A 56,266-nucleotide genomic window follows, 5' to 3' on the forward strand; every position below is an offset into this window, starting at 1 on the left:
CGTCCCCGAGGGCGTCTCGCTCGCGCAGTTCACGCTCCGCTGGATTCTCTCGTTCGACGCCGTGAGCACCGTCATTCCCGGGTCGAAGACGCCGGAACACATCCGCGATAACGTCGCCGCGGCGTCGCTCCCACCGCTGTCAGCAGACCAGTTCGAGCGCGTCGAAGAAGTGTACAACGCGTACGCGCGAGAGCACGTCCACCATCGGTGGTGACCTGAGACCGCGGCCGAACCCCCCGCTTCGCTATATTCAAGTACAGTTTCGCCAATGAAATTCTAGTGGCAGTCACGTTCGACCTCTTCGGCACGCTCGTCGACGCCGAGTACCCGTCAGACCCCGGTTCGGCGGTCGCGGACGCGCTCCGCGAGTACGGCGTCGCCGTCCCCGACGACTGGGACGACGCCTACCGCGAGGTTCACATCGACGCGCCCGAGGGCGCGGAGGTCCCGCTTCCGGCGCACGTCGCCGCAGCCCTCCGGTCTCGGGGCGTCGACTCGCCGGACAACGCCGCGCGGCGCGCGGTCATCACGGCGTTCGACCCCGAGGTGACGACCCGTCCCGGCGCGGTCGACGCGGTCGCGGCTGCCCGCGAGGCCGGCGCGGTCGGCCTCCTCTCGAACTGTTCGGTCCCCGAACTCGTCGCGCGGACGCTCATCCGGTCGGACCTCGACCGGCGCGGCTTCGACGACATCACGACGAGCGTCGCCTGCGGCTGGCGGAAACCCCACCGGCAGGCGTTCGAGGCGGCGGCCCGCGGCCTCGGGGTCGACGCGGCCGAGTTGCTCCACGTCGGCGACGACCCGGACGCAGACGGCGGTATCGAGGCGGTCGGCGGCCGGTTCGTGAACCTCCGGGAGACGACGCTCGAATCGGTCGCGGCGAGGCTGCGAGCCGGGGAGGACCCGTGCCCGTGACCGCCGCGGCCGCCGTCGTCGCCGCCGCGGCGCTGGACCGAGGGTTCGCCGAACCGCCGGCGCGCGTCCACCCGGTCGCGCTGTTCGGCCGACTCGTCTCGCCCGTCGACCGCGAGTGGTCCCGTCCGACGCTCGTCGGCGCGGTCGCAGCCGTCGCGCTTCCGGCGCTCGCCGCGGGCGTCACTGCGGCTGTGACGTGGGGCGCGACGCTCGTCTCGCCGTGGCTCGGCGCGGCCGTCGCGGCGCTCGCGCTGTTTTCGACCACGAGCCTCCGGATGCTCCTCGACGCGGCCGCGGCGGTCGTCTCGGCTACGGCGGACGAATCCGACCTCGATACCGCCCGGTACGAACTCCGGGCGCTGGCCGGGCGCGACCCGTCGTCGCTGTCGGCGGCCGATATCCGGAGCGCCGCCGTCGAGAGCGCCGCCGAGAACCTCGCCGACGGCCTCGTCGCCCCGTTGCTCGCGTTTACGCTCTTCGCGCCCGTCTCGCTCCCGCTCGCGGTCGGCGCGGCCGCGTGGGTGAAGGGCGTCAACACGCTCGACTCGATGCTCGGCTACCGACACAAGCCGGTCGGCCGCGTCCCGGCCCACCTCGACGACGCGGTGATGTGGCTTCCGGCGCGCGTCGCGGCCGTCTTACTGGCCGTCGTCGCCGGCGCGCCGGCCACGGTGACGCGGGTCGGCGGGTTGGCGCGACGACCGTCGTCGCCCAACTCGGGGTGGCCGATGGCGACGCTCGCGGTCCTGCTCGAGACGCGACTGGAAAAGCCCGGGCACTACCTGCTCGACGGGGGGCCCGAGGCTCCCGACGCGGCGACCGCCGCGCGGGGCGTCCGACTCGTCTCGCGGGCCGGCCTCCTCGCGTTCGCCGTCGCGGGGGTGGTCGCGTGGTTCTGACCGCCCTCCGCGGCGCGCTCGGCTTCCTCACTCGCCTCCCGGTCGGCGGCGACGAGGCGAACTGGGACGCCTTCAGGCGCGCGCCCGTGGCGTTTCCGCTCGCCGGCTACGTCGTCGGCGCGCTGGCCGCGCTCCCGTTGTTGCTCCCGTTGCCGATTCCGACCGCGGCCGCGCTGTACCTCGTGACGCTGTATCTCGTGACGGGCGTCACCCACGCCGACGGCCTCGCGGATCTCGGTGACGCCGCGGTCGTCCACGGCGACGCCGACCGCCGGCTGTCGGTCTTGAAGGATTCGCAGACGGGCGTCGGCGGCCTGCTCGCGTTCGGGCTGACGCTCGTCGTCCTCGCGCTCGGCGCGTTCGGCCTCGCCGGTGCGGGCGGTCGCGTCGGCCTCACGGCCGCCGTCGCAATCGCGCTCGCCGCCGAGGTCGGCGCGAAAGCCGGCATGGCGACGCTGGTCTGTCTCGGCGCGCCCGCCCACGAGGGACTCGGCTCGGCGCTCGTCGGCGAGAACAGTCCGTCGGGGCTGCTCGCCGTCGCCGTGGCCTGTCTCCCGGTCGTCGCGCTCGCGCCGGTCACGGGCGGCCCCGCCGTCGTCGCGGCGCTCTGCTGCGGGCCGGTCGTCGCGCTGCTCGTTCGCTCGTGGGGCCGCGCCCGCCTCGGCGGCGTCTCGGGCGACCTGCTGGGCGCGACGAACGAACTGGCCCGCGCCGCGGCCGTCCACGCGGGGGTGGTGACGTGGACGCTCTCGTGATGTGCGGCGGCCGCGGCACCCGCCTCGACGCGCCGGTCGAAAAGCCGCTCGTGGACATCTGCGGGCGGCCCATGCTCGACCGAGTCGCGGCGGCGCTCCGCGAGTCGAGCGCCGAGACCGTCCGCGCCGTCACCTCGCCGCACACGCCGAACACCCGCGAGCGCGCCGCCGACCTCGGTCTCGACCCCATCGAGGCTCCCGGCGACGGCTACGTCTCCGACCTCGGGTTCGCGTTGGCCCGCGTCTCCCGGCCGGTCGTCACCGTCGTTTCCGACCTCCCGCTCGTGGCCCCCGAACACGTCGACGCGGTCGTTTCGGCCGCGGACGGCGGGGCCGCCACCGCGTGCGTCCCCGTCGAACTGAAGCGCGACCTCGGAGCCAGCGTCGACGACGCGCTCGTCTTCGACCACGAGGGGACCGCCGTCTGCCCGACCGGGCTGGGCGTCGTCGGCCCCGCGGACGCTGAGGCGGGCACCCCTACTGACACCGACACCGAAACCGACACGCACTCGACCATGTACCTCTCCACAGACACCCGACTGGCACTCAACGTGAACCGCCCGACAGACATCGAACTCGCGGAGGACCGATGCGAGTAGTCCTCGTCGCCGGCACGACCGAGACGGCGAAGATACCCGGCATCAGCGCCGCCGGCGCGGAGCCGTCGCTCGTCGGCCACACGCCGAGCGCGGACGCCGAAATCATCGAGTACGGCGAGCCCGTCCGCTCGCCGGTGACGCCGGTCAGTCCGACGGGCTGTCCGACGCCCGCGGCCGTCACCCGCGCCGTCAAGCAGCTCACCGGCTTCGACGTGCTCACCGTGGACGCCGGCCTCGCGAAGCCGAGCGCCGCGCCGACCATCGACGTGGGCGCGCGACCCGGCCGCGACATCCGCGAGAGCGAACCGGTCCCGACAGCGCCCGGCGCGTTCGAGGCGGCCCGGCGGATGGGCCTCGCGCTCCCCGAAGACGAACTCGTCATCGGCGAGACCGTCCCCGGCGGGACGACCACCGCGCTCGCCGTGTTCCGCGCGCTCGGCGAGGAGTTCCCCGTCTCGTCGTCGCTCCCGGACAACCCCACGAGCCTGAAAGAGGAGGTCGTCGCCGAGGCGTTCGAAGCCAGCGACGTCGAACCCGGCTTCGCGGCTCACAAACCCCGGCGCGCCGCCCGCTACCTCGGCGACCCGGTGCTTCCGGTCGTCGCCGGCCTCACCGTCGGCGCGCTCGAAAACGGCATCGACGTGACGCTCGGCGGCGGGACCCAACTGCTCGCGGCCGCCGCGCTCGCTCGCCACGCCGGCGCGAACGGCGACCTGACGCTCGCCACGACCTCGTACCTCGCCGAGGACGTGCCCGAGTTGGCCGACGCCGCCGAGGCGTTCGACCTCGAACTGACGGTCACCGACCCCGGCTTCGAGACGCACCCGCTGGACTGCTACGACGCGGGCGAGGCAAAGGAGGGCGCGGGCATGGGCGGCGCGCTCATGCTCGCCGACCGGATGGGCGTCCTCGACGACGTGGAGGCGGCCACGCTCGACGTGCTCTCCACGCTGGACCCCGAAGCCGTCGAGACCGGAACCGGAACCGCGGCGGCCGACGCCGGCGGAGCCGACGCTGGCGGCGTCGACGCCGACGCAGACATCGACGATGGACCCTGAGTCCGTCCGGGCGGGGAGCCGCGTCCCCCACGGCGGGACGACCGACCCGACCGTTCTCGACTTCAGCGCGAACACGAACCCCGAGCGCCCCGACGGCGTCGAGGCGGTGTACCGCGAGGCGTTCGACGCCTCGACCCGCTACCCCGACGACGACTACGCCGACTTTCGGGGGGCCGCCGGCGACTACGTCGGCTGTGTCCCCGAGGCGGTCGTGCCGACCGCCGGCGGCCTCGAAGCCCTGCGACTCGCGTTCGAAGTGACGCTCTCGCCGGGCGACACCGCGCTCGTCCCCGAACCGAGCTTCGGGGAGTACGACCGCGAGATTCGCCTGCAAGGGGCGGAGCCGGTGGCGGTCGCCCACGACGCGATTCTCGACGCCGACCCCGCGGACCACGCGGTCGCGGTCGTCTGCACGCCGAACAACCCGACGGGCGAACTCGCGCCCGCCGACGACCTCCGGGCGTTCGCGGCGCGCTGTCGGGAGGCGGAGACGACGCTCGTCGTCGACGAAGCGTTCCTCGATTTCACCGACGAGCCGAGCCTCGCGGGCGAGCCCGGCGTCGTCGTCGCCCGGTCGCTGACGAAGATGTTCGGGCTGCCGGGCATCCGCGCCGGCTTCGCCGTCGCCACCGGCGACCTCGGCGACCGGCTCGCCGTCGCCCGGCGGGCGTGGTCGCTCTCGACGCCCGCGGCCGCCGTCGGCGCGTACTGCATGGACGACGCCGAGTTCGTCTCGCGAACGCGAGCGCGCGTCTCGGCCGAGCGCGAGCGACTCCGCGAAACGCTGTCCGACGCCTTCGCGGTGTCCCCGTCGGACGCGCCGTTTCTCCTCGTGGACGTCGGCGACCGCGACGTCGACGCGGTGGTCGAGACCGCCCGCGACCGCGGGGTCGCCGTCCGGGACGCGACGACGTTTCCGACCCTCGACTCGCACGTCCGCGTCGCGGTGAAACGCCCCGACGAGAACGACGAACTGCTCCGGGCGCTCGCCGCCGTCGCCGACGATGTTTGAGACGGCGCGCCGCGACGGCGTCTGCCGACTCGCCCGACCGGAGACGCGCTGGCTCTCGACGGGCTACGCCGGCGGCGACTCGCGGGCGGACGCCGCGTTCAACGTCACCGTCCCCGAGGGCTGGCCCGAGACCGACCTCGACGCGTACGTCGAACGGCGGCTCTCGGCGGCCGGCTTCGACGAGCGCGGGCCGACGCTCCTGACGGGCGTCGGGCAGGAACACGCCCGGCGCGCCCGGTTCGGCCCGGTCGAAGTCGTCGCCACCGCGGGCGTGTCGAATCCGGCGGAACTCCCGATAGACGACGACCCGCGCGAGTGGGGAGACGCGTCGGACGCGCCTGACGCGGCGGCCGGCGACGACCGAGACGACCGAGACGACCCGGTCGGAACGGTCAACGTCTTCGTCGGGACGACACGGTCGCTGGAGCCGGGCGCGCTCGCGAACCTCGTCGCCGTGGCCGCCGAGGCGAAGGCGGCGACGCTCCTCGCGCGCTGCGGCGCGCCGGGGACGACGACCGACGCGGTCGTCGCCGCGTGCGACCCCGCCGGCGACCCGGCGACGTTCTCGGGGAGCGCGACCGAGGTCGGCAACGCGGCCCGGGTCTGCGTCCGCGACGCGGTGCTCGCGAGCCTCGGTTCGCGGTACGACGCCGGGCCGATACCGCGGGGCGTCGACGAGGCGAACTACGGCGTCGTCGCTGACGACCGCGCGACCGTCGCTCCGATTTGAGAACCGCCGGCGAAACGCGTTTCCGGCCGAAGAATCCACGGTGGTAGCTAAGTGGTCCCCGGAGAAGCCTTGATTATGGTTGGTAGCTAGCAGGTCGGTATGGACCCCGGTTCCGTTTCCGACGTCGACCACGTGACTCACGGCGGGACCGCCGACCACTCGCTCGTCGATTTCAGCACCGGCTCGAACCCCGAACACCCGTCCGGCCTCGCTGGCGTCTACGAATCGGCGCTCGCCACGGCGCGGCGGGACTCGCTGGACGACTACTCGCGGTTCCGCGTCGCCGCCGCGGAGTTCGTCGGCTGCAACCCCGACGAGGTCATCCCCGCCGCTGGCGTCATCGAAGCGCTCCGACTCGCCGTCGGCGTGACCGTCTCGCCCGGCGACAGCGTGGCGCTTCCGGCCCCTTGCTGCGGCGAGTACGCCCGCGAAATCCGGCTTCAGGGGGGCGACCCGGTCCACGTTCCGCACGACCGCCTCCTCGAAACCGTCGACCCCGCCGAGCACGCGGCGGTGATTCTCAGCTATCCCGCCAACCCGGTCGGGACCGCGTACCCGCGAGACGAGCTTCGGGCGTTCATCGACGGCTGTCGCCGGGCCGACACGCCCGTCATCGTCGACGAGACGTACCTCGGCTTCACGCGCCTCCCGAGCACGGCCGGCCTCGACGGCGTCATCGCGCTCCACTCGGTGACGAACGTCTTCGGCGTCCCCTCGCTCCGCGCGGGCTTCGCGGCCGCGACGGGCGACCTCGGTGACCGGCTCTCGCGGGCGCGCTGTTCGTGGGTGCTTTCGGCTCCGGCGGTGGAGGTTGCGACGTTCTGTCTCGAACAGGAGGCTTTCCTCGAAGCCACGCGGAACCGGGTCGAACGGGAGCGCCCGAGGGTGATTGCGGGGCTGGACCGACTCGGCTACGACCCGCACCCCGCCGACAGCGCGCTCGTGTTGTTCCGCGCCGACGACGTCGATTGCGTCCTCCGCGAGACCCGACGGCGCGGATTCGCCGTCCGCGACGCCCGCGACTATCAGGGCCTCGACTCACACGTCAGAATCAGCGTCCGCCGCCCGGACGAAAACGACCGCTTGCTCGACGCGCTCGCCGAGGCGTCCTGAGCAACCGCGTCACCCACCGACGCGCTCGCCGGGACGCGAACGCCGACTCACCGACGACTCACCGACGACTCGCCGCCGAGCCGACGCCAGCCGACGGTCGCAGTTCCGTCCCGGATGGGGCCGCGGAACTCGGTTGCACGCCGCGATTCGAACCGCCGTCACCGATTCAGGTACACGATGAACGCGATGGTGAGGAGGGTCGCGTACACCGCGAACGTCGAGTCCTCGACTGCGAAAGCGAACGATTGGATGACAATTCTGAACATCGGTGGTCGTTTCACACACTGTTGGCCTCACTATTAATGCTTGTTACTGGTTGACACGATATTCGTCGGCGCGCGTCCACCCCCGTTCCGAACACTTATGCGAAATCGCCGGGCACGTGGGGGCATGGTCGAGGCGTTCGCCGTCGCCAGCGGGAAGGGCGGCACCGGGAAGACGACGAGTACGCTCGCGCTGGGGATGGCGCTCGCCGAGGAGTACGACGTGACCGTCATCGACGCGGACACGGGCATGGCGAACCTGCTTTTCCACGCCGGATTGGACGACGCCGACGTGACGCTCCACGACTTACTCATCGACGACCACGACGCCGCGGTGTCCGACGCGGTGTACGAGCGGTTCGGGCTGTCTGTCGTCCCCTGTGGGACGAGTCTCGCGGCGTTCGAGGCCGCGGACCCCGGTCGCCTCCGCGACGTGGTCGCCGAGCTCGCGGCCGACACGGACGTGTTGCTCCTCGATTCGCCCGCCGCGCTCGGTTCCAAGAGCGCGGTGCTCCCCGTCGTCCTCGCGGACCGCATCGTCGTCGTCCTCCAGCCCACCGTGCCGTCTCTGTCCGACGGGCTGAAAGTCCAGGAGTACGCCCACTCCTACGGCACCGACACGGCGGGCGTGGTGTTCAACCGCGTGCGCCCCGACGAGAACGTGGAGACAATCGCCGAGCAGGCCGGCCGCTACTTCGGGGGACAGACGCTCGCGTCGGTCCCCGAGAGCGACGCGGTCCGCGCGGCCCGCCGCGAGGGAAAACCCCTCCTCGCGCACGCCCCCGACGACCCGGCGGCCGACGCCTTCCGCGAGGCGGCCGCCCGACTCGACGTGCGCGACGGCGACGGCCGCGAGGTCGCAGAGCGGTTCAAAAGCGCCGTCGTCCCCGAGCGAATATGAGAATCCCGCGGGGCGAACTCCGTCGGTCGCGCGTCGTCGACGACGCGGCGGCGGTGCTTCGGACGGTGCTCGACGAGGAACTCACCGGCTACGTCGTCTTCGAGCCGCAGGACGCGCTCCTGCTCGGCGAGACCACCCGCGGCGTCGTCACGTTCGAAGACGGAGTTCCGGTCCTCGCCTACGACACGGAACGCGAGGTCGGCGGCCGCGACGGGCTGGAGGGGTTCGCCGTCACCGGCCCGACCCGCGCCGCGGTCCACGCCGTCGACGCCGCGGAGCTCGCGGACGCCCACGAGGTCGAGGCGTTCCGCGTCCCGCCGGGCGAGCCGGCCCGCGTCCTCGCCGGCGACGAGCGGTTGGCGACGAAGACCCTCGACGCCGCCCCCGCCGCGCGCCGCGAGGAGAGCCGCGACCAGAGCGCGGTCGAAGCGTTCCTCGCCGACGCCGACGCCATCGAGGAGATTCGGTCCGAGGCCCGCGAGGAGGCCCGCGCGAGGGCGTCGGAGTGGGGGCTCGACGACGTGCTGGCGGACGACGCCGACGAGTCGGCCGCGATAGACGCCGGCCCGGATAGTCGCTGACACGCTTCTCGACGGTTGAGAACCGTCTTCTGTGGCTATCGCTCTGCGGCGTCTCTCTCTAGGTATGTCCACCGAGAAATCCCAGACCCGGAATCAGACCCTGACGTTCGCCGTCGCCGCGGCGGCCGAATCACCGACCGAGACCCGCGTCTCCGTCCGCGACTTCGAGTTCGTCGTCGACGAGCCCGAATCGCTGGGCGGGGCGAACGCCGGCCCGAACCCCGTCGAGTACGTCCTCGGCGCGCTCGCCGGCTGTCTGAACGTCACGGCCCACGTCGTCGCCCGCGAGATGGACCTCGACGTTCGCGACCTCGAAATCGCCATCGAGGGCGACCTGAACCCCGCGACGTTCATGGGCAAGCGCGACGACGGCCGCGCCGGCTACGAGGAGATTCGCGTCGCGGTCACCGCCGACGTGGACGCCGACGAGGCGACCATCGACGCGTGGCTCGCCGCCGTGGAATCGCGCTGCCCGGTCAGCGACAACCTGACCAACGCGACGCCGCTCACGCTCTCGTTCGACCGACGGTAGGTGTCGTCCTCGCCTCGCCCACGCGGGGATAGAGCCAAACCGCCGTCGTCCGTAGTTCTCCTGTGACCGTTCTGCGCCTCCTTCGACTCCGCCGGCCCGCCGACTTCGCGGACTGGTACCGAATCGGTGCCGAGTACGTCCACGACGTGGCCGCGGGCATGGGACTCCGCGTCGGCGATTTCGAGTCGCGGGTGGTCCGCGCGACGGACGCCATGCGGGCGGGGCGGACCGACCTCCCACCGGACCTCGCCCGCTCCGTCGCCGCAGACCTACTGGCCGACGCGGCGTTCTGCGACCCGTTCTGTCAGTGGATGCCGCTGTGGTACGAACTCGGCCTCGCGGCCCCGTGCGCCTACGCCGACTACCGACTCCGGCGGGTCGCCGAGCAGTACGCCGACGACCTCCCGCACCTGTCGGTGCCGCGGTTCTCCCGCCCCGAAGACGTGTACGTCGACGGCCGCCCCGCGACGGCGTGCGTCGACGGCTTCGCCGAGCGGTTCGTCCTCGCCGACGCCGTCCTCCACCTGGAGTGGTTCGTCTACGTCGCCCGCGAGTCGGGCATCTTCGTCCCGCCGCTGTTGGTCGAGCGAACCCGCGAGCAGACCGTCGCCTACTACGCCGGCCGGCGGGAGGAACTCGACCCCGACGTGCGGAGCTTCCAGCGACTGCTGTTTTCGGACGACGAGTGGGTCCGCCGCATCGCCGACGTGTACGACCTCGACAGCGTCCTGTTCGACTACTGGGAGCGAATCCTCGCACAGGAGCGCCGCCGCCTTTCGACGTTCGACGGCTGACCGTTCGGCCGCCAGCCGTGTGTTCTGAACACACGCAGCATATGACATTTGAAAAATGTTTTAATGGAGGACGTTGTAGTGTCTACTGCAGGTAGATACCTGCACTTGGGTTGCGTATACAGGGGAGGTTTTCCCCAGTGTCCGTGGAGTGCGGGCGGGTGCCCGGTCGTCCGCGCTCTTCCTTCTCATCCGTCGAGCCGTGCGGCCGCCGCGCAAAACATATCGGTCTCGGCGGGTCTCACGCCGTGGGCGGTTCGACAGCGCCGAGTTGCGTGAGCATGCCGAGCATGTCCGGTTGGACCCACCGCTCGGCAATCACGCCGTCTTCGATGCGGGTAAACACCATGTTGCCGACTTCGATGGGCTTCCCGGTCGGTTCGATACCCATGAACGCGCCGTCGTGGGTCCCGCGGAGCGTGACGCGCATGGCGACCGTGTCGCCGTCGGTAATCGCGTCTTCGACCGTCGCGGAGAAGTCGCTGAACGACTCCTTGAGTCCCGAAATCTGGGCTTTGAGTTCGTCGCGTCCGCGGACCTCCCCGAGCGGACTGTGGTCGAGGACGTCCTCGGCGCAGATTTCGTCGATGAGGCCGACGCTCCCCTCGCTCGCGACTTCCTCCGGGAAGCGTCGCGCGATTCGTTCGTTCCCCGTCGGTGTCGGTGTCGGTGTGCTTGCTGATGCCATTCTTGTTCTCTCCTCTCCGTCGCACCCGTCCGCAGACCGCAGCGTTCTCGCGTACCGCCGGCGGCGGATACACCGAACCCTACGCTGTGTGAGCTGTTAACTATTCTCTATGCATCTCTCGGCGTCCAGCAGACAGTACTGCTCTTAACAGACACAACAAAGGGACAGAAGACGAGCGTCGTTTGGTTCTCTCGAATTGAGTTTTGGACGACCTCTATCGAATCTCCAATACGCTGTGTAACCGAAATAAGTAGTGGCAATTCGCGAGTGATATCTTCGGACTTAGATTTTTCAAACACACGCCCCCTGAATTCCCCCGATTCGATACTGTATGACATATGCATTACTCTGTTCTCGGGTCGACCTCCCGGCGCGGTAATCTTTGTAGCGAACCTGTGCACATTTCGGGCCGACGCGCGTACGGCGAACCCTCAGCGATGACTCTCTCACAGCAGACGGGGCGGCGGCCGCGCCCGGGGCCGGTGCCCGACCCGTTCGAACGCAATACGTATATGGGTGTGCTCGCACGAACTTCGACAATGAACGACGCGTTAGTACGGTGTTGGACAGATGAGTGAGGTCCACAACGACGTGCAGGCGTACACGCTTCGACTCGAACTGGTCGACGAACCCGGCGAACTCCTGCGGTCGCTGCAACCCATCGCCGAACACGGGGGGAACCTCCTCTCGATTTTCCACGAGCGCGGCAACGTCACCCCGCGCGGCTACATCCCGGTGGAAGTCGACATCGAGGCGACGCCCGACCGCTTCGACAACATCGTCGAGGGGCTGAGCGACGCCGGCATCAACGTCATCCAGGCCGGCACCGAGCGGTACAGCGAGCGCCTGACCATCATCCTCTCGGGACACCTCATCGAGACGGACCTCTCCGACACGCTGACGCAGATCGAGGCGACGCGGAACGCGACCGTCACCGATATCTCGCTGTCCGCACCCGCCGGCTCTATCGACGTCTCCAGCGCCCGCTTCCAACTGGCCGCCGAATCGGGGTCGACCGAAGACGTCCTCTCGGCCATGCGCGACATCGCCGACGAGAAGGACCTCCAGCTCGTCGAGCCGCTGACTGTGGGGGGTCGCGCGTGAGGCTCTGCGTCCTCGGTGCCGGTGCGGTCGGCAGCGCCGTCGTCGAACTCGCCGCCGAACACGGCCACGTCGTGACCGCGTTCGCTGACTCCGACAGCGCCGTCGTCGACGCCGACGGCATCGACGCCGACGCGGTGCTGTCGAAGAAGCGAGAAGACGGCGTGGTCGGGGATGCCGACCCCGAATCGGTGTTCGACGCCGACTACGACGTGTTAGTGGAGGCGACGCCGACGACGCTCGGTGACGCCGAACCCGGCTTTTCGCACGTCGAGCGCGCGCTAGCCGACGACTGCCACGTCGTCTTGGCGAACAAAGGCCCGGTCGCGGAACGCTACGCCGACGTGCGTGCGCTCGAAGCCGACAGCGAGGGGACCGTCCGCTTCGGCGCGACCGTCGGCGGCGCGCTCCCCATCCTCTCGACTATCGAGGACGTGGGCCCGTCGCGCGTGTCGGCGGTGTACGGCGTGCTGAACGGGACGGCGAACTTCGTCCTCTCGCGGATGGCCGCCGAGGGACTCGACTACGAACACGTCCTCGCGGAGGCACAGGACCTCGGCGTAGCGGAGGCCGACCCGGCCTTCGACGTCGACGGCACGGACACGGCGCTCAAGGGCGTCATCGTCGCCAACGTCCTCGCCGAGGGCGAGACGGAGTTCACGCTCGGCGACGCCGAAGTCGAGGGGATTCAGGAGCTCTCGGGGGGGATGCTCGACCTCGCGCAGGAAGACGGCCAGACGATTCGACTCATCGTCGAAGTCGCGGACGGTTCGGTCCGCGTCGGCCCGCGACTGGTGTCCGCAAACGGGGCGGTCGCCCCGTCGGGGACGGAAAACGCCGTCCAAATCGAAGCCGACTACTGCGGCCGACTGGGCATCACCGGGCGCGGGGCCGGCGGTCCAGAAACGGCGAGCGCGGTGCTGACGGACGTCGAGCGGCTTGCCGACTGACGCCGGGCGACGAGTACGAGTTCGCGGCGAGAAGAGATGAAACGAGTCTGCTGCGGGCGGCCGCAGGTCGCCGGCGTCAGTCCGAGAGCGTCAGTTCCTTCGGCACCGACACCTCGCTCCGAATCGTGTCGATGACCTGTCCGTCGACGCGCTCGTTTTTGGTGAGTTCGATGAGCGAGGCGAGCTTTTCGAGCGGAATCTGCCCCGGCGCGTAGTCGTTGTCGTCCGCGAGGAGGGGCGCGTAGCCGAGCTTCGACCCGTAGAGATGGCCGATGACGCGGGTGTGACTCCCGAGTTCGCCCATCGAGATCCCGGCCACGTCGATGCCGCGGTTGGTCGCGTCGTTGACGGCCTCCAAGAGCGTGAGCGTGTCGCGCTGGTTTTGGGGGTACACCGCCACCTTCGCAACGTCACCGAACTCCGCGCACTGCTCGATGATGGCGTCGAGCACCTCGCGGTCGGGCGTCTCATCGAAGTCGTGATGCGAGATGATGAGCTGCACGTCGTTCTCGCGGAACTCGTGGGCCAGCCACTCCTTGGCGCGGACGGTTTCGAGTTCGATGTCGACGAACTCCACGGCGTCGTACCGAGATGCGGAAAACAGGTCGTCCAATCGTCCGGTGTCGCTTGCCTTCCCCCCGAACCATCGTGCGCGATTGGTCGCGATTATCGGGAGTTCGCCGTCGTACGCGGCGAGTTGTTCGAGCGGGTCGTCCGCTTGGTCCATTCGGAATTCGATGAGGTCTGCCACCCCTCGTGCGTCTACCTCTCGTGTGAGGTCGTTTGTTGTCGCCGCCAGTGCAGACTCGTCGAGTTTCATGTGAACGCCTATCATCCCATCGCCTATAAATCTTAGCTGTCGACGCAAGAGTTCTCACCCCCTCGTAGGCGGTGAGAGACGCCGTTTTCGGCGGTTTCTCCGGAATGTTCATCGAATATATCGGCTATGAGCCGACGATTATGAGGCGCTGATTTGAACACTGTCGAGAAACCTTCGGCGTTCGGCGTCAACGCTCGGCTATCTGTTCTCCGACGACGCGACCGGACACCGGCAGTCGGCGTCTGCCGGCGACCGACGTGGGCGCGCGCAGTCGGTGAGCCACCCGGTCGAGTCGTTCGGTCGCCCGGCCGTCCGACCACCCCGACCCGAACGGCGTCTCGCCCGGACGAGTCGGTCCTACTCGGTCGAATTATCTCTGATTTTTTTGAGTACTGTATTTCTGATAGTATCACCGTCTCGTCGGCACAACACTCCCGTGTCGGGCCGGTCCGAAACACCGACAGTCGCGGACGATTCCGCGGACGAACCGCCCGGTTCGACGCGGTCGACCCGTCGATTCGCCGTCCCCGACTCGACGGGCTCACCGGGCCGCAGAGACCCACTCGACGAGGTTCGACAGCTTTTCGAGGTCGATGTCGTTCGGAGCGCACTCGTCGCTGACGATGGGTGCATAGGCGATGGACGCACCGTAGAACACGCCGATAACGCGGGTGTGGCGGCCGATTTCGCCCAGCGCGTAGCCGGTAACTCGCATCCCCCGTTCGGAGGCGGTATTGAACGACTGCAACAGCGCGAGCGAGTCGGTTTTCTCCTCGGCGGTGACGACGAGCTTCGCCACGTCGCCGTAGTTATTACATTCTGATACTATCTGCAAAAGTTCCGTCTTCTGAGGTTTCTCGTGGCGGTCGTAGTGGGAGACGATGAGTTCGACGTCCTGCTCGCGCAGTTCGTCTCGGAGCCATCCGCACTCACGAATCGTCCGCAGCTCCACGTCGACCATCTCGACGGCGTCGAACGCGGCGGCGGCCACGAGGGTCTCCAGCCGGTCGGACTCGGCGGCGGTTCCACCGGCCCACTCCGGCCGGTTCGAGACGATGAGCGGAACCGACCCGTCGTACTCGTCGAGCGCGTCGAGCGGGGTGGTCGCCCCGTCCATCCGGAACTCGACGTAGTCCGCGATGCCCTCCGCGGCCGCCGCTTCGGTCAGCGTCTCGGTCACTCCGGCCAACGCGTATGCGTCCGCAGCCATGGAACTTGATACCAAGCACTCGTATAAAAATAGTTCCCTGCCGAGCGCGTTTCGCCGTCACCTGTCAGTCCCTCGAAACCCGACACACAGTCACGCACGCCGCCGTTTTGACAATGTTGGAACCATCCGAGAGTCACGAATCTCGGTCGACGACGGCGTTTCGCGGATAACTATGACAAACTTAATCCTGTAATTATCATGGTCTTACAGACCATATTTGTTTCAACGATGTCGAAATACGGACGGTCGAAGCGGCGCGTTTCCGAGCGAGACGAACTTACCGCCGCCACCAAGATTTAAATCGGGGAGTTCCGTATCCCTCAGTATCGATGGTTACGCAGCAAGTCCTAGTCACGGGTCCGTTCGGTGAGGCGGGCGAAGCGATTCTCAACCACCTCGCGGAACGCGACGAGTACGAGTTCACGTATCTCGACCGGACCGAACACCCGGAGTACGAGACGTTCGTCGCAGACATCGCGGATTACGAGGCTATCCGCCCGGCGTTCGACGGGCAGGACGCCGTCATCCACCTCGCCGCGCAGTCCGACGCGGGCGCGGCCTTCGAGGATATCATCGAGCCGAATATCATGGGCACGTACAACGTCCTCAAGGCGATGGAGGACGCCGGCGTCGAGAAGCTCATCTACGCCTCCTCCCAGCGCGTGATGGGGCTGTACGAGGAGGACCTCGCGCCCGACCTCTACGAGGAGGACTATCCCAGCGAGTACGACCCGCTTCGGCTCACCCACGAGACGCTCCCGAAGCCCGACGGCTACTACGGTGCCTCGAAGATGTTCGGCGAGCACATCTGCCGGACGCACGCCCGCCGCGACGGCGCGCCGAGCCAGGTCTACTCGATTCGCATCTCCAGCGTGCGGACCGAGCAGTACGACCACCCCTACGGCGACGCTGAGCGCGGCGTCGACCGCGGCGACGAGCACAAAGTCGAGGACGGCGAGGTGTGGGACCAGTCACAGACGGGCTCGTGGGAGCGCGGGAGCGACGAGTACGAGGAGATGGTCAAGCGGCTCAAGGCGACGTGGACCTCGCAGCGTGACTTCGCGCACCTGCTCGAATGCTGTCTCGAAGACGACTCGGTCACCTACGACACGTTCTACGCGGTGAGCGGCAACAAGGCTCGCTGGTTCGACACCGACCACGCGAAGGCGGTCCTCGACTACGAACCGGCCGACGACGGCTCCGAGTGGGACAGCCCTCCCGAGTGAGACGACGGGAGATCGCCGCCGAGCGCAGCGACCGCGGCCGACGGCGCTTCGGTCGCCCGCTCAGTACTGCTTGATTTTCAGCTCGATGATGTTCTTCTTGTTCAGGAGCGCCGGGCCGAGTTCTTCTTCGATGCGGCCGTCCTCGATGCGGCTCATCGGGCCGCTGATGCTTATCGCGCCGACGGCGTCGTCCGGCTCGGAGACGATGGCGGTGCCGACCGCGCAGACGCCGGGGTAGTGTTCGCCGCGGTTGATGGAGTAGCCCCGGTCGCGAATCTCCGCGAGTTCCTCGTGGAGCGCCTCGCGGTCGGTGATGGTGTCGTCGGTCAGGGCCGGGAGGCCGCGGCGGTCGACGATGCGGTCGACCTCGTCCCGCGAGTGCTTCGCGAGCATCGCCTTCCCCGTCGCCGTCGAGTGGAGGTAGAGGTGGTCGCCGAGCGGCGCGTCGTCGTCGATGGACTCCGGGCTCTGGGCCTTGTAGAGCTGGACGGCGAACCCGTTTTGCTCGACCGTCACGTTGGTGTGCTCGCCGGTCTGTTCTTTCAGTTCGTCGAGTTCCGGCTTGGCGACCCGGTACAGCGCCATCCCGTCGCGCATCGCCCCGCCCATCTCGAGGAACCGCAGGCTGCAATGGTACTCGCTTCCGACCTTGACGACGTAGTCGGTGTCCACGAGCGTCGCCAGATGGATGTGCGCCGTGCTGACCGGCAGCTCCATGTCCTCGGCGGTCTCCGACAGCGTCGCGCCGTCGACTTCGCGGAGATATCGGATGATGTCGAACGCCTGTTCGACGCTCTGTATCCGCCGCGAGCCCGACCCGGTGGAGTTCGTCATGACTTGACGATGGGCCACCGCGTCCCTAATAGCACCGATTCGTTTCAACGATGTTGGAGTTCGGCGGGTCGAACGTCCTGACCGCCGGGGTCGCGTGGCCGACGCGTCGCTCGCGACTGGTCTGGGTTCGGGAAAAACGCGGGTCGCGCGGGTAGCATGACAGTCGACGTGCGGACTGTTCGAGTCGGTCGTCGTCGCGGCTCGCCGCGTCTTCGGTGACGTTACTGAATCGAGTCTTCGGGACCGACGATGGTCAGGTTCTCGAACAGTTCGTCGTAGCCGTTGAGTTCGTAGAGGTACTCGCCCTCGAGGACTTCCTCGCGGACGGAATCTTCGGCGCTGAGCTTCTCGTGTGCGCGTTCGAGGACTTCCTCGGCTCCCTCGCGGGGAATGACCGCGAGCCCGTCGTCGTCGCCGATGACGATGTCGCCGGGGTCGACGCTGACGCCGCCGACGGAGACGGTGACGTTGATGGAGCCGGGGTCCTGCTTGAGCGGTCCCTGCGGATTGACGCCGCGGCCGTACACCGGGAACTCCATCTCGGCGATTTCGCGGCTGTCGCGGTACGCGCCGTCGATGACCAGTCCGGCGAGGCCGTTGGCCTGACACGAGGTGCACATCAGTTCGCCGACGTGGCCGGTGTCGGTGTAGCCGTCGCAGTCGATGATGAGCACGTCGCCGGGCTCGGTCAGCGTAATCGCCTTGTGGATGATGAGGTTGTCGCCGGGCGCGGCCTTCACCGTGACCGCGGTCCCGGCCATCTCGACGCCGTCGTAGGCTGGCCGGAGGCCGGCGTCCATGGTCAGTCCGATGTTGCCGGTCACGTCGGAGACGATGGTGCTCGGAATCTCCTCGAACGCCTCGACGAGTTCGCGGTCCGGTCGCTCTACGTCGGGCTCTATCGTGTGCATACCCGACTCGATGCGGACGATTCACGTTAAACTATCGGTCGGTCGAACGCTTGCGGTCCGCGTCGCGGGTCGCGGGTCGCGGGCGCGCTGTGAGGAGCCGCTCGCGGTGTGGAGCCGACGAAAAGAGAAGGGCGCAGGTACGTGTCGAGTCGGGTGCCTCTGTCGCGGGGAACGGGATTCGATGGCGGCGGTGGCGACGTTACTGCTCTTCGATGCCGAGTTCGTCGACGAGGTTGCCGTAGAACTCGTACTGCTGGTCGAGGAAGTCCTGAAGCTCGTCGGGGCCGCGTTCGACGCGGATGAAGTTGTTGTTCTCCATGAACTCCACGAACGAGTCGTCCTCGTAGACGGCGCTGTACACGTCGGCGAGCTGTTGCTTCAGTTCGTCGTCGATGCCGGCGGGCGCGAAGTGCGCGAGCCACGAGCCGATGGAGATGTCGAGACCCTGGTCTTGGAGCGTCGGCGTGTTCGGGAGCGCCTCGACCTGCTGGTCGAACGCCACGCCGAGGGCGGACAGTCCGCCGTCTTGGACCTGCGGCGCGACCTCGGCCGCGCCGACCGCGGTACAGTCGACCTCGCCGTTCACGACGGCCGTCATAGCCGGGGCGGCACCCTCGTAGGAGATGTGCTCGACGTTGACGCCGGCCTCGCTGGCGATGCCGGCCGCCGCCATGTGCCACGACGACCCGAACCCGGAGTTCGCCATTTGCAGGGTGTTGTCCTGCCCGTAGCTGATCCACTCGTCGAGCGTGGAGAACTCGGCGTCCTCGCTGACGACGAGCGCCGCGGGGAACTCGGTGTACTGCATGATGGGCGTGATGTCGTCGGGGCTGAGGTCGGCGATACCGAGGTGCTCGAACAGCGCAATCTCGGGGGCAGTACAGCCGATGGTGTGCCCGTCGGGCTCGGCGTTGGCCGCCGCGTTCATCCCGACCGAGCCGGAGCCGCCGGTCTGGTTGCTGACGTTCCACGAGACATCGGTGTGGTTCTCAGCCGCGTCTGCGACCGCGCGGCTCGTTCGGTCGGCTCCGCCCCCGGCGGACCACGGCGAGATAACCTCGACCGGACGGGAGGGCCACTCTTGCTCTCCCGAGAGGCTGCCGAGACAGCCGGCCGAGAGCGCAACCCCGCCGACGCCGGCGGCCTTGATGAAGTTCCGTCTGTTCAGCGCGCTCCGTCCACTCCGATTGCTAATGGTGTCGTCTCCCATTGTACCCGAATGTTTGAACAATCCATACAATAAGCATTGTGGTCGCTCCGAATATGGCGCGACGGTCGATACCGCGGTGCAGTTCTGAACGATTTCGCGCGCCCGCGAGCGCCGGCCGAAACGGGAGGATTCGCGGGGACTCGCGCTCGCGACATCGCTTGACGGCCCGCGTTCGTGTCGACCGTTGCCCGCGAGCTTCTCCCCCAAGAGCGTAGATTTATACCCCGGCGGTATTCAAGGAGATGTATGCGCGGGTTAGCCAAAACGAGCCGAGAGCCCGGAGCTATGGAACTCGTCGACGTCGAGACACCCGAACCGGCGTCCAACGAGGTCCTCATCGAAGTCGACTACGCCGGACTCTGCGGGAGCGACGCGGGAATCTACAAGTTCAAGTCCGCCTTCGAGCGGATGGAGATGCCGACCATCATCGGCCACGAGTACACCGGCCGCGTGGTCGAACGCGGCGACGAAGCCAGCCGGTTTTCCGTCGGCGAGCGCGTGGTCGAGCGACCGATTCGCGGCTGCGGCGAGTGTTTCCAATGCCAAATCGGTGAGGAGAGCATCTGTCAGGACGCGGTCCTGACCGGCATCGACCTCGATGGGGCGTACGCCGGCTACATCGCCGTCCCCGAGTCGGCGCTCCAGTCGGTCCCGTCGAACGTCGAGCCGAAGCACGCGGCGCTCGTCGAGCCGACCGCAATCTGTACGCGCGCGGTCATTCAGAACTCCCGGGTCAAAGCCGGCGACCGAGTGCTCGTCGCCGGTCCCGGTCCCATCGGATTGCTCTGCGCGCAGGTGGCCGCCTCGCAGGGCGCTGAAGTCGTCGTCGCGGGCGTCGGCCGGGACACGAACTACCGACTCCCGCTCGCGGAGGAACTCGGCTACCCCGCGGTCAACATCGAGGAAGACGACCTGAGCGCGACCCAGCGCGAGCTGACCGGCGGCGTCGGCTTCGACGTGGTGTTCGACACGACCGGCCACCCGTCGGGCCTGCCGATGGCGGTCGAGCAGGTCCGCAAGGGCGGCCAGATAGTTCTCGTCGGCCAGACCGGCGAGACCACGATGGAGTTCACGCCGCTCGTCCGCGCGGAGGTCGACCTCCAGTGTACCTACGGCGCGACGTTCGAGGACTTCGAGCGGGCGTTCCGACTCATCGGCTCGGGCGACGTGGACCACGCCACGTTCCTCGACGACCGCTACCGACTCACCGAGTCCGAAGACGCCTTCGAGGCGTTCCTCGCCGGCGAGACCTGCAAGCCGGTGTTCGACGTTTCGGTCCTTCGGGAGTAAGGCGACCGATTCCGTCTCGCTCGCAGTCACCCTCAGCCGTCGTTTCATAGCCGCGGTTCAGTTCTCAGCCACGGCTCGTTTCACACCACAGCTCGTTCACCACTCGCCTGTCTCTGTCCAGAGCGACCGCTTCGCAGTCGGTCGTCAGAAAAGCATGCCGCGAAGTGGGCTATCGGGAATCGTGACACCGCCGGTGCCGCTCGGTTCGACGGGGCGGGGTCACTCCGGCCGGGGGTCCCACTCGCGCTCGACGAGGAAGTCGTCGAGCTTGCCCTTGGGGTCCTCGAAGACGTGCGAACCGTGGAAGACGAGCAGCGTCTCGAAGTCGTACTGGAGCAGGTCGTAGAGGTTGATTTCGGCGGCCTTGTGGTCGTCGTTGAACAGCGCCGGCGGCGGGAGCAGGTAGCCGGCCGGGAGGCCCGCGCGGTCGGCCCCGTCGAGGGCGTCTCCGGAGATGAGGATGTCGCGGTCTTCGAGCAGGAGCGCCGAGGTCGCCTTCGTGTGGCCCGGCACCTCGATGACGCGGATGTTCCCGTCGAGCAGGTCGCCGTCGGTGAACGTCACGTCAGGCTCGTAGTCGATGGCCTCGTGGAGCTTCGACTCGTTGGCCGACGCGACGAGTTCGGGGTCGAACGCCTCCATCACCGACGGGAGGCCGCCGTGGTGGCCGTGGTCGCCGTGGGTGATGATGACGCGGTCGACGCCGCCGTACTCGCGCTCCAGAATCTCGACGAGCTCCTCGCCGTCCTCGTCGAAGCCGGTGTCCACGAGCGTCGTCTTCCCCGTCGGCGTGTCCTTCAGGACGAGGACCCGGACGTGTTCGAACTGAATCTGGTCGATACCCTCGGTGACGTTGCTAACACTCATTCCGGTGGAACGGTAGTTCGCAGCGCTGGTTAATTCTATCGATGGGCGCGAAACCCGGCGTTGTCGCCCGCGGACATGTCGGCTTCGCTACCGTACCGTCCGCCCGCCGGGCCACGCTTCAGTGTGCGGTTGTCCAGTCTCGCTGGCGGTCTCCGACGGTGACTGGACAATGGTCTCGACCGTACTTAGCTCTCGTGTCGAAATCGTGACTTTCAGCCCCGAACGGACGGGTAAAGACCAATATGTTTATTACATACGATTGCTTGGTATCATACCACGAGGCAGAACAAATAATGGTGATTCAGAAAGTCGGGGCCGTCCTTGATAGAATCGGCTTGGAGAGCGTTCGTTCAAGTCCGCTGTCAGTCTTCTTCATCCTGTTTTCGGTCGTCGTCATCTTCTTTGCGAGCCAGTTCCCGTCGGGTGACGGCGTCGGGCCGTCGTTCTTCCCGATTGCGGTGTCGGTCGGCATCATCTTCTTCGCCGGCATCGACGTGCTGACGGGGTCCCAGACGGAGCTCGAAATCTCGGAGTTCGACTTCAAGCCCGCGGCCGTCGTCGCGGGGTTCCTCGTCGCGTACGTCCTCGTGATGCCACTCCTCGGGTTCCTCGTGTCGACCATGGTGTTCATGCCGGTCGTCCTCTACTACTCGAGCATCCACTCGAAGCTGCTGCTCGCAGTGCTGTCGATTGGGTTCCCCATCGCGCTGTTCTACATCTTTGGCCGCATCTTCCTCGTTCGCCTCCCTGAGGGTATCATCCCGGTGTCTCGACTGCTGCCGCAGCTCCCACTGGTGGTGACCTTCTGATGGTCGTCGAATACATCGGGCAGGCGCTCGTCAACCTCGCTGACCCGTTTATCCTCCTGTTGATGGTCGGCGGTATCTTCCTCGGCATCCTCATGGGGTCGATTCCGGGGATGACCGCGACGATGACCATCGCGGTCCTGCTCTCGTTTACCTTCACGATGGAGCCGAGTCAGGGGATGATTCTCCTGTTGGGTATCTACGGCGGCGCGGTGTACGCGGGGTCGATTCCGGCGATTCTCATCCGCACGCCGGGTACCCCGTCGGCGGCGGCGACCATCTTCGACGGCCACCCGCTCTCCCAGAAGGGCGAGGCGGGTCGCGCGATTCGCGTGAGCACCATCGCGTCGTTCGTCGGCGGCGTCATCAGCGTCTTCGCGCTGATGTTCTTCTCGCCGGTCATCGCCGACGCCGCCCTCCGGTTCCGCTCGCCGGAGTTCTTCGCGCTCGCCTTCTTCGGACTGACCATCATCGCCAGCGTGAGCGGCGACTCGCTCACCAAGGGCATGGTCTCGGGTCTGCTCGGGATGCTCGTTGCGACGGTCGGCATCGACCCCGTGACCGGCTTCCACCGGTTTACGTTCGACATCCCCGAACTGCTCACCGGCGTCGAGTTCATCGCCGTCATGATTGGCCTCTTCGGCATCGCCGAGGGACTTCGCAAGTACTCTCAGGGCATCAACAGCGGGAACGACCGCGTCGACCAGGAGATAACCGGCGTGTTCCCCTCGCTTTCCGACCTGCGGTCCATCGCGCCGGTCAGCGTCGGGTCGGGCATCCTCGGGTCGTTCATCGGCGCGATTCCCGGCGCGGGCGGCGACATCGCGGCGTTCATCACGTACAACGAGGCCACCCGCTGGCTCAAAGACAGCGTCCCGTCGTTCGGTGAAGGGAACGTTCGCGGCGTCGCGGCCGCCGAGTCCGGGAACAACGCGAGCACCGGCGGCGCACTGATTCCGACGCTGACGCTCGGCATCCCGGGCGACTCCGTCTCCGCCATCCTCATCGGCGCGCTGTTGGTCCACGACGTGAACCCCGGTCCGGGCCTGTACCAAGAGGAGCCGGTCTTGCTGTACACCATCTTCGTCGGGTTCCTCCTCATCTACGTGTTCATCCTCATCTTCGGCATGCTCGGCGCGAACTACTGGGCGCGCCTCATCAACATCCCGAAGTCCCACATCTGGCCCGTCATCCTCGTGCTGTGTGTCATCGGAGCCATCGCGCTCCGCGGCAACGTCTTCGACGCGTGGATTATGCTCGGCGCGGGCGTGTTGGGGTACGCGATGCGGCTCCGGGGCTACCCGCTGGCACCGATGGTGCTCGGGCTCATCCTCGCGCCCATCGCGGAGGAGAACCTCCGCCGGTCGCTCGTCCTCTCGGGCGGGTCGCCGACCATCTTCCTCACGAGTCCCATCGCCCTCGTCATCATCCTGCTCGGTCTGGGTGCGATTGCGCTCCCCGCCGTGCGCTCGATTCGCGCGAACGCGTAACGCCGCCACCCTCGACGCTTTTCTCACGCCGCGTTCGTTCCCCGTCTGATTTCTCCCGCGGGTTGCACCCGAACGGCGCACCGCTCGGCGCTCGCGACGCGTGCGGTGCTTCGACAGCAGGCAAGGCGCGCGCCCGAGGCTAACACCGAGACGGCTCACGACGGCTGCCGGAGTGTTGTCGGCTCCCGGTTCCATTCTGTTCACTCCGGTCTCTCACACCCCCACGCGACGGCGTCGATGTCGCGGGCGACCCGCTTGAACTGACCGGCTCCGTTTCGAGGATGTTGAAAGACAGGGGTAATTTTCGTTCTACTCGGAGTGGACTTACAGACATAGCTCCGTAACGAGGTTCGGTCGATTTCGGTTTAGTTACGATACTGTTGAAATACATCCGGCTCGACGGTCGAACTCACGTGTCGCGTTGGCTGTCGAAACCGCGAACCGAAACCGCGAATCGCGCCGACGCGGCGCTCGGTGGTCGCTCCGAATGGGATTCGGCGAAACGATATTATATCCCACCGTGGTACACGCTGGTATGGTCGTTGTTGCAGCAGTCGACCGGTCAGGTCGATCAGCACACGTTGTCTCGGAAGCCGCATCGCTGGCGGCGGCGTTCGACGAAGCGGTCCACGTCGTCCACGCGCTGACCCGCTCGGAGTTCATCGACCTCGGGCTGACGAGCGCGCAGGCCGAGGAGCCGAAGGATATGGACGAGATTCGGTCGGCCGCCGCCGAGATGGCCGAAGACTCCGTGTCGGGACTGGACGTTCCGTACGAGACGGTGGGACTCGTCGGCAACCCGGCCGACGAAGTCATCGAGTACGCCGACGGACAGGACGCGAGCTACATCGTGGTGAGTCCGCGACGCCGCTCGCGAACCGGAAAGATGCTGTTCGGAAGCGTCGCTCAGTCGATTCTCCTGAACGCGTCGTGCCCGGTCGTTTCGACCCTCGCAGACGAGGAGTAGCGCCCGTCGGGGCGCGAGTCTGCCCGGAGCGCCGCCGCGCAGGCTCGTCGGCTCGGCTTCGGACCGCCGCGTTACACGCGCGTGAGAACGCGCGTCTCCCTTTTTATCGCGACTCGCCGTAGTCTCGACCGCGCATGACAGTGACAGCAGTCGCAGACGGAGTGTACACGATACAGTTCGACCACGTCCGAGTGTTCGTCATCGAAGACCGACCGGCCGGAACGACCACGCTCGTCGACGCGGCATTCCCCGACGACGGCGACGAATTAGTGTCCGTGCTGGAGTCGGAGTTCGGCGGCGTCGACCGACTCGTCATCACCCACGGCGACGAGGGTCACTTCGGCGGGACGCCCGCCGTGTTGGATGCGTTCGACCCCGAACTGCTCGTCCCCGGCGGCGCGAAGGGCTTCTACGACGCGCTCGACATCGAGGCCGACCGCCACTTCCGCCACGACGACGTGCTCGACGGCGGGATTCGAATCGTGCAGGTGCCGGGCCACACGGTCGCAAACAGCGGCCTGCTGTTGGAGGACGACGGCGTGTTCATCGCCGGCGACGTGGTCGAGGGGTCGGACCGCCGCGGTCTCCCGCCGGGATTCCTCGTCCCGCCGGCGGCGCAGTTCAACGACCTGAGCCACGAGGAAGCCGAGCGGAACCTCGTCAAACTGTTCGACTACGACATCGAGACGGTGCTCGTGAGCCACGGCACGCACGTCGACGACGACCCGCTCGGGAAGTTGGACGACTGGCTCATCGACCGCCAGTGGACGCTGTCGTACTGAGTCGCTTCGAGTCGGCCGGAGGCGCACCCGACCGACACGGCCGCGGAGTCGCTCCACACCCGAGTCAGAACAACGATTACCAAATTCCTTTGATATAGTGAAAATTGATAAATTTGAGTCGGGGGAATCGACTCTGTCGGAGGGGTAAAAAGAGAAAAAACGACACATAGCCCACAAAACGCCGATATTCGGCTGACTGAATTTCGATACGCCATCAATGCGGAAGAAACTAGCATCCTCCTATTGAACCCGCGATAATGGGCTATTACTGGCTTCTTATGGATGTTTCACGGCCGGTCTGTGTCTGTTCGGTTCTTTCCTTTTGAATAGTCTATTTGCATATACTTTTTGGGATTAGTCAGACCATTGATTGTCAACGTATGGCCTCGGTAGACCGGTCTCCATCGGGGTGCGCGACGACCCGAGCCGATGGGGTTCAGTTCGGGCGCGCGGCAACCGTCAGGTCCGTCCGCGACCGCGGCGTGGCGATGCGAACGTCCACGAGGACGGCGACGACGGTCGTCTCGCCCGCGCGCTCTTGGACCACGACGCCGTCGTCGGCGACGCAGGGCCCGAACTCCCGAGACGGACCGTCGGGGCAGTTCCTGAGCGCCCACCCGGAGGCCGCCGAGTCGTTCGTCGTCAACGCTACGCCGCCGGGGCGCGCGCGTTCGACGTTCGTCAGCGCGGGGTTGAGCCGCGACCGAAAGTCCGCGACTGCGGCGTCTCGCTCCGCCCAGTCGTATCGTCCCGCGACGCCCGCGGTCGCCAGTTCGACGGCGTCTTCGGTCGTCTCGGCTGCGCTGGCGTTGGTGACGAACGTCCTATGGGTCGAGAGCATCAAGTGTTGGGCGAAGCCGTCGAATACGTGGACGTTGAAGCAACCTCTCTTTCGACTGGATTACACCCCTTGCACATGCCCGCAACAACATCCCCTCCAGCCAAGATGTCGACCCAACAAACCCAGCCATCGTAATACCCTACACAAAGTCGGCAATTGCCGGCCACTAGTGCGAGTGGAGCAACGCGTGAGAGACGTGTGCTGGCGAGCGAACACGGGGAGAACGGGGTTGTCGTGAGGTGATAGACAAGGAGATGTCGCGACGAGTCAGTCGGGTGAACGCGACGCAACAGGTCCGAATAACTACTCCCGAAAACAGGCGATACACCCCCCGTACGATGGATTGTATCCGGGATCAAGGAAACTCACCAATCGTGAACAGTGGCACCCAGACGAGTGTGAGCACCAGCGAACGGCACTAGTATCCAATCCAAACACGTCCCGAGAGTGGTCGAAGATGAGGTATCCGAGCAAAACGGGTTGTTGGTGTGGGTGAATTGAATGACTCGATGCCGGTTCGCTACACCCCCACGCTGGTTACAACCGAGTACACCCTTACGGGAGCAGGCCGTCCATGTACATCCCTGGAAACTGTGGGTGTAGCGCGTGCGTCCCGGTTTCTCCTCGCTATCACGGGTGTAGAATCGCACCTGAGTATTCCCCTCGTGAATGTGCGACTCGCCAGGCGGTGGAAGCACGGGTGCGTGCGGTGGCAGCAGACGAGAATCGTGGTGGGTGGTCGGTGTTTTGCTGGTTGCGGTTGTGATGGGTGGAGAAGCGGGTCGCGAGGCTGTTCGCTGTGTTCGTGTGTGACTTCGAACGCCCCCGCGGCGACGACTCGAAGACCTCCGTGCGCGCCTCGGCCTTCGGCCTGCGGTGCTACAGTCGGCCGTCTTCGTCCTCGCCGCGACCCCGTTCACTCCCACCCGGTAACTGGTCGGTAGCCGTCACGTCTGTGGTCAGCTCGTGGGGGCGCACCGAGGTGTTTTATCGCGCGCCTGCACCCCTGCAGGCGCGTGTTCTGGCCTGTGTTGATTCACGATGTGTGTCCACTGCGAGACGGAGACGACTGTCGATAGCGCGACCGAACAACAGATGACACTCGAACTGTTTGCGTGGCTTCGCCTCTACGCGGACGAAGGTGTCGCCCCCGCGCAACTCGTCCAGTTGTTGTTGCAGACGGCCGTCGTCGTCGACGAACTCGATGGCGTGCCGCGGACCCCACCGGGCCGGAATACGACGGCGTACACGCAACTGCTGGCGCGGACAGAACAGGTGCACGAACGGTTGGATATCAGTGACGTGAACAAGTAGGGCCGAAATCCCCTCACATCACTTCGAACTTGTTCCGCGGTCGACGACGACTCGCCGAGTCTGTTTGGCGTCGATCCCAAACAGGAGTCCAGCAAGGAAGAGCAGTTCATTCCCCTGGTAGTACTGTGTCGCGATATAATTGATGAGGCCGATATCTGGCGCGGCCACGCCGAAGACGACTAACAGAAGTGCAACGATGGCTGCGAGTCCGGCCACTGTTCGAACCACCACCCCCGAGACGAAGCCGACGAGGAACACGACGACTGCAGTAAGTAGACTCATCGTGTCTCTCAGACGTGATGCAGAAGTAAAGTCGTCGTGGCCCAACATCTTCACCGCGAGTTGAGGAACTCACTCAGACAGCTTTTGTCTCGAAACTCCGGAATCGAGAGGAAGAACTTGTGTTCCGACCAGAGTTCGTCGAAAGCGATTCGGTCAGTTCCCTGTGTTTCGGCGACCCGTTTGAACGCCGCTTGCATGTCGTCGACGGCGATTCGTGTTGATGGGTTGCTCCCCGAATTAGGGTTGAAAACTGCGGCGACCGTCGTTCGGTCTGTGCGACTCCCATTGCTCTCGTGGATACACTTCGGGTCGATGAGTGCTCTCGTGACGTGTGTATCAAGCGGGACGCGGAGATCCTCCACCCACGAGTCCCGGAATTCGAACGCGTGAACGACTTTTCGGAGATACTCGTTCGCAATCTTCTGACCAACATCATCAATTGCAGTCAGTAACTTGTATGCCTCATCGTGCGTTTCCGCTGCACGAAACGCGCCAGCATCGAACCGCTCTTGGGCGGCAGTCAATCGGGGAGTGCCAATGGAACCTGCTCGTTGCCGGACCGTAATCGCAAACACACGGTCGAGGTCGCCAGCAATCGTCTCGGGTTAATTTCGTAGATGGTCTCGTACTTCTGGCGAGTGAAGTGGACGTGTCGGCCGACGCCGTCGTGTGCAGCGGTCGGAAGCGCTTCGAGGACGGCCCCCAATCGCTCCTCATCAATTTCGAGTCCCATACGAACACTTCACACCGAAGCTATGTGACGATATTGCTGGCTGTCACGTCGGGTCTCTCCAAGCAGTTCATCGACGACGTGACCGAGTAGTGGGCGTCTCCCAAGCGTCGCTCCCAAAGTGAACAGCGACGCGCGTCCGTACGCTTGGGGGCGACTGCTCGGGTTGTGCGCGCTCCGGCGGGCAGACCGTTCCTGCCGGGCCCGGGCGTTTCGCGCTGCCGTTGCGTCTGCGACGGACGGGTCACGGTCGCGGGGCCGGGTCGGGCCGGGTGCAGCCACCCGATACCGGTCAGCCCCGAGGGCGGGCCTGCGAGCGCTCGGCCCCCGTCCGGGCCGTGACCGAGACCGGGCTGGCTGCATCTTCACCAGCCGTTGGGTCGGCGCTCCCTCGATGCGGTCGCGCCGCCGGCCGGCTGGTTCAGACGTGGCCGCTTGCGCGGTCCGGGCGGGCTGCTCGCCGTTCGGGCGATTGCCCTCACCCCTCGTTCGTCCGGGCTGCGGTGGCTACTGGGGGTCGCCGTGCTCACCCCCAGTATGCCACGGTCCGGGGCTCACTCAGGGCTGGCTGTGCGGCCTGCCGGGCGTGCGCTCAAACTCGGCCGCGACGAGCTGTGGGTCCGCGGGCATCCAGCCCGCACCGGGCTGCCGCACGAGGCGTTTCCGTTGCGTCTGCGACGGACGGGACAGGCTCGTGCGGGTCCGGGCGCGGTGCTGGTCCGGCGGGTCCTCGCTCTCTGCGGCCTCGCTGTGGCCGTATGCGACGCCGTTCAGGACTGTCAACCCCCCGCTTGCCGTCTCGTCGTCCCGGTTCAGCCGTTGCGTCTCCGACGGACGGCCTGCACGGGGTCGACGACCCGCGAGTCGGTGGATTGACTGCCCTGACCGCGCGCTCACCTCGAGGTTCACCCCCGTACTCGTCTGTGGGGGACACCTGTTGGCGACGCGCCGCGCCGGACAAGCCGGCGAAGGCGCGGCGGCGTCGCCGTGAGACGATTGGTGTCGGTCAGTCTGTGAGAAAGCTGCGGCTGGAGAGTCGTGGTGTCGGAAGAAGACGCCGAGTGAGCGCCTTTCAGAGAACGACAATGAGTAGTAAGAAACAGTTCCGTAATGAAGTTTCGCACAGCAATCACCCCTCGACAGTCGACGACGACGTAGTCGATGAGACGCCAGCGCTCCATCCCACAGTTGAACTCGAGATTCAAGCCAAAGTTGACCTGAACAATCCAAAAGCGGTTGGTCGGGGACTGACCCTCGCGGAAGAAGAGCGGCTGGCTGCACGTGAGTGGGAAATCGAACAGACGCGTGAACGGTGGGACCGGAGACAGATGTCGAGTCGGGAAGCGCGGACGGCGACGGCGGTGGAGCAGTCAAGTATTGAAGCAACGCGTGCGTTCAAGAAACGCGCAGGGTGTGTGAATCGGTGGGCCGACCCGGAGGAGGTGGATCCGCGTGAGCAACTGACGGCTGAACAGTTGGGCGTTGTGAACAGGGAGGCGGCACGGATGCAGTCGAAACTGGATGGGTGGTCGCGGGCAGCGATCAGTCGGCGGCTGGCCGAAGTAGTCGCAGACGGGAACTCGATGATGAGCGCGGTCGTGGGTGTGTTCGAGGAGTTGCAACAGGCACCCGGGACGGTGATTCCGATTGCGGCGGTCAGTGAGGTCAGTCGTCGTGAAGTGTCGATTGAAGGTACGATTACGCAGTTGTGGGAGTCGTCGAGCGCGGCGATTCAACAAGTGGGACTCATCGAGGACGAAACTGGAACGACGAAATTCACCATTTGGGCCAAGTCGAGAAAACCGGCTGTGAGAGAAGGCGAGCGGGTGACGCTGCGGAACGTCGCAAAGAGCTGGTACGGTGGACGCGTGTCGGTGGCTGTGACGGGGTGGTCCGACATCAGCTTCCCAGCGCGCGAGGCGTGGTGGGCTGAGTAGGCGTCGCCGGCGGGTGTGTTCTTTTTTTACGTATCCACCAGCCCAGACCCCACCTCCCCATCCACCGCTCCGTGCTCGCACCTGCGGTGCTGCGCGCGCAGCCACGACCTCAAAAACAGGAATAGGTCTCTCCGCTCATTGGGAGGCAACCAGTACAGAACCGACTCATCAACTACCCTACAACTTAGTCAATTGCTGACAGTAGCAGCGGCCATGGCACGGGAAATGATGTGCAGTTCTTGCGGAAACGTCCAGTCATACGACAACATTGCAACGGCTCCGGATCGATGCCCGAATTGTAACCAGCCGTGGCAGCCTAACTACTAATTCGACTTTTCCAATCCAGAGTTGGTGACCTCGCTACTAGGGTAAGGTTCGCCTCAGAATGGCCATCAAGTGATTCAACTCTCAAACACCAGTTAACCAACTCAGATAGTAAAATCATGATTAGTAAAATCGTGATTAAGATACACCAGACGCGTCTCTCGGACAGCCGTTAACCACGGCCATTCGCGCTCCGAATTTTATCTGCCCCCTTCGGGTGCGGGGCGGCAACTCGCCCTGCTGATTCGAAATGTCACAGCCAGACACAGCCACGCAGACAGCGACGTTCAGCGACGCACCCACCCGTACCGACGAGATGCACGACGCGCTCGACGACTGGATTGCCGACCTTCTCGCCGAGACGACCACCGCACACGCAAGCGACGCGTTCCAGCGGTGGCTCGACGTCCAGAGCCAGTTTCACGATTACTCCGCGCGGAACGCTCTCCTGATCTCGCTGCAATGTCCGGATGCGACGCACGTCGCGGGCTACCGAACGTGGCAAACGGAGTTCGACAGACAGGTTTCGGAAGGTGAGTCGGCGATTTGGATCTGGGCTCCAATCACAGCCAAAGTCTGTCCGGCCTGTGGCAAACCAAAGTCCAGCCACAACGACGACTGTGAGAGTGACGGTGTCCCGTACACCGACTGGTCGAGTCAACTAAGGTCGTTCAAGCCGGTCCCCGTGTTCGACGTGTCACAGACGACGGGCGAGTCGCTTCCGTCGTTGGAGACTGCCACGTACGGTGACGCGAGCGGACTCGTTCCCATACTCTGTGCCGCGGCGGAGTCGCTCGGGGTGGACGTGTCACTCGTGTCTCCGAGTGAGTGGGTCCACGGTGCGGCGCGCGGTGTGTGTGAATTCTCGCAGGGACACCGACCAAGCGTCGCAGTCAGACAGCGACCGAACGAGGCGGATATGGCGACGACGCTCGTCCACGAGGTCGCTCATGGGCTGTTGCACGCAGACCGGACGATCCTCCCAGAGCGGTCGCTGCGCGAAGTCGAAGCGGAAGCAGTCGCGTATCTCGTCGGTCGGCAGTTCGGGTTGGATGTGTGTAATTCAGCGTTCTACCTCGCTGCGTGGGCGGGCGAGGACGCCGATTCGGTTCTCGAACGGCTCAATCGGATTCGGTCGGTGACGGTGTCGATACTCGGGGCGATTGATGATGCAGTTGGGGGGAACCAACGAGTACGGTAGTATGGAGACACGGGTAACTCCCGAAGAACCGCACAGGTTCCAGTTGCACTCTACTCGAAGCGTACGACGACAAGCGCGGTCGTGAACGCGTTGCGCTCCGCGAAGAAGCGCCGTCGACGTACGATGCGGGGTTCTACGAGACGGCGCTGATTCGGGCGGCGACGAGTGTATTGGCCCCGTGTGGTTGGACCCAGGCGCGAATCGAACGAGCGCTCGCGGAGACAACCGAGACGTCGCTTGGCCGGTGGGCGTGAGCGACCGCCGAGACGTTTTATCGCCCCCACACAGGGTGCGGGGGCTCATCACGAGCGTTCGCCGTTCTAATGACAACGCAACGACCACCCAGCAGACAGTCAGCAGCGTCAACGACTCACCGCGGCCACAACCTCGTCCGTGTGACCGAGTGGCTGCCAGGAAGCAAGCCAACTGACTACGATATCGAACTCTCCGATGGCGACGGCTATCGAACGCGGTTTTGGCGCTGTCGGAACTGCGGTCACGAGCGAAACCGGCGCGACGAGTTCCGCGAACCGTGTCGTTCGATACCCGGCCGCCCGCTCGTGAGCGACGGGGGCTACGCAGTCGAAGACTCACGGACGTGGAAAGCACTCACCGAAGCGATGACTATTCGGTTCGGGACCGTCGGCCCGCGCTACGACGTCGAGTCATCGAGCGGGAACACCTACGAGGTCGATATCGCAGCGGGGACGTGTAGCTGTCCGGACCACCAGAAACGCGGTGTCGAGTGCAAGCACCTGAGACGGGTGTTATTCGAACTCCGGACGCGTATCCTGCCTCAGCCGGACGGGCGCTTCGCGCGGTGTGCGGCGGAGTCGCGACGAGAGACGAGTGCGTTCGGGCCCTCGCGGTGAGTTTTATCACCCCCTGAGGGGTGCGGGGGAACTTCCCTCGTACTTCCAATGGCACCGAATCATACCGAACACGACAGCGGCATCGCCGAGCGAACACCGACCGGACACGAGATTCTCGTCGTCACCGAGTGGGACGACGACGGAGCACCGTCACTCGAAACACTCACGCAGTTCGACCAGGGTCGGCGGCGCATCTGGCGCTGTGTCCAGTGCGGAGACGAACGGAACGAGCCGTCCGGGTTTGAGCAGGGCTGTCCGAACCAGCCGGTGTAGGTCGCAGTCGACGCGACGACACCCGACGCGCTAGCAGCCAATTTTATTTACCCTGAGGGGTGCGGGGTGGCGAATCAGGCCACTTCACGACCGACACTCATGTCTCTGAGAGAAATCTACGACCGAACCTTCGACGAATCGTGCGGGAAATCCATCGACGCCAGCGAGTGTCCCGAATGTGACGGACGGCTGAGGACGGATGGCGGTGAAACAGCTTGCGAGGGGTGTGGACTCATCGTCGACCAGTACTATTTCGACCACACGCACGGACCGCGCGTGTTCGAAGAGGACCCACATTCAGTTCCACGGACGGGTGGGAAACTCACCCCGACGCGGCACGACAGAGGCGTTTCAGCGGAAATCGGCTACAACCGTGATGCGAACGGACGGACGGTGTCAGGAAAGAAGCGACGCCAACTCCACCGGCTTCGGCGCGAGCATCGGCGGGCACGCTTCGAGTCGAAAGCGGAGCGGAATCTCTCGACGGCGCTCGGTGAGATTAGCCGGATGGGGAGCGCACTCGACCTCTCGTGGAGTCTTATCGAAGAGGCGAGTCAGCTCTACCGACGTGCTCAGGACGCAGACCTCATCCGAGGGCGGTCTGTCGAGATGATTGCCGCGGGGAGCCTTTATGCGACGTGCCGTCGTCGTGGTCTGCCGCGCCCACGTGATGAAATCGCGAGTGTCGCGCGCTGTTCGTGTGACCAGGTCCAGACGGGCTACCGGGCGCTCAACAGCGAGTTAGGAATCGATGCGCAGGTCGTCACCGCTCGAACGTACGTTACTCGGCTCGGGTCGGACAGCGGACTCTCCTCGCAGGTGCAATCGCGGGCGTACGAACTCGCGACAACTGCCGACGAGGATGGGATTACGAACGGGCGGAATCCGGCTGGCGTCGCCGCGGCGTGTCTCTATCTCGCGGGAACGGAACACGATGTCGCCCCGACACAAACCGAACTCGCCGCACTCGCGGACGTGTCGGTCCCAACGCTCAGAGCACGCTATGTCGAACTCACCGAACTGGCGTGAGAAACGGCGGCGACAGTCGTCTGCTGTTGGCTCAGTTGTCTTCGTCGTCTTCGTCGTCTTCGTCGGCAGCGGCCGGCGGACGTCGCGAGAGTCGGTCGAAGCGTGACTGGGCCGCATTCGTCCGTGCGTCGGTCTCGTCGGGTTCGTACCGGCCACCGTCGTATTCGCCCTCGGCGACGGAAATCGTCAAGACCGCGTTTTGGCTTCTCGCTCGCCATGGTAACTCGTCGCGGTCGACGACGAGTTGGTCGAGATCCCGACCGTCGGCTTCGACGAGCAACACCGCGCGGTCGTCCTCGAACCGGTCGACTGTCGCCGTGTATGTCCCGTCTGGAATCATGCGTAGGCCTCTTTGAGTACGAGCGCGCCGGTATTATCCGTCACGGTGATGGTATCGCCACCGTTGTTCCAGATAGCCGACCCGAAGCCCCAGTAGTAGTCTGTTGACGTATCCGTGCCAGTTCCGGTGTGGAGGGTGACCGTTGCACTTGCGTCGAGTGTCGTCCCCGATGGGAAGGTGTAGGTCCGGCCTGCGGCATCGGACACTGACCAGCCGGAGACATCGAGAATGTCAGTCCCCGTGTTCTCGAAGACGATGTACTCGTCGTTCAGGTTGTCCGTGTCGACCCCCGCAGCATCGGCGTGGACGTCAGCGACTGCGAGCGACGAAGCGGGTGTCTCGGTCTCAGTCCCACCGTCGGTTGCGACTGGCGTGAGCGTCGCGACCGTTCCGTTGGTCGTGATGGTCGTCCGGGCGGTCACCTCACCAGTCGTCCCCGGTCCAATTGGCATTCCCTCGCGGAGGTGTGTTGGCTCGATCGGTGCATCCCGTTGGGTACGCACGGTGACGCGCTGGCCATCGCTTTCGAAGACAATCGTGCCGTGGGTTGCCGTCCAGTACGTTGGAACGGACTGCGCTGCCAGCCGGGACAGCGTCTCTTCGTTCGGATGGCCGTATTGGGAGTCATACGCGCTCGAGACGACGGCGACGTTCGGCTGGGCCGCTGCCAAGAACGGGGCCGTCGTACTTCCACCCGAGCCGTGGTGGCCCGTTTTGAGTACCGTCGAGTGCAACTTCGAGCCGTACGTGTCGACGAGATACTCTTCGGCTTCGTGTTCGGCATCGCCGGTAAACAGGAACCGACTCGTCCCGAACTGGGTCATGAGGACGATACTGTTCTCGTTGCGGTCTTCGTTTGCCAGGTAGCCCTCGGGCGGCGACAGGACTTGGGAGGTCACATCACCCATCTGAATCTCGTCGCCGGCCTGTGTCCGGTACAGCGGCACGTCGTGTTGTTCGACGGCGTCGAGATACGCCTCGTACGTCTGCGACGTGGAGGTGATTCCGGGGTCGTACACCGCACCGATACCGTCTGCCTGTGTTTCGAAGTAGTCGATAACAGCTGCGTTCCCACCGATATGGTCCGCATCGGAATGTGAGGTCACGAGATAGTCGATGCGGTCGATACCGTGCGATTGGAGGTACGAAAGCACGTGTTCACCGTCATCTCGGAAATCACCGGTGTCGATGAGCATCGTCTCTCCGTTGGGGGCGACGAGGAGCGTACTGACGGACTGGCCGACGTTGATGAAATGGACTTCGAGTGTCCCGTTGACCGACGCGACAGTTTGGGGAGTCTGTGTCGTCGCAATCGGCGTCGACGTGGGTGTTGCTGCCGGCGACGCGGTTGCCCCCGTCTCGACGGGGCCACCGGCACCAGAACAGCCGGCGATGAAGACGAGAAGGACGACCGCAACCGTCTGAACCTGGGGAGCCATATGACGACATCGCCGGCAGGCGGTTTATCTTTTAGTCGTCGGCAAGGGGGATCTCCGCTCGGTTGTGTGTATCCGGGCCGTAGTTGATGACCGCGCTCTCGTCAGGCATCGCTGCATCTTAATCCCGAACCACTCACTGTTGAGGTCGGCGAGTGCCTGTGGACTCCCAGTCAGTCAGAGTTGGGACCGTCATCGATTGGGTATGTTTGGGGAGTATTGTTCGTATATCTTGACAACTATCTGTAGACATGGCATAGCGTCTTCAATTATGCTATTGTTAGGATCTATTTCGATAAGCTACGCTGGTACGATCACGAGAGATCTTTTAGAGACGTGAAATTGATCGCTATCACTGGTGAATGACCGTACTGTAATTTTATAACAGCCGACAGGTGTGTCGGCTGTATTCGGTCGACGATTACGTATGAGACGAACGAAATCAAGAGTTGCGATAGATCGTGTTGGAATATACGCTCGTATTGGTGATATTCCTGAGATTCACCGACTGTCACGGTATCGGCCGACGTACCGAGACCGAGATGTTTGGACTGAATTTTGTGAGGAATACGAGTACGGACGTGGCTCTGGTCGACGGTACAACGAGGCCGTTGATCGAGCCGGATCACATTGGCTCGAACATATGGGTGATTTGCAGCGTCATCACGCTCTTGCGACACCAACACACGTTGAGCGTTGGTGTCGAAGCCTTCTAGATGATAAATCACCTGCAACTGCGTACAATTACTGGATTCGAATCAAGCGCTTCTACGATTGGTTGCTTTGGCATACCGACCACCCACATCGGTATTCTCCAGTAATGCTTGCTGTCATTGCCGGTGGTGCGACTGGTGATCTCTGGGGTGTGAAAATTGACAAATGGGAGGCTGTTCGCCAACGGAACAAGCGAGATGATTCTGCGTGACTGAACGTCAGTCAACTTCTCGTGAGACATTAGCGGATGAATTCGGTCAGTCCATAGACCCACTTGCCGCGCTTGAACCGACGTTCAACGAGACGACCGTCGACCCATTCCAGGTGTTCTCAGAGGAAGTACTAAACGCACGAAATCTCTCTTCAGCAACTCTGGGACACTTTGCGTATGTCTTCGACGAGTGGCGCTCACATATGTATGAGATGGGACGACATCCGGCTTGTCCTGCGCTTGAACATGTGGAGGCTTACATCGAGACACAGCGTGCACCAAAACAAGAGGGTGGCCGCGAAAACACATCACGAACGATTAAAGAAAAACTACGCAAGCTCAACCGGGCGTATCAGTACTGGCAGGCAGACCCCGTGTTCCCACATAAAGACGGCTACAACCCATTCGAGCTAGCCAAGAAACGGGTCCCGTTGCGTGTCAAGAAGACTAAGGAGCATCGAAAGGTCACGATTCCAGAGCTACGAGATATGATTGCCTCCGTAACCAGTCTCCGAGGGAGAACACTCATCATGCTTCAGTTGAAGCTTGGCCTACGCGCCGGTGAAGTTTCGAACCTCCGTCTCGAAGATTGTCGACTAACAGCGTCGCGTACAACTGAAGCATACTCCAACCTCGGCTCGCACGAAGCACTAGGCACACGGTCAAACCTCGTGTATATTCCGTCTCGGGATGAACGGAACGGGAACAAATCAGTTAGACCGCGACTGCTCCCATTAGATACAGAACTCTGTTCGCTTCTTGACCGCTATCTTTACGCACGGCCGAAGAACGGTGAGTCATGGCTGTTCCTTTCAAAAAAGAGTCACACCAAGATGACTGTAAAGGGTGTGAACAAGGTCTGGAAGACAAACTTCCATCCGGAGTACGCAGGAACAGATTCACACCGACCGATCACGAGTCACTTCGGTCGACATCGATTCACCACATACTGGCGTGTTGAACAAAATCTGAATCGGCAACTCGTGAAGTATCTCCGCGGCGACCGTACTGGTAGTTTCACGAACAGTAGTGGGATCGATGCGTATCTTCACGCCTATTACAAAGATATTGAAGCAACGTACCGGGAACAGATCTACAAACTAACTCCGGAAGTTTAGACAGGCCGAGTGCAGAAGTACTCTACTTAGTCTCTGCAGTCATCTTTTCGGCGATGTGTGAATAAGTCAGGTATACGCTATTCGGCCCGCACCGCCTGGATGCGAAGCACCACTTCGGTCCCGCCCTCCTCGCGGCGATGGAACACGACCGTCCCGCCGAGCTGGTCGACGCCCCACTTCACCAGCCAGAGGCCGAGGCCGCTCGCGTGTCGAAGTTGCGTCTCGCCGTGGGCGTCGATGGCGGCGAGTTCGCTCGCGTTGATGCCGGGGCCGTTGTCCTCGATTCGAATCACGAGTTCGTCGTCCTCCCAGCCCGCCGTCACGGAGACGACCGGCGTCGACGACCCGTTGTGTTGGACGCCGTTTTCGACGAGCTCGCGGACGATTGGTTCGAGCGTGGGCGCACAGACCACGTCGCGGTCGGGGAGTTCGACGAGTCGGACGTTCGCACAGGCGAAGTCGGTGCGGACGGCGTCCGCGGCGGCGCGTATCTGGACGGCCGCGGGGTGCAGTTGCACGTCGCCGTTCCCGTCGCTGCCGCGGGTCACACCGAGCTTTCGCGCTTTCTGGCTGATGTTGACGAGCGTTTTCGCGTGGTCTTGGAGCGTCTTCGCGTGGTCCCGCGCGTCGTCGAACTCGCCGCCGTCGATGTCGTCCAAGACGAGGTTGGCGTAGCCTTCGAGGAGGTTCGCTTCGGTCCGAAGATTGTGGCGGAGGACGCGGTTCATCACTTCGAGCTGTTGGAGGTTCAGCCGGCGGTCGGTCACGTCGCGGAAGACGAGCGCGTGGCCGATGTCGCGGCCGTGGTGGTCGCAGAAGGCGCTCGTCCGGAGTTCGAAGTACCGCTGGCTCGACCCGAGTCTGACCGTGACTTGGTCCGTGTCCCGCTGGTCGGGCGAGAACTCATCGATAACGTCGCCGACGGGGCGGCCTTTGAGCTCGTCCGCGGTGTCGTTCAGAACCCGCGCGGCCGCCCGGTTCACGTCGGTGACGCGCCACTTGGTGTCGGTGACGACCACCGCGTCGGCCATCGTCTCGACGACGCGCTCGCGGGCGACCCAGCGGGGGACCGGTCGGGATTCGAGGAGCTCGTAGCGGCTGATAGCGACGGTGCAGGCGAGCCCCGCAAACGTGAACGCCGCGGGCGTCATGTCGATTGCCGCGCCGTACAGTTCGAGGAGCGTCGTGGCGAAGTTCCCGAGCACGGGCATCAGCGTCCCGAGGACGAGCGTGATCGCCTGTAACCGGTAGATGTCCGGCATATCGAGCGCCGTTCGGAGGATGACGACCGCGCCAGCGAGCCACAGCAGATAGCTGTATCCCAGTACGACCCAGTACAGCGGCCCCCACTCCATCTGGAGGATGGTGATGGCCCGGCCGACCGCGGGAACGACGGTGACCGACGTCCACATCAGGTGGTGGAGGGAGTTGGTCCAGACGGCGACGAGGCCGATTACCGGGAGCACCGAGAGGACGCAAAGCGACGGCCGAGCGGTGAATCGGTCCCGGCCGGCGTAGGAGAACGCGAAGAAGAACCAGGCGATGGGTGCCACGAGCACGCCGACCCACTGGAGGTCAGCGAGCGTGAGCTTGAGTGTCACGTCCGCGACGATGAGTTCGAGGAGGTAGCCCGACGACCACCACCCGCTGGCGAGGGCGAGCACGCCCAGCCCGATAGCCCCGGGCATCGACCGCCGTTGCCACGCGAACAGGGCGACGTAGCCGCTTACGACGCCGGACGTGACCATCAGCCCGATGATGATGACCACGAGGGAAACCGGCTGGGTGAGTAGCTGGGGACCGACCGCTCCTCCGAACACCAACTGTTCGACGGCCCTCCACTCGATGTTCGGAGTCACTACCACGGTAATTATACACCATATGTCAAAAGAGTATTCAAGAACCGGGTCCGACTGTCCCGGCCCGGGGTCCGACTCCGCGCCGGTCTCGGGTGTCCCGTCTCCGACCGACGCGTTACGCGAGCGTACCGCCGGTTCCGACGGTCGCGGCGACGACCGCGACGCCGACGGCCATCAGCACACCCTCCGCGTCGCGGAGCGTACAGAGCCGCTCGACCGACCGGTCCGTCTCGGTGAGCGCGTACGTAATCCACGTCGAGTAGGCGACGGCGGGCAAGAGCGCGAACGGGGCCCACGCGGGGACCACACCGGCTCGCGCCGCGACCCACACGAGTCCGACCGAGACCAGTTCCAGCGCGTAGAGGCTCAGTTGCGTCCGGCGGACGCCGATGACCGTCGGCAGGGTCTCGACGCCGTTCTGCGCGTCGCCCGCCACGTCTCGGACGTTGTGGACCTCGACCGAGATGGCCGAACGGAGGAAGAACCAGACCGCCGCGACGGCCGCGCCCGCGGCGTACTCGGGCGCGGTCGCGGCGACCGCGAGCGGGGCGAAGCCGACGAGGACCGCCCACGCGAGCGACACCGACGCCGTGTTGACGAGGAAGATATCCTTGAGCCGGTCGACGGACGGAAGCGGGACGACCGGGGCGCTGTAAAACACCGCGACGACGCCCGGAAACAGCGTCAGCCCGAGTCCGTAGACGCCGCCGTGCCGGACGGCGAGCCAGAGCGCGCCGACGACTGCGAGCGCCGAGAAGCCGGCGTACAGCCGCGGGTGGGCGGCGACGAACGCGGTCCGCTCCGCGTAGTTCTCTTCGTCGGCGTCGAGGTCCGCTAGTTTGTCGAAGTTGTAGATGCCGACGGTGATGAGAAAGCCGACGGCGAGGGCGACGTTCGGCCCGATACCGGCGAGCGCGGACGCGACGAACACCTCGGCGATGGTGGACGCACCGAGGAACACTGAGCTGTGCACGACCGCACCGTACAGGCGAGTTGGAACGATTCGCATTGCGCCTTTGAATCGTCCCGCCGACGAATTAGATGTGCGGCAGGCAACAGTTCACCCCGGTTGTTCGTTTCGCGGTCGAACGTGTTCGGGGCCTCGCTCATTCTCTCCCGGCGCGTATGAGGACGCATGAAGATACCGACAGCCGAGCGGGCGGAGACGGCGGCGACAGGAGAGACGGCGGCGACAGCCGAGCGAGTGGAGACGACCGTCGAGGTCAAACTGACCGGCCACGTCAGGTCGGCCGCGGGCACCCACCGGACGGAGTTCACCTTCGAGGGCGAGACGCTCCGGGCGTTCCTTGAGGCGTTCTTCGCGGCGTACGACGTGCGCGACCTGGTCATCGCCGAGCGCGAGGCGGACGCGACGACGCGGGGGTGGGCGCGGGTGGACCGGCCGCCGGGGACGTGGCGGAAGAACCCCGAAGGCGAGCAGACGCAACCCTACGCCCGCGTGCTCGTCAACGGCGTGTTCAACGAGAACCTCGACGGCTTCGACACGCGACTCGAAGACGGCGACCGCGTCGCGCTGATGAAGCCGTTTCTGTACTGTGTGTGAGCGGTGGTCCCCGTGAGGGGGCCTTCGGACGTGGCCGCGGGTCGTCCTGACGCCCGACCGCCACAGGACTAACGTCCGCTGCCGACAGAGGGGAGATATGGCATCGACCCCCGCGGACGACTCGACTCGCGAACGCGGCCCGGGCGAGGCGTTCTGCCGCGACTGCGGCGCGGTCATCGACGCGCGCGCCGAAATCTGCCCCGAGTGCGGGGTCCGGCAGCGCGACCCGCCGAAGTCGTCGGTCGACTCGGCGCTCGACGACCTGTTCGAGGGCGGTAATCCCTTCATCGCGGCGGTGCTGTCTGCGGTTTTCCCCGGCCTCGGACAGCTGTACAACCGCGAACTCGAACGCGGCCTCGTCTTCGCGGTCGGCTTCCTCGTCGCCACCGCCTCGGTGATGGTCCTCATCGGCTTCTTCCTCGCGCCCGCGGTGTGGCTCTACGCGGTGTACGACGCCTACACCCGGGCCGAACTCCGGGCCGAGGAGTTACAGCGGGAGTCGGGGCGGGACCGCGAGACGGAGGTTTCGGTGAGCGAGGCGGCGGGCGACGAGGCGGCGGATCACGAGGAGAGTGACGACGAGGAGACCGACGACGACCGCGAGGAGTAGACGCGGGACCGCAGGGCCACGGGCCGAGGCGCGACTCAACGGGTGACCAAGACGATACCGAGAACGGCGAACGCGATACCCGTGAGTTTCGTTACGGTGAGGTTCTCTCCGAGAACGACGACGCCGATGACGGCCGCGACGACGAAGTACATGGCACCGAGCGTCGAGACGACGGTCGTCGAGCCGTGGGTGAAGCCGATGTACATCGAAATGAGGCCGACGCCGGTACACAGCCCGGCCACCCCGGCGAGCAGTCCCCCTCTCGCGGTGACGACGAGCGACGCGTCCGACACGACGATGAAGCCGAACGCGAGCAGCGCCGCGACGAGATACGAGATGGCGGCGGCGGTCCGCGGGTCCATGGACTCGGAGGCGGCGTTGCCCACGACGATCCAAATCCCCCACGTCACCATCGTAATCAAACCGAACAGGACAGCCGAGTCCACCTCTGCGAGTTCCATCGGATAGCGCCTCGCGTCGCTATCCGAAAGAAACCGGACCTCCAGTATAAGCGGTGTCTATGCGGGGGCGGCTAACCGCGTTCGGAACTCGGTTCAGCGAGCGGGCGACTACGCGAACTCGTCCGAGAGGTCGGCGTCCCAGTCCGGCGGGAGCAGCGGGTCGGGGTCCTCGTGGACGAACTCGACGCCCTTGTCGGGGTCGAGCGGGTGGACTTTCGTCCGCATCGTTTCGCCGCCGTCGAGGAGCGAGAACATGCGTTCGGACTCCGCGAGCCGGTAGTACAGGGGGAGACAGACCGCGACTTCGTCGTCGGTGGCGCGGACGACGAGCGCGAGGTAGACGAGGCCGCCGGAGACCGCGCGGAACGCCTCGTACTCGTCGAACGTCGCGCCCTCGACGGCGGCTTCCAGGTCGGGGTAGACGTCGTCGCCGACGACCACGTCGAGCCCGACGTGTTCGACCACTTCGTCGCCCGCGGCGGGGACCGGAACCACGTCCCCCGGGAGGGCGACGACGACGGTCCAGTCTCGCTCCCGATAGTCGTCGGCGAGCGACTCGCACTCTGCGACTACCGTCTCCCACGTGCCCGACTCGTCCGAGAGCGGATGTTCTTCCATGCGGCATGGTGTCGGAGTCCGCTACCTAAACTTTGGCTTCTCTCGCCGCTGTCGCTCGCGTTCGCGCGTCACGCGGGCGATTGCGGGGTGGTGAGTGTTGTCAACAGCCGCGCATCAACTGGCAAAAATTGAAAAGGTATTTCACGCCATGCAGGTCATTCTCATTCAATGAGGAATCTACTCTCTCTTTCGGACCTCCGAACTCAGTTCTCGACCGGCCGCGGTCAGGTCAAGGCCGTCGACGGCCTCGACCTCACGGTCGGCGAGGGCGAGACGGTCGGACTGGTCGGTGAGTCCGGGTCCGGAAAGAGCGTGACGGCACTTTCGGCGATGGGCCTCGTCGACGACCCCGGCGAAATCGTCTCGGGGTCGGTCGAACTCGAAAGCGGCCGGCTCGCCGAGGAGTTCCGTGAGGAGTACAACAACCCCGCCTTCGTCGACGGCGACGTGGTCAATCTCGTCGACGCCCCCGAGGAGGCGCTGCGGGCCGTCCGCGGGCGCGAGCTCGGCATGATTTTCCAGGACCCGATGACCTCGCTGAACCCCTCGCTGACGGTGGGCGAGCAGGTCGCAGAGAGCCTCCGACTCCACCAGTACGGCGGGCGTCGCAAGGACTCGTGGTTCAACGCGGTCCGCGAACTGCTCCCCCGCATCAGCCGCGACATCGACGACGAAATCGTCGAGCGGACCATCGAGGTGCTCGAATCGGTCGGCATCCCCGAACCCGGCGCGCGGGTCGACGAGTTCCCCCACGAGTTCTCCGGGGGGATGCGCCAGCGCGTCCTCATCGCCATCGCGCTCGCCTGCCAGCCGCGCGTGCTCGTCGCCGACGAGCCGACCACCGCGCTCGACGTGACCATTCAGGCGCAGATTCTCGACCTCATCGACGACCTCCAGGAGGACCTCGGCATGTCGGTGCTCATGATTACCCACGACCTCGGCGTCGTCGCGGAGACGTGCGACCGGGTCGCGGTCATGTACGCCGGCGAAATCGTCGAGGAGGGGCCGGTCGAGGAAATCTTCCACAACCCCTCGCACCCCTACACGTACACGCTTCTCGAATCGCTCCCGAGCGAGGACAAAGAGCGCCTGACGCCCATCGAGGGCAACGTGCCGGACCTCATCGATATGCCCGAAGGATGTCACTTCGCGCCCCGATGTCCGTGGGCCCAGCCGGAGTGCACCTCCGGTGAGATACCCTACAAGCAACACGGCGACGACGAGGTAGACCACCGCTCGAAGTGCGTCCTCGACGACTTCGACACCAGCGAGTACGGCGGCGACGCCATCGAGGCCTCGACGGGCACCGAGCCCTCCGACACGCCGCTGCTCGAAGTCGACGGCATGCAGAAGTACTACGAACAGGCCGACGGCATCCTCGACCGATTCCTCGGGGCGGACGACCGGAGCGTGAAGGCGGTCGACGGCGTCGATTTCACGGTGTACGAGGGCGAGACGCTCGGGTTGGTCGGGGAGTCCGGTTGCGGGAAGTCAACCGCCGGGCGGAGCCTCCTGCATCTGACGCCGCCGACCGGCGGTCGCGTCGTCTTCTCGGGGACGGACCTCTCGGGGCTCGACAGCGACGAACTCCGCGCGATGCGCCGCGACATGCAGATGATCTTCCAGGACCCGATGTCGTCGCTCGACCCCCGGATGACGGTCGGCCAGACCATCCGCGAGCCGCTCGACGTCCACGACCTCCCCGAGTCGGACCCGAACGTGCGCGGCGAGGCCGACGTGACCGTGACGGGCATCGACGCCGAGCGCGTCTCGGTCACCGCGAGCGACGAAATCGACGCCATCGTCGGCTCCTCGAACGGCGTCGCCACCGCCGCCGTGACCGTCACCGTCGCGGACGGCGAGGTCGACGTGGCCGTCGAAGAGCGCCTCCGGACCGAGGTCGAAGTCGAGCGCGAGGGTGATGTCGTCTCGGGCGTCACCGTCCGCGTCACGCCGGGCGACTCCACCAGCGAGCGCCGGCGTCGTCGGGTCCACCAACTCCTCGACGCGGTCGGCCTCGAAACCGGCCAGTACGACCGCTACCCGCACGAACTCTCCGGCGGCCAGCGCCAGCGCGTCGGCATCGCCCGCGCGCTCGCGGTCGACCCGGACTTCATCGTCGCCGACGAACCCGTCTCCGCGCTCGACGTGTCCGTGCAGGCGCAGATTCTCAACCTGCTCGAAGACCTCCAGGAGCGCTTCGGGCTGACGTATCTGTTCATCGCGCACGACCTCTCCGTCGTCCGGCACATCTCCGACCGCGTGGCCGTGATGTACCTCGGTGAAATCGTCGAGGTTGCGGCGACCGACGAGCTGTTCGACGACCCGAGACACCCCTACACGCAGGCGTTGCTGTCGGCGATTCCGGAGCCCGACCCGGCCGCCGAGACCGACGACCGCATCATCCTCGAAGGCGACGTGCCGAGTCCCATCAATCCGCCGTCGGGCTGTCACTTCCGGACGCGGTGTCCGCAGGTCATCCCCCCGGCCGACCTCGACATCGAGCAGGCGGCCTACCGCGAGGTGATGGACCTCCGCCAGCGCGTCGAGCGCGAGGCGCTGGACGTCGAGACCGCCCGCGACGCCGCACTCGATGCGGGCGACCCGAGCGCCGAAGCAGCGGTGAGCGCCGACGGCGGCACCGCCGACGCCGACGCCGTCGTGGACGAACTCCGCGAGTCGCACTTGTCGCACTCGCTGTCGCCGGAACTCCGGGGCGTCGTCGACCGCGCGCTCGAACGCGTCGTCGCCGACGACTGGGACGAAGCGGGCGAAATCCTCCGCGAGCGATTCGAGAGCGTCTGCGAGCGCGACGCGCCCGAACTGGGTGAACAGACGCACCCCGCGGCGTGTCACCTCGTCGACGAATAGACGACGAGCAGGCCCCGATACGGGGTCTCGTCAGCTGTCAGACGTTTTTTGATTGGCTCGTATTTTTACCGGAACAGGTCGGTGGTGTCATTCGTTCCCGTGGACGATTCTTCGTTATTTTTATAGGGGCACATCAATAGGTACACGTATGTCACAAGATGGCAATAACGTCTCGCGGCGTCGGTTCCTGACGGCCGCGGGAACCGCTGCGGCGACGGCCGCGCTTGCGGGTTGTTCCGGCGGCGGCGGCGAGGAAACCACCACCGAATCCGGTGAGGGGACCACCGAGGGAGAGACGGACCAGACCGAACAGACCGAAGACGACGGTTCGAACTCGGTCCTGCGCTACGGTCGCGGCAGTCACTCGCCGACGCTCGACTTCCAAAACAGTACGAGCGGCGAGGTCGCCAAGGTGACCGAACAGCTCTACGACACGCTCATCAACTTCGAGCCGGGGCAGTCCACGCTGACCCAGGGACTCGCCACCGAGTACTCCCTGGAGGGCGAGACGGCCTCCATCACGCTCCGCGAGGGCGTGATGTTCCACAACGGCGAGGAGTTCACGGCCGAGGACTTCGTGGCGACCTATCGCCGCTTCGTCGACAGCGACTACGAGTACTACGCCGGCGACGACTACGTCTCCGCCTACGGGCCGTTCACCCTCGGCTCGTGGATCGACGAGATTCAGGTCGACGGCGACTACTCGATGACGATTCAGCTGACCCAGTCGTACGCGCCGTTCCTGCGTAATCTGGCGATGTTCGCGGCGTCGGTGCACTCCCTCGCCGCCATCGAGGAGTACGGGACGGAACTCAGTTCGAACCCCGTCGGGACGGGGCCGTTCCAGCTGAGTAACCTCGACGACGCGAACGAAATCATCCGCCTCGAAGCCAACTCCGAGTACTGGGGCGACGGGCCGAACGTGGACGAGGTCGTCTTCGTCACCATCGGCCAGAACTCGACGCGCGCGCAGTCGCTCGCGTCGGGCGAACTCGACATCATCGACGGGCTCGGTGCGCAGTCGTCCGTCCAGGTCGAAAACGCCAGCAACGCGAACCTCGTCCGCACCGAGGGTATCAACATCGGCTACATGGCGTTCAACATGGCGAGCCGCGAGGAGTTCCGCGACCGCCGCGTCCGGCAGGCCGTCAGTCACGCCATCAACACCGAAGCCATCGTCAACGAGATTTACTCGGGCTTCGCGACGCAGGCGAGCCAGCCGCTCCCGCCGAACGTCCTCGGCCACAACGACGACATCGACCCGTACCCGTACGACCCCGAGGAGGCCCAGCGCCTCCTCGAAGAGGCCGGCTACGGTGACGGCTTCTCGTTCGAACTGGCGACGTTCCAGAACCCCCGCGGCTACAACCCGTCGCCGATTCAGACCGCCGAGACCGTCGCGTCCAACCTCGGCGAAATCGGCATCGAAGTCGACATCAACCAGCAGTCGTTCGGTCCGTTCCTCGAATACACCGCTCAGGGCCGCCACGACGCGTGTTTCCTCGGCTGGTACACCGACAACGCCGACCCGGACAACTTCATGTACGTCCTCCTGCACCCGCAGGTAGAGGAGAGCGAACTCACGGAGGGACAGGACTGGGTCAGCTTCGACGCCGAAGGCTACAACACCAGTAACCGTTCGGCGTGGGCGAACCGCGAGTACATGGACCTCGTCGAACAGGGTCAGAGCACCTACGACGAGGCCGAGCGCGAGTCGCTGTACAACGAGGCGAACCAGATTGCACACGACGAGGCCCCGTGGGTCTACCTCGACTACGCGGACGAGCTTCGCGGCGTCTCCAGCCGCGTCAGCGGGTTCCAGGTCGCCGCCATCAGCGGTCCGTACCTCAATCTGGTCAGCCTGAACTGAGGAACTGACCGCGCCTTCGACTTTCATGATTTCCACACGATTCGTACTCAAGCGGCTGCTGTTGCTCGTCCCGGTGTTGGTGGGAGTGGCGTCGCTCGTCTTCTCCATCCTGCATCTCTCGCCGGGCGACCCGGCGCTCACCATCGCGGGCGAACGCGCCAGCGAGGAGTTCGTCCGGCAGGTCGAAGAGAGCCTCGGCCTGAACGACCCCATCTGGGTGCAGTACGGGCGCTTCCTCGCCGACGCCGCGCAGTTCCAGTTCGGCGAGTCCTTCATCATCCAGCGGAACACCCCGGTCCGCGAAGTGCTCGGCAACAAGCTGCCGGTCACGCTCGAACTCGCTCTCTACGGGCAGCTCATCGGCATCTCGCTGGGCATCCCGCTGGGCATCCTGAGCGCCGTCAAGCAGGACAGCATCACGGACCACCTGACTCGCATCGGTGCGCTCGCCGGTATCAGCGTGCCCATCTTCTGGAGCGGCCCGCTTCTCATCTTGCTGTTCGCACAGGTGCTCGGATGGCTCCCGACGAGCGGTCGCATCTCGGTGCTGTACAACGTCGAGGCCATCCGAGTGACGGGCCTCGTCACGGTCGACACGTTCCTCGCGGGCAACTGGGATATGTTCGTCTCCGCGGTCCGCCACATGATTCTCCCGGCGTCGGTCATCGGCGTCTACTCGATGGCGCTCATCTCCCGGATGATGCGCTCGTCGATGCTGGAGGTCATCCGGCAGGACTACATGCGGACCGCCCGCGCGAAGGGCCAAGGCGCGAAGATTACGGTCCTGAAGCACGGCTTCCGCAACGCGATGATTCCCGTCATCACGGTCATCGGCATCCAGTTCGGTGGCCTGCTCGGCGGCGCAGTACTCACGGAGACGGTGTTCGCTATCGGCGGCATCGGGACGCTCCTGGTCGAGGCCATCAAGGTCGGTGACTACCCCATCGTACAGGGGACGGTCCTGACCTTCGCGTTCCTGTTCACGCTGGTCAACCTCGGCGTCGACATCACCTACTCCATCCTTGACCCGCGGATCGAACAATGAGCACGGAAACCACGACCACGAACGAGACGGCGACCGACGTCGACCAGCGCGGGCTCGTCGACCGCCTCACGGCGTCGCCGTTCGTCTCCCGACTGCTGTCGAACCGCCTCGCGCTCGCCGGTATCGCCATCATCGTCGCGATGGTGGTCATCGCGCTGTACGCGCGGCTGTTCTTGGACCTCGAAGTCATCACGCAGTCGCAGCTCGGGACGAACCCGAACCGCGCCCCGCCGAGTCTCGACTACCCGTTCGGCACCGACGGACAGGCCCGCAGCCTCCTGCCGCGGGTGGCGTACGGCGCGTGGTACGCGATGCTGTTCGGCACCGTCACGGTCGCCGCCTCGACCGTCCTCGGCGTCGGGCTCGGCATCGTCGCGGCCTACTACGGCGACGTGACCGACAACGTCATCATGCGGACGATGGACGTGCTGCTCGCGTTCCCGTCGCTGCTGTTGGCGCTGGCGCTCGTCGCCATCTTCCCCGACGACCTCGGTCTGTGGCGAGCGGTCGCCGCGCTGACGCTCGTCTACACGCCGCGGTTCGCCCGCGTCGTCCGCGGGGCCGCGCTGACCGTGCTCGAAAACGAGTACATCGACGCGACGGTCGCGCTCGGCGCGGCCGACCCGCGCGTGCTGGTTCGGCACGTCCTGCCGAACTGCCTCGCGCCCATCACGGTCCAGAGCACGCTCAACTTCGGGCTGGCTATCATCGACCTCGCGGCGCTGTCGTTCCTCGGCTTCGGTGCCGCGGCGGGCACGCCCTCGTGGGGGCTCATGCTCTCGAACGGCGTGAGTCAGGGCCTGCTCACCGGCGTCTGGTGGTGGTCGTTCTTCCCCGGGTTCTTCCTCGCGCTCACGGTGCTGGGGTTCAACCTCCTCGGCGACGGCATGCGCGACGCGCTGGACCCGCGGATGCGCGAAGCGGTCGACTAACCGACCGTGTCCGCGCCACCGGACCCGACGGACGCGGCGTCGCCCCCCGTGCTCGAACGGGCGGCGACTCGCCTCCGACTCGTCGGCACGGCGGCCCTCGCGGGCGCGCTCGTCGCCGCCGTCTGGCTGGTCGCTCGGCTGGTCGTCGGTGACTTCTCGGCGAGCGTCGAGACGACGTTCGCGGTCGGCTCGCTCGCGTTCGGGTTCGGGCTCCTCGGCTGGTCCGGGGCGGTCGCGCTCGGTCGCGGCATCGAGTCGATGCAGGCGCACCTCGACACCGGAACGGGCTGGACGGAAGCGGACGCTCGCCGGGCGATGGCCCGTGTTCTCGGGTTCGGACTCGGCGTGATGCTCGGGGCGACGGCGGTCGGGTCGGTCGCCTCTGTTTTCGTCGCCGCCTGAGCCGGCCGAACGCAGACTCGGACTCAGGCTTTCGGCAGGCGAAGCTCGATAATCGTCCCGCTCGGTTCGTTGTCTCTGATTTCCATCGTGCCGTTGCTGTTCGTCACCGTCCAGCGGACGAACCAGAGACCGAGCCCGTTCGTGTGCCGAAGCGGCGACTCCCGCCCGGACATGAGCGATTCGCGTTCGAGCGCGGGGAGCCCCGGCCCGTTGTCCGCGATTCGAACCGTCACTTGCTCCGCACCGTCGGCCTCGGCGACAGAGAGTTCGATTTCGACGTCGTCACCGCCATAGGCGACGGCGTTGTCGACGAGTTCGTTCACCGCGAGTTCGAACGTCGCGTGCGCCAACGCTCGCACGTTCTCCGGCGCGTCGACGGTGATGGTCGCCCCGGGGTAGCTGAGCTGAGCGCCTTCGACCACGCTGCGGACGCGGTCGGCAACGTTCTGCGGTTGCACCCGCTCGGTCACGTCGGGGTCGAGCGCGGAGCTGAACTTTCGTGCCGTCTCGGCGATTGAGAGGAGTTCGTCCGCCGCCCGCTCGATGGCCGCCGCCGACTCGCGCACGTCGGCGTCGTCGGCGGCTTCGAGCAGCATCGCCGCGTGCGCCTGCGCGATGTTCATCTTGTTCCGGAGGTTGTGTCTGATGACGCGGTCGAGGACCGAAAGCCGCCGCTCGCGCTCCCGGAGTTCGGTCACGTCGCGGCCGACGCAGACGATGCCGTCGAACTCGCCGCCCGACGACTTCGCCGCGATGGTCGTCTGGAACTGTCGCTCAGCGCCGCCTCGGTCGACGACGACCGTCTCGATGGTCTCCTCGGCGCTATCCCCCGAGAGAAGCGACGCGATAGCCTCTAAGAGCGCCTGGGCGTGTCGCTCGCCGAACACCGCCGAGACGTGTTCGCCCGTGAGTTCGCCGGGGTCACAGTCCAGCAGGTCGGCGGTCGCGCTGTTCGCGAGGACGAACCGGAGATTGTCGTCGAGCGTGTAAATCGGGTCGGCCGTCGTCTCGACGATGCGCTCGTACCGCTCTAACTCCTCGGAGCGGGCCTTTCGCTCGGTGATGTCTTGGACGGTCCCGCGGTAGACGGCGGCGTCGGTCTCCCGCGCCGCGACGCCGCGGACGTTCGCCCAGCGCGTCTCGCCGTCCATCGTCTCCAGTCGGCACTCGACTGACTGCTCTTCGCCGGTCGCAACGAGCCGTCCGAACGCCGCTCGGGCCTCGTGTTCGTCCTCGGGATGGTAGAACGCGAACGCCTCTTCGAGGTCGAAGGTCTCCCGCGGATCGACGCCGACGAGTTCCGCGAGTCCGCTCGTGAACAGGACCTCCCCGGTCCGTGTGTTGAACTCCCACGCGCCGACCGAGGCGATTTTCTGACTCTGGTCGAACAGGTCGAGCAGTCGTTCGCGGTCGCGCTGCTGGCGCTTCACTTCGGTCACGTCCTCGATGACGGCAATCACACCGACGCACTCCCCGCCGCTTCCAGTCAGGGGCGCGGCGTTGACGACGACCCACCGGCGGTCGCCGCCGACTTCGATGCCGTGTTCGAAGCCCTTGACGGTCTCACCGGCCTCTCTCGCCCGTTCGAAGGGGAGCCCACCGCGGTCGAGTGGCTCTCCGCGCTCGTCGACGAGTTCCCACTCGGGGGCGTCGTACGGCTGTCCGAGCACGACTGACCGGCCCAGACCGAGAATCTCTTGGGCCGACTCGTTGGCGCGCATGATTATCTCGTCTTCGTCGAGGACCACGATACCGACCGGACTCGTCTCGAAGAGCTGTTTGAGCGTTTGCGTCTCGTTGACGAGTTGGTTCCTGAGCGCGTGGCGGACGGTCGCGTCGGTCTGGAACCCGACGAAGTGGGTGAGCTCCCCGTCGTCGTAGACCGGCGATATCTTCAGGTCGTTCCAGAACGGCGTTCCGTCCTTCCGGTAGTTCGTGAGGCCGACGGCGGCGCTCTCGCCAGCGTCGACCGCCTCGTGGAGCGTCTCGACCGCCTCGGGGTCGGTGTCGTCCCCTTGGAGGAATCGACAGTTCCGGCCGATGACCTCCGAGCGGTCGTAGCCGGTCATCTCCTCGAAGGCGTCGTTGACGTACGTGAGCGGTTGGTCGTCGTCGGCTTCGGTGATGGTGATGCCGACCGTCGCGCTGTCCATCGCCCGGCGGTACAGCGCGAGTTGGAGCGACTGCCGTCGGGTCTGGAGGAGCGACTCGACCCGCGACCGGATGACTGCGCTCGGTGCGGGGACCGCGAGCACGTCGTCCGGCACGTCGTCGAGTCGCCGTGCGGCGACGCGCTGTTCGTCTTGCGTGACCGTCAACAGCACCGGCACGAAGCGGTCGCCGGCGTCGGCTTTGCGTTCGTCGAGCGCGTCGGCAACCGCCGAGTACGTCGCCATATCGACGATACAGAGGTCGAACTCCGGAAGTTGGGATTCGTCCTCGTGGCCGCGTTCCCAGACGACGACTTCGTACGCGTCGAGGAGGCCCGCCAGTAGCTCGCGGTCCCGAGCGCCGCGAACCGCGAGGAGTATCCGTTCCTCGTCGGACGCGTCACGCGCGGAGCGCGCTCCGTTCCGGGACGCGTCTTCGCTCACGGTCACTCGGCCTCGTTCCACGTCGGCGTCCCCGTGAGGATGCCACGTAGCTCGTCGAGCGGTTCGCCGACGGTGATGCCGTCCCTCCCGATTTCGAACGACCGGAGCGTCGGCTCGAAGCCGCCGAACCGCTTTTTGAGGACGCCGACGGCCTTGCGAATCTCGCCGCGCACCTCGATGTAGCGGATGAACAGGATGTTGTCCGCGAGGTAGCTCACGTGGTTGTCCGAGGCGTGGAACGCGCCGGTGACCTGCTGTACCTCCTCGGTCAGCACGACGGTGACGCCCATGTTCTTGAGGTACCGCGCCAGCGCGTGGAGTTCGCGGCGGATGTCGCTCCGCTCGTCGGTAAGGCTGAGTTGGTAGCCCGCGGTACCGTCTATCAGCACGAATTTGGTGTCGTTGGCTTCGACCTCGGCGCGCACCCGCTGGGCGAACTCGTCGGTCGAAAGCGAGAGCGGTTCGACGGCGTCGACCCGGAGGTTCCCGGAGTCGACGAGGTCGTCTATCGGGATGCCGACGGACTCGGAGCGGTGTCGGAAGCTCCGTTTGCTCTCCTCGAACAGATAGACCGCGGCGCGCTCGCCGCGTTCGGCGGTCGCCCGCGCGAACGCGGCTCCGGTGGTGGACTTACCGACGCCGCTCGGGCCGCTGACGAGCGTGATGCTCCCCCGCTCGATGCCGCCGCCGAGCAGGGCGTCGAGGTCGTCGATGCCCGACGAGAGCGGCTCGATAGTGAACTCGCGGTGGTGCGAGCCGGGGACGAGTCGCGGGAAGACGCGCATCCCGTGACCGCCGTCGATTCGCACGGCGTGCGGCCCCGTCTGCGAGCCCGAGCCGCGGAACTTCTCGATGCGGACCGACCGCCCCCAGTCGGACCGAGACAGCGATATCGAGCCGTCGCAGAGGTACGCGAGCGTCTCGTCGGTGCCGCCGCTCGACGGCTGGCTCGTGAACAGCGTCGTCGCACCCGACCGCTTGAGATAGCTCAGGAGCGACGAGACGAGTCGGCGGAACTGGTATTCGTCCGACGAGAGCCGACCGAGTTGGCTCAGCGGGTCGATGACGACTCTGTCGGGGTCGTGTTCATCGATTGCGTCTCGCAGTTCGGTCGCCGTCGACTTCCCTTCCACCTCGCTCGGCGACAGCATGGTGTAGGCCTCGTCGTCGAGGAACGCATCGGGCGACGGGCTCAAGTCGAGAATCGGGAGCTCGGAGAGGTCGAACCCGAGCGTTCCGGCGTTCGCCCGGAGTTCGGCGTTCGACTCCTCGAAGGAGATGAACAGCACGTCCTCGTCGTTTTCGCGCCCGGCGGTCAAGAAGTGGTAGCCGGCGATGGTCTTTCCCGCCCCGGATTCTCCGCGGACCATGTACGTTCGGTTCGGCACTAGCCCGCCGTCTAGTACCGCGTCGAGTCCGGAGATTCCCGTGGAGAGTCGCGGGGGGAGATTCGTCATACCGTACACATCTGTCCGGCGCACCAAGAAACTACCACCGCCTCGAACTACCGCGTCTCGGAACGCCACGTCTCGGAACGCCGCAGTCCAGCACACCGCCCCCCGAAACATCATGTCCCGAGACACCACGCTCGGAGCACCACATCCCGGACACCACGCCCGGAGCACCACATCCGTGACACACTACCTCGGCACGTCGATTCGGGGGGCCGCGTCGCCGTGGGGTCAGGCGGCCTCGGCCTGCGTCGCGGTCTTCCGAATCTCGTCGAGGACCGAGTCGAGAGCGAGCACGTCGGACAGCGCCTCCATCGCGCTGGAGAACGGCACGTCGAGCGCGTAGCTGTAATAGTTCCCGCGCGAACCGGTTCGGTTCTCCTCGGCCGAGAGGATGCCGAGCATCCGGAGGTCCGAGAGGTGGTTGTGGACCGACCGCTGGGCGAGCGGGTCGATACCGGCCGAGTTACACAGCCGGAGGTACTCCTGATAGAGGTCGCGCATCCGACACGGCGTCTCGTCGTGGGCGGCCTTCGAGACGACCGCGAGGAGGGCGAAGTGGCCGTTTTCGGTGAGTTCGCGCATCCCCTCGACGACGCGCTCCTGTTCGAGTTTCTGCCGGGCGATGTCGACGTGGTCGAGCGTGATTCGCTCGTCGTCTTTGTTCTCGGCGTGTTCGCCCGCCAGCCGCAGGAGGTCGAGCGCCTGCCGCGCGCTCCCGCTGTCGCGGGCGGCGAGCGCCGCACAGAGGTTGAGCACGCCCTCCTCGCAGGCGTCTTCTGCGATGGCGACCTCAGCGCGCGATTCGAGGATGTTCTGGAGCTCGGGCGCTTGGTACGGCGGGAAGTGGAGTTCGCGCTCGCAGAGCGTGTCCTGCACGCGCGGGTCGAGTTGGTCGTGGAACTTGAAGTCGTTCGAGATGCCGATGAGGCCGACCTTGGCGTCTTCGAGCTTGCCGTTCGAGCGCGCCCGCGGGAGTTCGTAGAGGAGTTCGTCGCGGTCGCCGATGGAGTCGACTTCGTCGAGGACGATGAGCACCGTCCCGCCCACGTCGTCCAACTCCTGAAACAGCTTCTTGAAGACGGTCTGTTGGGGGTAGCCGGTCGAGCTAATCTCCGCACCGGGCGGTCGAAGCTCGTTGACGAGTTCGACCGCCACCTGATACGAGGAGTTGAGCGTCTTGCAGTTGATGGAGATGACGCTGAGGTCCACGTCGTCGTACTGCGAGACGTCTTCGAGGAGCATTTCCAGAAGGAACTCGGTGACTGCGGTCTTCCCCACGCCGGTGTTTCCGTACAGGAAGACGTTGTTCGGCTCCCAGCCGTCGACGACCGGTTGGAGCGCGTCCATGTACTCCGAAATCTCGTCGTCGCGCTCCTCGATGCGCTCGGGCTTGTAGGACTCCCCGAGGGCGTCCTTGTTGGTGAAGACGTTTTGTTTTCGCTCGAACCGGCGCATTAGCGTCGGTCCGTTGTAGCGTCCCCTTATTTAAAACCCCGATTTCATCTGATTCATGTGAATTGTGACGACGACGGTATCGCCGGAGTCGGACCGCGTGTTCTCGTCTGGAACCGCCGTCTCTCGGTTGATGCTTGCTCACTCTATACTGGCCCATGTTATCGTATTTCGTGGGTCATGTGAACTCGTTTGAACAGACACACACCATGTTTGCAAGTGAAGGAGAGCACGCGAGAGTAGCTAGTAGAACAACAGAGCACGCGTTCAACTAAAGCGTTGACATGTTTCGGTGCTCACGGTGTACGTCTCGGTGGGAAGCGTCTCCCGTTAACGAGGCGTAGACGGCCTCAATCGGAGTGAATCACCTGAAATGGTGGTGGGTGACGCGCGACGAGTCCCGTTCGAGGTTCACTTGCACCGGTGCTCTCCCCGCGCAGTCGCCGGTCCCACCCCCTCCGCGGCGTCACCGCGCTTCACGTGCAACGGTGGTGTCTGTGGGTACGCCGCGACCATCGCTTCCCCCGCCAATTCACTTGCAAACGTGGTGTGTGGGTGTCGGACCGCGGCTTTCGCGTTCCGCCGCGGCGACCCATTCACTTGTACGGCCG

55 protein-coding genes and 1 pseudogene (1 of these 56 cut by a window edge) are annotated in these 56,266 nt (G+C 65.6%); 36 read left to right on the forward strand and 20 right to left on the reverse strand.

Features of this window, described 5'->3' with window-relative positions:
- The 13 genes from DEQ67_RS03030 to DEQ67_RS03090 form a co-directional block, all read left to right on the forward strand.
- Positions 1 to 214, forward strand: the final stretch of a protein-coding gene (locus DEQ67_RS03030; protein WP_006600676.1) for an aldo/keto reductase. 770 nt of this gene lie to the left of the window's left edge; only the last 214 of its 984 coding nucleotides appear in the window; the start codon falls outside the window, past its left edge; it ends in the stop codon at positions 212 to 214.
- Between the two features lie 65 nt (positions 215 to 279).
- Positions 280 to 915 carry an HAD family hydrolase gene (locus DEQ67_RS03035; RefSeq protein WP_004044348.1) on the forward strand — a complete coding sequence of 212 codons (636 nt, stop codon included), beginning with the start codon at positions 280 to 282 and terminating at the stop codon, positions 913 to 915.
- Complete coding sequence (locus tag DEQ67_RS03040) at positions 906 to 1,814, forward strand: CobD/CbiB family cobalamin biosynthesis protein (RefSeq protein WP_115860396.1); 909 nt, start codon at positions 906 to 908, stop codon at positions 1,812 to 1,814. The genes DEQ67_RS03035 and DEQ67_RS03040 overlap by 10 nt, the downstream gene beginning before the upstream one ends.
- Positions 1,805 to 2,569, forward strand: a complete 765-nt coding sequence (gene cobS / locus DEQ67_RS03045) for an adenosylcobinamide-GDP ribazoletransferase (protein ID WP_115860394.1) — start codon at positions 1,805 to 1,807, stop codon at positions 2,567 to 2,569. The genes DEQ67_RS03040 and cobS overlap by 10 nt, the downstream gene beginning before the upstream one ends.
- Positions 2,569 to 3,168 carry a GTP--adenosylcobinamide-phosphate guanylyltransferase gene (locus tag DEQ67_RS03050; RefSeq protein ID WP_004065182.1) on the forward strand — a complete coding sequence of 200 codons (600 nt, stop codon included), beginning with the start codon at positions 2,569 to 2,571 and terminating at the stop codon, positions 3,166 to 3,168. The genes cobS and DEQ67_RS03050 overlap by 1 nt, the downstream gene beginning before the upstream one ends.
- Entirely contained in the window at positions 3,159 to 4,226 is a 1,068-nt protein-coding gene (locus DEQ67_RS03055) for a nicotinate-nucleotide--dimethylbenzimidazole phosphoribosyltransferase (protein WP_115860392.1), read from the forward strand. The genes DEQ67_RS03050 and DEQ67_RS03055 overlap by 10 nt, the downstream gene beginning before the upstream one ends.
- Positions 4,216 to 5,238, forward strand: a complete 1,023-nt coding sequence (gene cobD, locus DEQ67_RS03060) for a threonine-phosphate decarboxylase CobD (RefSeq protein WP_115802197.1) — start codon at positions 4,216 to 4,218, stop codon at positions 5,236 to 5,238. Before DEQ67_RS03055 ends, cobD begins: the two co-directional genes overlap by 11 nt.
- Positions 5,231 to 5,968: an adenosylcobinamide amidohydrolase gene (locus DEQ67_RS03065; protein ID WP_115860390.1), complete on the forward strand. Its 738-nt coding sequence runs from the start codon at positions 5,231 to 5,233 to the stop codon at positions 5,966 to 5,968. Before cobD ends, DEQ67_RS03065 begins: the two co-directional genes overlap by 8 nt.
- 99 nt (positions 5,969 to 6,067) lie before the next feature.
- A complete protein-coding gene (locus tag DEQ67_RS03070) occupies positions 6,068 to 7,081 on the forward strand; it encodes a pyridoxal phosphate-dependent aminotransferase (RefSeq protein WP_006600673.1) in 1,014 nt (337 codons plus the stop codon).
- Between the two features lie 390 nt (positions 7,082 to 7,471).
- A complete protein-coding gene (locus DEQ67_RS03075) occupies positions 7,472 to 8,245 on the forward strand; it encodes a P-loop NTPase (RefSeq protein ID WP_115802200.1) in 774 nt (257 codons plus the stop codon).
- Entirely contained in the window at positions 8,242 to 8,826 is a 585-nt protein-coding gene (locus tag DEQ67_RS03080) for a hypothetical protein (protein ID WP_004044338.1), read from the forward strand. Before DEQ67_RS03075 ends, DEQ67_RS03080 begins: the two co-directional genes overlap by 4 nt.
- Before the next feature lie 64 nt (positions 8,827 to 8,890).
- Positions 8,891 to 9,358: an OsmC family protein gene (locus tag DEQ67_RS03085; RefSeq protein WP_115891370.1), complete on the forward strand. Its 468-nt coding sequence runs from the start codon at positions 8,891 to 8,893 to the stop codon at positions 9,356 to 9,358.
- Positions 9,359 to 9,420: 62 nt separating this feature from the next.
- Positions 9,421 to 10,152 (forward strand): hypothetical protein, encoded by a 732-nt coding sequence (locus DEQ67_RS03090; RefSeq protein WP_004065151.1) that lies wholly within the window; start codon positions 9,421 to 9,423, stop codon positions 10,150 to 10,152.
- A gap of 238 nt (positions 10,153 to 10,390) precedes the next feature.
- Here DEQ67_RS03090 and DEQ67_RS03095 read toward each other — a convergent pair whose 3' ends face one another.
- Positions 10,391 to 10,837, reverse strand: coding sequence for an ester cyclase (locus DEQ67_RS03095; RefSeq protein ID WP_115802202.1), 447 nt, complete (start codon positions 10,835 to 10,837; stop codon positions 10,391 to 10,393).
- Positions 10,838 to 11,407: 570 nt separating this feature from the next.
- On the opposite strand from DEQ67_RS03095, the gene DEQ67_RS03100 reads away from it, so the two are divergent.
- Together DEQ67_RS03100 and DEQ67_RS03105 are read left to right on the forward strand one after the other, a co-directional pair.
- On the forward strand, positions 11,408 to 11,941 hold the full coding sequence (locus DEQ67_RS03100; protein ID WP_004065146.1) for a hypothetical protein: 534 nt from the start codon (positions 11,408 to 11,410) through the stop codon (positions 11,939 to 11,941).
- The gene (locus DEQ67_RS03105; RefSeq protein WP_115802203.1) at positions 11,938 to 12,888 is read left to right on the forward strand and encodes a homoserine dehydrogenase; all 951 of its coding nucleotides are present in this window, start codon (positions 11,938 to 11,940) and stop codon (positions 12,886 to 12,888) included. The genes DEQ67_RS03100 and DEQ67_RS03105 overlap by 4 nt, the downstream gene beginning before the upstream one ends.
- 76 nt (positions 12,889 to 12,964) lie before the next feature.
- On the opposite strand, the gene DEQ67_RS03110 is transcribed toward DEQ67_RS03105, so the two are convergent.
- Both DEQ67_RS03110 and DEQ67_RS03115 read right to left on the reverse strand, forming a co-directional pair.
- Positions 12,965 to 13,639, reverse strand: a complete 675-nt coding sequence (locus DEQ67_RS03110; protein WP_004044332.1) for a type I 3-dehydroquinate dehydratase — start codon at positions 13,637 to 13,639, stop codon at positions 12,965 to 12,967.
- A 610-nt stretch (positions 13,640 to 14,249) separates the two neighbouring features.
- Positions 14,250 to 14,918, reverse strand: coding sequence for a type I 3-dehydroquinate dehydratase (locus DEQ67_RS03115; protein ID WP_115891369.1), 669 nt, complete (start codon positions 14,916 to 14,918; stop codon positions 14,250 to 14,252).
- Positions 14,919 to 15,247: 329 nt separating this feature from the next.
- Here DEQ67_RS03115 and DEQ67_RS03120 point away from each other — a divergent pair, with 329 nt between their 5' ends.
- Positions 15,248 to 16,144 carry an NAD-dependent epimerase/dehydratase family protein gene (locus tag DEQ67_RS03120; protein WP_004065139.1) on the forward strand — a complete coding sequence of 299 codons (897 nt, stop codon included), beginning with the start codon at positions 15,248 to 15,250 and terminating at the stop codon, positions 16,142 to 16,144.
- A gap of 60 nt (positions 16,145 to 16,204) precedes the next feature.
- Here the strand turns inward: DEQ67_RS03120 and DEQ67_RS03125 are convergent, their stop codons facing one another.
- The 3 genes from DEQ67_RS03125 to DEQ67_RS03135 all read right to left on the reverse strand — a co-directional run bounded on the left by DEQ67_RS03125 (position 16,205) and on the right by DEQ67_RS03135 (position 19,099).
- Positions 16,205 to 16,978 (reverse strand): IclR family transcriptional regulator, encoded by a 774-nt coding sequence (locus tag DEQ67_RS03125; protein WP_115860382.1) that lies wholly within the window; start codon positions 16,976 to 16,978, stop codon positions 16,205 to 16,207.
- A gap of 221 nt (positions 16,979 to 17,199) precedes the next feature.
- On the reverse strand, positions 17,200 to 17,889 hold the full coding sequence (locus tag DEQ67_RS03130; RefSeq protein ID WP_004065137.1) for a 4-carboxy-4-hydroxy-2-oxoadipate aldolase/oxaloacetate decarboxylase: 690 nt from the start codon (positions 17,887 to 17,889) through the stop codon (positions 17,200 to 17,202).
- A gap of 199 nt (positions 17,890 to 18,088) precedes the next feature.
- Positions 18,089 to 19,099 carry a Bug family tripartite tricarboxylate transporter substrate binding protein gene (locus tag DEQ67_RS03135; RefSeq protein ID WP_004044327.1) on the reverse strand — a complete coding sequence of 337 codons (1,011 nt, stop codon included), beginning with the start codon at positions 19,097 to 19,099 and terminating at the stop codon, positions 18,089 to 18,091.
- A 246-nt stretch (positions 19,100 to 19,345) separates the two neighbouring features.
- Here DEQ67_RS03135 and DEQ67_RS03140 point away from each other — a divergent pair, with 246 nt between their 5' ends.
- Entirely contained in the window at positions 19,346 to 20,389 is a 1,044-nt protein-coding gene (locus DEQ67_RS03140; protein ID WP_115860380.1) for a zinc-dependent alcohol dehydrogenase, read from the forward strand.
- 219 nt (positions 20,390 to 20,608) lie between these two features.
- Here the strand turns inward: DEQ67_RS03140 and DEQ67_RS03145 are convergent, their stop codons facing one another.
- Positions 20,609 to 21,256, reverse strand: coding sequence for an MBL fold metallo-hydrolase (locus tag DEQ67_RS03145; protein ID WP_115860378.1), 648 nt, complete (start codon positions 21,254 to 21,256; stop codon positions 20,609 to 20,611).
- A gap of 293 nt (positions 21,257 to 21,549) precedes the next feature.
- Between DEQ67_RS03145 and DEQ67_RS03150 the strand changes: the two genes are divergently transcribed.
- From DEQ67_RS03150 to DEQ67_RS03165, 4 genes are all read left to right on the forward strand, one after another.
- The gene (locus DEQ67_RS03150; protein ID WP_115802208.1) at positions 21,550 to 22,065 is read left to right on the forward strand and encodes a tripartite tricarboxylate transporter TctB family protein; all 516 of its coding nucleotides are present in this window, start codon (positions 21,550 to 21,552) and stop codon (positions 22,063 to 22,065) included.
- Complete coding sequence (locus tag DEQ67_RS03155; RefSeq protein ID WP_006600663.1) at positions 22,065 to 23,552, forward strand: tripartite tricarboxylate transporter permease; 1,488 nt, start codon at positions 22,065 to 22,067, stop codon at positions 23,550 to 23,552. Before DEQ67_RS03150 ends, DEQ67_RS03155 begins: the two co-directional genes overlap by 1 nt.
- Before the next feature lie 535 nt (positions 23,553 to 24,087).
- Positions 24,088 to 24,519: a universal stress protein gene (locus tag DEQ67_RS03160; protein WP_004044322.1), complete on the forward strand. Its 432-nt coding sequence runs from the start codon at positions 24,088 to 24,090 to the stop codon at positions 24,517 to 24,519.
- A gap of 134 nt (positions 24,520 to 24,653) precedes the next feature.
- Positions 24,654 to 25,301 carry an MBL fold metallo-hydrolase gene (locus DEQ67_RS03165; RefSeq protein ID WP_049896133.1) on the forward strand — a complete coding sequence of 216 codons (648 nt, stop codon included), beginning with the start codon at positions 24,654 to 24,656 and terminating at the stop codon, positions 25,299 to 25,301.
- A 436-nt stretch (positions 25,302 to 25,737) separates the two neighbouring features.
- Here the strand turns inward: DEQ67_RS03165 and DEQ67_RS03170 are convergent.
- Positions 25,738 to 26,109 (reverse strand): annotated as a pseudogene (locus tag DEQ67_RS03170) (DUF7261 family protein); the annotation flags it as partial.
- Positions 26,110 to 27,237: 1,128 nt separating this feature from the next.
- Here DEQ67_RS03170 and DEQ67_RS03175 point away from each other — a divergent pair.
- Positions 27,238 to 27,456 (forward strand): hypothetical protein, encoded by a 219-nt coding sequence (locus DEQ67_RS03175; RefSeq protein WP_115802713.1) that lies wholly within the window; start codon positions 27,238 to 27,240, stop codon positions 27,454 to 27,456.
- A gap of 18 nt (positions 27,457 to 27,474) precedes the next feature.
- Here the strand turns inward: DEQ67_RS03175 and DEQ67_RS03180 are convergent, their stop codons facing one another.
- Both DEQ67_RS03180 and DEQ67_RS03185 read right to left on the reverse strand, forming a co-directional pair.
- On the reverse strand, positions 27,475 to 27,738 hold the full coding sequence (locus tag DEQ67_RS03180; protein WP_049896150.1) for a hypothetical protein: 264 nt from the start codon (positions 27,736 to 27,738) through the stop codon (positions 27,475 to 27,477).
- Positions 27,739 to 27,788: 50 nt separating this feature from the next.
- Positions 27,789 to 28,262, reverse strand: a complete 474-nt coding sequence (locus DEQ67_RS03185) for a hypothetical protein (RefSeq protein WP_223173878.1) — start codon at positions 28,260 to 28,262, stop codon at positions 27,789 to 27,791.
- A gap of 125 nt (positions 28,263 to 28,387) precedes the next feature.
- Here DEQ67_RS03185 and DEQ67_RS03190 point away from each other — a divergent pair, with 125 nt between their 5' ends.
- Positions 28,388 to 28,561 carry a hypothetical protein gene (locus DEQ67_RS03190; protein ID WP_222422743.1) on the forward strand — a complete coding sequence of 58 codons (174 nt, stop codon included), beginning with the start codon at positions 28,388 to 28,390 and terminating at the stop codon, positions 28,559 to 28,561.
- 465 nt (positions 28,562 to 29,026) lie between these two features.
- On the opposite strand, the gene DEQ67_RS03195 is transcribed toward DEQ67_RS03190, so the two are convergent.
- Complete coding sequence (locus tag DEQ67_RS03195) at positions 29,027 to 29,251, reverse strand: hypothetical protein (RefSeq protein WP_115802210.1); 225 nt, start codon at positions 29,249 to 29,251, stop codon at positions 29,027 to 29,029.
- Positions 29,252 to 29,553: 302 nt separating this feature from the next.
- Here DEQ67_RS03195 and DEQ67_RS03200 point away from each other — a divergent pair, with 302 nt between their 5' ends.
- The 5 genes from DEQ67_RS03200 to DEQ67_RS03220 all read left to right on the forward strand — a co-directional run bounded on the left by DEQ67_RS03200 (position 29,554) and on the right by DEQ67_RS03220 (position 34,104).
- Complete coding sequence (locus DEQ67_RS03200; protein WP_115891368.1) at positions 29,554 to 30,405, forward strand: DNA-binding protein; 852 nt, start codon at positions 29,554 to 29,556, stop codon at positions 30,403 to 30,405.
- A 640-nt stretch (positions 30,406 to 31,045) separates the two neighbouring features.
- Positions 31,046 to 31,930 carry a DUF955 domain-containing protein gene (locus DEQ67_RS03205; RefSeq protein ID WP_115891408.1) on the forward strand — a complete coding sequence of 295 codons (885 nt, stop codon included), beginning with the start codon at positions 31,046 to 31,048 and terminating at the stop codon, positions 31,928 to 31,930.
- 620 nt (positions 31,931 to 32,550) lie between these two features.
- Entirely contained in the window at positions 32,551 to 32,802 is a 252-nt protein-coding gene (locus DEQ67_RS03210; protein ID WP_223173879.1) for an SWIM zinc finger family protein, read from the forward strand.
- 48 nt (positions 32,803 to 32,850) lie between these two features.
- Entirely contained in the window at positions 32,851 to 33,075 is a 225-nt protein-coding gene (locus tag DEQ67_RS03215) for a hypothetical protein (RefSeq protein WP_006600654.1), read from the forward strand.
- Positions 33,076 to 33,174: 99 nt separating this feature from the next.
- Positions 33,175 to 34,104: a transcription initiation factor IIB gene (locus DEQ67_RS03220; RefSeq protein WP_049896132.1), complete on the forward strand. Its 930-nt coding sequence runs from the start codon at positions 33,175 to 33,177 to the stop codon at positions 34,102 to 34,104.
- 31 nt (positions 34,105 to 34,135) lie between these two features.
- Here the strand turns inward: DEQ67_RS03220 and DEQ67_RS03225 are convergent, their stop codons facing one another.
- Positions 34,136 to 34,444, reverse strand: a complete 309-nt coding sequence (locus DEQ67_RS03225; RefSeq protein ID WP_115891367.1) for a DUF3006 domain-containing protein — start codon at positions 34,442 to 34,444, stop codon at positions 34,136 to 34,138.
- On the reverse strand, positions 34,441 to 35,883 hold the full coding sequence (locus DEQ67_RS03230) for a lamin tail domain-containing protein (protein WP_006600651.1): 1,443 nt from the start codon (positions 35,881 to 35,883) through the stop codon (positions 34,441 to 34,443). Before DEQ67_RS03230 ends, DEQ67_RS03225 begins: the two co-directional genes overlap by 4 nt.
- A 918-nt stretch (positions 35,884 to 36,801) precedes the next feature.
- On the opposite strand from DEQ67_RS03230, the gene DEQ67_RS03235 reads away from it, so the two are divergent.
- On the forward strand, positions 36,802 to 37,923 hold the full coding sequence (locus DEQ67_RS03235) for a tyrosine-type recombinase/integrase (protein ID WP_115802213.1): 1,122 nt from the start codon (positions 36,802 to 36,804) through the stop codon (positions 37,921 to 37,923).
- Between the two features lie 77 nt (positions 37,924 to 38,000).
- Here the strand turns inward: DEQ67_RS03235 and DEQ67_RS03240 are convergent, their stop codons facing one another.
- Positions 38,001 to 39,782, reverse strand: a complete 1,782-nt coding sequence (locus DEQ67_RS03240) for a histidine kinase N-terminal 7TM domain-containing protein (RefSeq protein ID WP_115891366.1) — start codon at positions 39,780 to 39,782, stop codon at positions 38,001 to 38,003.
- A gap of 115 nt (positions 39,783 to 39,897) precedes the next feature.
- A complete protein-coding gene (locus DEQ67_RS03245) occupies positions 39,898 to 40,791 on the reverse strand; it encodes a UbiA family prenyltransferase (RefSeq protein WP_115891365.1) in 894 nt (297 codons plus the stop codon).
- Between the two features lie 126 nt (positions 40,792 to 40,917).
- On the opposite strand from DEQ67_RS03245, the gene DEQ67_RS03250 reads away from it, so the two are divergent.
- A complete protein-coding gene (locus tag DEQ67_RS03250) occupies positions 40,918 to 41,346 on the forward strand; it encodes a MoaD/ThiS family protein (RefSeq protein ID WP_013035499.1) in 429 nt (142 codons plus the stop codon).
- Positions 41,347 to 41,443: 97 nt separating this feature from the next.
- Positions 41,444 to 41,956, forward strand: a complete 513-nt coding sequence (locus DEQ67_RS03255) for a zinc ribbon domain-containing protein (RefSeq protein WP_115802214.1) — start codon at positions 41,444 to 41,446, stop codon at positions 41,954 to 41,956.
- Positions 41,957 to 41,991: 35 nt separating this feature from the next.
- Here DEQ67_RS03255 and DEQ67_RS03260 read toward each other — a convergent pair whose 3' ends face one another.
- Positions 41,992 to 42,417 (reverse strand): EamA family transporter, encoded by a 426-nt coding sequence (locus DEQ67_RS03260; RefSeq protein WP_004065113.1) that lies wholly within the window; start codon positions 42,415 to 42,417, stop codon positions 41,992 to 41,994.
- A 108-nt stretch (positions 42,418 to 42,525) separates the two neighbouring features.
- Positions 42,526 to 43,035: a DUF7529 family protein gene (locus tag DEQ67_RS03265; protein ID WP_004065111.1), complete on the reverse strand. Its 510-nt coding sequence runs from the start codon at positions 43,033 to 43,035 to the stop codon at positions 42,526 to 42,528.
- Between the two features lie 168 nt (positions 43,036 to 43,203).
- Between DEQ67_RS03265 and DEQ67_RS03270 the strand changes: the two genes are divergently transcribed.
- The 5 genes from DEQ67_RS03270 to DEQ67_RS03290 all read left to right on the forward strand — a co-directional run bounded on the left by DEQ67_RS03270 (position 43,204) and on the right by DEQ67_RS03290 (position 50,155).
- Positions 43,204 to 45,906 (forward strand): ABC transporter ATP-binding protein, encoded by a 2,703-nt coding sequence (locus DEQ67_RS03270; protein ID WP_008605714.1) that lies wholly within the window; start codon positions 43,204 to 43,206, stop codon positions 45,904 to 45,906.
- Between the two features lie 148 nt (positions 45,907 to 46,054).
- The gene (locus DEQ67_RS03275; RefSeq protein ID WP_115860362.1) at positions 46,055 to 47,776 is read left to right on the forward strand and encodes an ABC transporter substrate-binding protein; all 1,722 of its coding nucleotides are present in this window, start codon (positions 46,055 to 46,057) and stop codon (positions 47,774 to 47,776) included.
- Positions 47,777 to 47,801: 25 nt separating this feature from the next.
- Positions 47,802 to 48,821 (forward strand): ABC transporter permease, encoded by a 1,020-nt coding sequence (locus DEQ67_RS03280; protein ID WP_004065106.1) that lies wholly within the window; start codon positions 47,802 to 47,804, stop codon positions 48,819 to 48,821.
- On the forward strand, positions 48,818 to 49,753 hold the full coding sequence (locus DEQ67_RS03285) for an ABC transporter permease (RefSeq protein ID WP_004065104.1): 936 nt from the start codon (positions 48,818 to 48,820) through the stop codon (positions 49,751 to 49,753). The genes DEQ67_RS03280 and DEQ67_RS03285 overlap by 4 nt, the downstream gene beginning before the upstream one ends.
- A gap of 6 nt (positions 49,754 to 49,759) precedes the next feature.
- A complete protein-coding gene (locus DEQ67_RS03290) occupies positions 49,760 to 50,155 on the forward strand; it encodes a DUF7268 family protein (protein ID WP_004065102.1) in 396 nt (131 codons plus the stop codon).
- 23 nt (positions 50,156 to 50,178) lie between these two features.
- On the opposite strand, the gene DEQ67_RS03295 is transcribed toward DEQ67_RS03290, so the two are convergent.
- The 3 genes from DEQ67_RS03295 to DEQ67_RS03305 form a co-directional block, all read right to left on the reverse strand.
- The gene (locus DEQ67_RS03295; protein ID WP_115891364.1) at positions 50,179 to 52,755 is read right to left on the reverse strand and encodes a PAS domain S-box protein; all 2,577 of its coding nucleotides are present in this window, start codon (positions 52,753 to 52,755) and stop codon (positions 50,179 to 50,181) included.
- Entirely contained in the window at positions 52,752 to 54,206 is a 1,455-nt protein-coding gene (locus tag DEQ67_RS03300; RefSeq protein WP_115891363.1) for an ATPase domain-containing protein, read from the reverse strand. The genes DEQ67_RS03295 and DEQ67_RS03300 overlap by 4 nt, the downstream gene beginning before the upstream one ends.
- Positions 54,207 to 54,431: 225 nt before the next feature.
- Positions 54,432 to 55,658 carry an orc1/cdc6 family replication initiation protein gene (locus DEQ67_RS03305; protein ID WP_004065096.1) on the reverse strand — a complete coding sequence of 409 codons (1,227 nt, stop codon included), beginning with the start codon at positions 55,656 to 55,658 and terminating at the stop codon, positions 54,432 to 54,434.
- Positions 55,659 to 56,266 lie beyond the last annotated feature (608 nt).

The organism is Haloferax sp. Atlit-48N (assembly GCF_003383015.2).
Taxonomy (GTDB): Archaea; Halobacteriota; Halobacteria; order Halobacteriales; family Haloferacaceae; genus Haloferax; species Haloferax volcanii.

Coding starts and splice junctions, on each gene's coding strand:
- DEQ67_RS03050 (WP_004065182.1), top strand. CDS start 2,569: ATGTGCGGCGGCCGCGGCACCCGCCTCGACGCGCCGGTCGAAAAGCCG.
- DEQ67_RS03055 (WP_115860392.1), top strand. CDS start 3,159: ATGCGAGTAGTCCTCGTCGCCGGCACGACCGAGACGGCGAAGATACCC.
- cobD (WP_115802197.1), top strand. CDS start 4,216: ATGGACCCTGAGTCCGTCCGGGCGGGGAGCCGCGTCCCCCACGGCGGG.
- DEQ67_RS03065 (WP_115860390.1), top strand. CDS start 5,231: ATGTTTGAGACGGCGCGCCGCGACGGCGTCTGCCGACTCGCCCGACCG.
- DEQ67_RS03070 (WP_006600673.1), top strand. CDS start 6,068: ATGGACCCCGGTTCCGTTTCCGACGTCGACCACGTGACTCACGGCGGG.
- DEQ67_RS03075 (WP_115802200.1), top strand. CDS start 7,472: ATGGTCGAGGCGTTCGCCGTCGCCAGCGGGAAGGGCGGCACCGGGAAG.
- DEQ67_RS03080 (WP_004044338.1), top strand. CDS start 8,242: ATGAGAATCCCGCGGGGCGAACTCCGTCGGTCGCGCGTCGTCGACGAC.
- DEQ67_RS03085 (WP_115891370.1), top strand. CDS start 8,891: ATGTCCACCGAGAAATCCCAGACCCGGAATCAGACCCTGACGTTCGCC.
- DEQ67_RS03095 (WP_115802202.1), bottom strand. CDS start 10,837: ATGGCATCAGCAAGCACACCGACACCGACACCGACGGGGAACGAACGA.
- DEQ67_RS03100 (WP_004065146.1), top strand. CDS start 11,408: ATGAGTGAGGTCCACAACGACGTGCAGGCGTACACGCTTCGACTCGAA.
- DEQ67_RS03115 (WP_115891369.1), bottom strand. CDS start 14,918: ATGGCTGCGGACGCATACGCGTTGGCCGGAGTGACCGAGACGCTGACC.
- DEQ67_RS03120 (WP_004065139.1), top strand. CDS start 15,248: ATGGTTACGCAGCAAGTCCTAGTCACGGGTCCGTTCGGTGAGGCGGGC.
- DEQ67_RS03125 (WP_115860382.1), bottom strand. CDS start 16,978: ATGACGAACTCCACCGGGTCGGGCTCGCGGCGGATACAGAGCGTCGAA.
- DEQ67_RS03130 (WP_004065137.1), bottom strand. CDS start 17,889: ATGCACACGATAGAGCCCGACGTAGAGCGACCGGACCGCGAACTCGTC.
- DEQ67_RS03135 (WP_004044327.1), bottom strand. CDS start 19,099: ATGGGAGACGACACCATTAGCAATCGGAGTGGACGGAGCGCGCTGAAC.
- DEQ67_RS03140 (WP_115860380.1), top strand. CDS start 19,346: ATGCGCGGGTTAGCCAAAACGAGCCGAGAGCCCGGAGCTATGGAACTC.
- DEQ67_RS03145 (WP_115860378.1), bottom strand. CDS start 21,256: ATGAGTGTTAGCAACGTCACCGAGGGTATCGACCAGATTCAGTTCGAA.
- DEQ67_RS03150 (WP_115802208.1), top strand. CDS start 21,550: ATGGTGATTCAGAAAGTCGGGGCCGTCCTTGATAGAATCGGCTTGGAG.
- DEQ67_RS03155 (WP_006600663.1), top strand. CDS start 22,065: ATGGTCGTCGAATACATCGGGCAGGCGCTCGTCAACCTCGCTGACCCG.
- DEQ67_RS03160 (WP_004044322.1), top strand. CDS start 24,088: ATGGTCGTTGTTGCAGCAGTCGACCGGTCAGGTCGATCAGCACACGTT.
- DEQ67_RS03165 (WP_049896133.1), top strand. CDS start 24,654: ATGACAGTGACAGCAGTCGCAGACGGAGTGTACACGATACAGTTCGAC.
- DEQ67_RS03175 (WP_115802713.1), top strand. CDS start 27,238: ATGACACTCGAACTGTTTGCGTGGCTTCGCCTCTACGCGGACGAAGGT.
- DEQ67_RS03180 (WP_049896150.1), bottom strand. CDS start 27,738: ATGAGTCTACTTACTGCAGTCGTCGTGTTCCTCGTCGGCTTCGTCTCG.
- DEQ67_RS03200 (WP_115891368.1), top strand. CDS start 29,554: ATGAGTAGTAAGAAACAGTTCCGTAATGAAGTTTCGCACAGCAATCAC.
- DEQ67_RS03205 (WP_115891408.1), top strand. CDS start 31,046: ATGCACGACGCGCTCGACGACTGGATTGCCGACCTTCTCGCCGAGACG.
- DEQ67_RS03210 (WP_223173879.1), top strand. CDS start 32,551: ATGACTATTCGGTTCGGGACCGTCGGCCCGCGCTACGACGTCGAGTCA.
- DEQ67_RS03215 (WP_006600654.1), top strand. CDS start 32,851: ATGGCACCGAATCATACCGAACACGACAGCGGCATCGCCGAGCGAACA.
- DEQ67_RS03220 (WP_049896132.1), top strand. CDS start 33,175: ATGTCTCTGAGAGAAATCTACGACCGAACCTTCGACGAATCGTGCGGG.
- DEQ67_RS03225 (WP_115891367.1), bottom strand. CDS start 34,444: ATGATTCCAGACGGGACATACACGGCGACAGTCGACCGGTTCGAGGAC.
- DEQ67_RS03230 (WP_006600651.1), bottom strand. CDS start 35,883: ATGGCTCCCCAGGTTCAGACGGTTGCGGTCGTCCTTCTCGTCTTCATC.
- DEQ67_RS03245 (WP_115891365.1), bottom strand. CDS start 40,791: ATGCGAATCGTTCCAACTCGCCTGTACGGTGCGGTCGTGCACAGCTCA.
- DEQ67_RS03250 (WP_013035499.1), top strand. CDS start 40,918: ATGAAGATACCGACAGCCGAGCGGGCGGAGACGGCGGCGACAGGAGAG.
- DEQ67_RS03255 (WP_115802214.1), top strand. CDS start 41,444: ATGGCATCGACCCCCGCGGACGACTCGACTCGCGAACGCGGCCCGGGC.
- DEQ67_RS03260 (WP_004065113.1), bottom strand. CDS start 42,417: ATGGAACTCGCAGAGGTGGACTCGGCTGTCCTGTTCGGTTTGATTACG.
- DEQ67_RS03265 (WP_004065111.1), bottom strand. CDS start 43,035: ATGGAAGAACATCCGCTCTCGGACGAGTCGGGCACGTGGGAGACGGTA.
- DEQ67_RS03270 (WP_008605714.1), top strand. CDS start 43,204: ATGAGGAATCTACTCTCTCTTTCGGACCTCCGAACTCAGTTCTCGACC.
- DEQ67_RS03275 (WP_115860362.1), top strand. CDS start 46,055: ATGTCACAAGATGGCAATAACGTCTCGCGGCGTCGGTTCCTGACGGCC.
- DEQ67_RS03280 (WP_004065106.1), top strand. CDS start 47,802: ATGATTTCCACACGATTCGTACTCAAGCGGCTGCTGTTGCTCGTCCCG.
- DEQ67_RS03285 (WP_004065104.1), top strand. CDS start 48,818: ATGAGCACGGAAACCACGACCACGAACGAGACGGCGACCGACGTCGAC.
- DEQ67_RS03300 (WP_115891363.1), bottom strand. CDS start 54,206: ATGACGAATCTCCCCCCGCGACTCTCCACGGGAATCTCCGGACTCGAC.
- DEQ67_RS03305 (WP_004065096.1), bottom strand. CDS start 55,658: ATGCGCCGGTTCGAGCGAAAACAAAACGTCTTCACCAACAAGGACGCC.